Source organism: SAR202 cluster bacterium, assembly GCA_016872355.1.
In the GTDB taxonomy this organism is placed as follows: domain Bacteria; phylum Chloroflexota; class Dehalococcoidia; order Lucifugimonadales; family VGZY01; genus VGZY01.
Genome location: VGZY01000008.1, coordinates 1 through 57,671 on the forward strand (window position 1 = coordinate 1; position 57,671 = coordinate 57,671).

The 57,671-nt window shown below is 63.0% G+C and carries 47 protein-coding genes and 1 other annotated feature (1 of these 48 running past the window's edge); of the genes, 22 read left to right on the top strand and 25 right to left on the bottom strand.

Going from position 1 to position 57,671, the window contains the following annotated elements:
* Positions 1–611: 611 nt before the first annotated feature.
* From FJ319_03275 to FJ319_03285, 3 genes are all read right to left on the bottom strand, one after another.
* The gene (locus FJ319_03275) at positions 612–1,682 is read right to left on the bottom strand and encodes a hypothetical protein (GenBank protein ID MBM3933313.1); all 1,071 of its coding nucleotides are present in this window, start codon (positions 1,680–1,682) and stop codon (positions 612–614) included.
* A gap of 15 nt (positions 1,683–1,697) precedes the next feature.
* Positions 1,698–1,747, top strand: a sequence feature (possible 23S ribosomal RNA but 16S or 23S rRNA prediction is too short).
* A 58-nt stretch (positions 1,748–1,805) separates the two neighbouring features.
* On the bottom strand, positions 1,806–2,138 hold the full coding sequence (locus FJ319_03280; protein MBM3933314.1) for a four helix bundle protein: 333 nt from the start codon (positions 2,136–2,138) through the stop codon (positions 1,806–1,808).
* Between the two features lie 60 nt (positions 2,139–2,198).
* Complete coding sequence (locus FJ319_03285) at positions 2,199–3,614, bottom strand: DUF1800 domain-containing protein (protein MBM3933315.1); 1,416 nt, start codon at positions 3,612–3,614, stop codon at positions 2,199–2,201.
* Between the two features lie 145 nt (positions 3,615–3,759).
* Here FJ319_03285 and FJ319_03290 point away from each other — a divergent pair, with 145 nt between their 5' ends.
* On the top strand, positions 3,760–4,245 hold the full coding sequence (locus FJ319_03290) for a hypothetical protein (protein ID MBM3933316.1): 486 nt from the start codon (positions 3,760–3,762) through the stop codon (positions 4,243–4,245).
* Between the two features lie 549 nt (positions 4,246–4,794).
* Here the strand turns inward: FJ319_03290 and FJ319_03295 are convergent.
* Positions 4,795–5,322 (bottom strand): hypothetical protein, encoded by a 528-nt coding sequence (locus FJ319_03295; protein ID MBM3933317.1) that lies wholly within the window; start codon positions 5,320–5,322, stop codon positions 4,795–4,797.
* 201 nt (positions 5,323–5,523) lie between these two features.
* Between FJ319_03295 and FJ319_03300 the strand changes: the two genes are divergently transcribed.
* On the top strand, positions 5,524–5,790 hold the full coding sequence (locus FJ319_03300) for an AbrB/MazE/SpoVT family DNA-binding domain-containing protein (protein ID MBM3933318.1): 267 nt from the start codon (positions 5,524–5,526) through the stop codon (positions 5,788–5,790).
* Entirely contained in the window at positions 5,787–6,197 is a 411-nt protein-coding gene (locus FJ319_03305) for a type II toxin-antitoxin system VapC family toxin (protein ID MBM3933319.1), read from the top strand. The genes FJ319_03300 and FJ319_03305 overlap by 4 nt, the downstream gene beginning before the upstream one ends.
* Positions 6,198–6,268: 71 nt before the next feature.
* On the opposite strand, the gene FJ319_03310 is transcribed toward FJ319_03305, so the two are convergent.
* The 3 genes from FJ319_03310 to FJ319_03320 all read right to left on the bottom strand — a co-directional run bounded on the left by FJ319_03310 (position 6,269) and on the right by FJ319_03320 (position 10,604).
* Positions 6,269–6,814, bottom strand: coding sequence for a hypothetical protein (locus FJ319_03310; protein MBM3933320.1), 546 nt, complete (start codon positions 6,812–6,814; stop codon positions 6,269–6,271).
* Positions 6,815–6,830: 16 nt separating this feature from the next.
* Positions 6,831–8,540, bottom strand: a complete 1,710-nt coding sequence (locus FJ319_03315; GenBank protein ID MBM3933321.1) for a CRTAC1 family protein — start codon at positions 8,538–8,540, stop codon at positions 6,831–6,833.
* A 126-nt stretch (positions 8,541–8,666) separates the two neighbouring features.
* On the bottom strand, positions 8,667–10,604 hold the full coding sequence (locus FJ319_03320) for a hypothetical protein (GenBank protein MBM3933322.1): 1,938 nt from the start codon (positions 10,602–10,604) through the stop codon (positions 8,667–8,669).
* Positions 10,605–10,614: 10 nt separating this feature from the next.
* Here FJ319_03320 and FJ319_03325 point away from each other — a divergent pair, with 10 nt between their 5' ends.
* The 5 genes from FJ319_03325 (at position 10,615) to FJ319_03345 (ending at position 17,455) form a co-directional block, all read left to right on the top strand.
* Entirely contained in the window at positions 10,615–11,121 is a 507-nt protein-coding gene (locus FJ319_03325) for a hypothetical protein (protein ID MBM3933323.1), read from the top strand.
* 152 nt (positions 11,122–11,273) lie between these two features.
* The gene (gene trxB, locus FJ319_03330; protein ID MBM3933324.1) at positions 11,274–12,257 is read left to right on the top strand and encodes a thioredoxin-disulfide reductase; all 984 of its coding nucleotides are present in this window, start codon (positions 11,274–11,276) and stop codon (positions 12,255–12,257) included.
* An 8-nt stretch (positions 12,258–12,265) separates the two neighbouring features.
* Positions 12,266–14,380 carry a trehalose-phosphatase gene (gene otsB, locus FJ319_03335; GenBank protein MBM3933325.1) on the top strand — a complete coding sequence of 705 codons (2,115 nt, stop codon included), beginning with the start codon at positions 12,266–12,268 and terminating at the stop codon, positions 14,378–14,380.
* A 75-nt stretch (positions 14,381–14,455) separates the two neighbouring features.
* The gene (locus FJ319_03340) at positions 14,456–15,598 is read left to right on the top strand and encodes an aminotransferase class V-fold PLP-dependent enzyme (protein ID MBM3933326.1); all 1,143 of its coding nucleotides are present in this window, start codon (positions 14,456–14,458) and stop codon (positions 15,596–15,598) included.
* Between the two features lie 279 nt (positions 15,599–15,877).
* Positions 15,878–17,455 (top strand): DUF3179 domain-containing protein, encoded by a 1,578-nt coding sequence (locus FJ319_03345; protein MBM3933327.1) that lies wholly within the window; start codon positions 15,878–15,880, stop codon positions 17,453–17,455.
* Positions 17,456–17,551: 96 nt separating this feature from the next.
* On the opposite strand, the gene FJ319_03350 is transcribed toward FJ319_03345, so the two are convergent.
* A complete protein-coding gene (locus FJ319_03350) occupies positions 17,552–18,262 on the bottom strand; it encodes a hypothetical protein (GenBank protein MBM3933328.1) in 711 nt (236 codons plus the stop codon).
* A 170-nt stretch (positions 18,263–18,432) separates the two neighbouring features.
* Here FJ319_03350 and FJ319_03355 point away from each other — a divergent pair, with 170 nt between their 5' ends.
* The 4 genes from FJ319_03355 to FJ319_03370 all read left to right on the top strand — a co-directional run bounded on the left by FJ319_03355 (position 18,433) and on the right by FJ319_03370 (position 21,665).
* The gene (locus FJ319_03355) at positions 18,433–19,533 is read left to right on the top strand and encodes an Ldh family oxidoreductase (GenBank protein ID MBM3933329.1); all 1,101 of its coding nucleotides are present in this window, start codon (positions 18,433–18,435) and stop codon (positions 19,531–19,533) included.
* 11 nt (positions 19,534–19,544) lie between these two features.
* A complete protein-coding gene (locus FJ319_03360; GenBank protein ID MBM3933330.1) occupies positions 19,545–19,928 on the top strand; it encodes a DUF1801 domain-containing protein in 384 nt (127 codons plus the stop codon).
* Between the two features lie 47 nt (positions 19,929–19,975).
* On the top strand, positions 19,976–20,251 hold the full coding sequence (locus FJ319_03365; GenBank protein ID MBM3933331.1) for a hypothetical protein: 276 nt from the start codon (positions 19,976–19,978) through the stop codon (positions 20,249–20,251).
* Between the two features lie 247 nt (positions 20,252–20,498).
* Positions 20,499–21,665, top strand: a complete 1,167-nt coding sequence (locus FJ319_03370; GenBank protein ID MBM3933332.1) for a Fic family protein — start codon at positions 20,499–20,501, stop codon at positions 21,663–21,665.
* A 136-nt stretch (positions 21,666–21,801) separates the two neighbouring features.
* Here the strand turns inward: FJ319_03370 and FJ319_03375 are convergent, their stop codons facing one another.
* Positions 21,802–23,745, bottom strand: a complete 1,944-nt coding sequence (locus tag FJ319_03375) for a hypothetical protein (protein MBM3933333.1) — start codon at positions 23,743–23,745, stop codon at positions 21,802–21,804.
* Positions 23,746–24,112: 367 nt separating this feature from the next.
* Here FJ319_03375 and FJ319_03380 point away from each other — a divergent pair, with 367 nt between their 5' ends.
* The gene (locus FJ319_03380; GenBank protein MBM3933334.1) at positions 24,113–25,780 is read left to right on the top strand and encodes a nodulation protein NfeD; all 1,668 of its coding nucleotides are present in this window, start codon (positions 24,113–24,115) and stop codon (positions 25,778–25,780) included.
* A 133-nt stretch (positions 25,781–25,913) separates the two neighbouring features.
* Here the strand turns inward: FJ319_03380 and FJ319_03385 are convergent, their stop codons facing one another.
* A complete protein-coding gene (locus tag FJ319_03385; GenBank protein MBM3933335.1) occupies positions 25,914–26,654 on the bottom strand; it encodes a pirin family protein in 741 nt (246 codons plus the stop codon).
* A gap of 400 nt (positions 26,655–27,054) precedes the next feature.
* On the opposite strand from FJ319_03385, the gene FJ319_03390 reads away from it, so the two are divergent.
* Positions 27,055–27,261 (top strand): hypothetical protein, encoded by a 207-nt coding sequence (locus FJ319_03390; GenBank protein MBM3933336.1) that lies wholly within the window; start codon positions 27,055–27,057, stop codon positions 27,259–27,261.
* 36 nt (positions 27,262–27,297) lie between these two features.
* Here FJ319_03390 and FJ319_03395 read toward each other — a convergent pair whose 3' ends face one another.
* The 3 genes from FJ319_03395 to FJ319_03405 are packed head-to-tail and all read right to left on the bottom strand — an operon-like array spanning position 27,298 to position 32,171.
* On the bottom strand, positions 27,298–28,188 hold the full coding sequence (locus tag FJ319_03395) for an epimerase (protein MBM3933337.1): 891 nt from the start codon (positions 28,186–28,188) through the stop codon (positions 27,298–27,300).
* Positions 28,189–28,248: 60 nt separating this feature from the next.
* Complete coding sequence (locus FJ319_03400; protein ID MBM3933338.1) at positions 28,249–30,939, bottom strand: hypothetical protein; 2,691 nt, start codon at positions 30,937–30,939, stop codon at positions 28,249–28,251.
* A 53-nt stretch (positions 30,940–30,992) separates the two neighbouring features.
* Positions 30,993–32,171, bottom strand: a complete 1,179-nt coding sequence (locus FJ319_03405; GenBank protein MBM3933339.1) for a tetratricopeptide repeat protein — start codon at positions 32,169–32,171, stop codon at positions 30,993–30,995.
* Between FJ319_03405 and FJ319_03410 the strand changes: the two genes are divergently transcribed.
* From FJ319_03410 to FJ319_03435, 6 genes are all read left to right on the top strand, one after another.
* On the top strand, positions 32,089–32,943 hold the full coding sequence (locus FJ319_03410; protein ID MBM3933340.1) for a hypothetical protein: 855 nt from the start codon (positions 32,089–32,091) through the stop codon (positions 32,941–32,943). The two genes, FJ319_03405 and FJ319_03410, sit on opposite strands and share 83 nt — an antisense overlap.
* Before the next feature lie 3 nt (positions 32,944–32,946).
* Positions 32,947–33,792: a hypothetical protein gene (locus FJ319_03415; GenBank protein ID MBM3933341.1), complete on the top strand. Its 846-nt coding sequence runs from the start codon at positions 32,947–32,949 to the stop codon at positions 33,790–33,792.
* A 9-nt stretch (positions 33,793–33,801) separates the two neighbouring features.
* Positions 33,802–34,401 carry a nucleotidyltransferase family protein gene (locus tag FJ319_03420; GenBank protein ID MBM3933342.1) on the top strand — a complete coding sequence of 200 codons (600 nt, stop codon included), beginning with the start codon at positions 33,802–33,804 and terminating at the stop codon, positions 34,399–34,401.
* 83 nt (positions 34,402–34,484) lie between these two features.
* Positions 34,485–34,964 carry a methylphosphotriester-DNA--protein-cysteine methyltransferase family protein gene (locus FJ319_03425; protein MBM3933343.1) on the top strand — a complete coding sequence of 160 codons (480 nt, stop codon included), beginning with the start codon at positions 34,485–34,487 and terminating at the stop codon, positions 34,962–34,964.
* 42 nt (positions 34,965–35,006) lie between these two features.
* Positions 35,007–35,564, top strand: coding sequence for a methylated-DNA--[protein]-cysteine S-methyltransferase (locus FJ319_03430; GenBank protein MBM3933344.1), 558 nt, complete (start codon positions 35,007–35,009; stop codon positions 35,562–35,564).
* A gap of 25 nt (positions 35,565–35,589) precedes the next feature.
* On the top strand, positions 35,590–36,417 hold the full coding sequence (locus FJ319_03435; protein ID MBM3933345.1) for a hypothetical protein: 828 nt from the start codon (positions 35,590–35,592) through the stop codon (positions 36,415–36,417).
* 6 nt (positions 36,418–36,423) lie between these two features.
* Here the strand turns inward: FJ319_03435 and thrC are convergent, their stop codons facing one another.
* From thrC to FJ319_03475, 8 genes are all read right to left on the bottom strand, one after another.
* On the bottom strand, positions 36,424–37,755 hold the full coding sequence (thrC, locus tag FJ319_03440) for a threonine synthase (GenBank protein MBM3933346.1): 1,332 nt from the start codon (positions 37,753–37,755) through the stop codon (positions 36,424–36,426).
* 100 nt (positions 37,756–37,855) lie between these two features.
* Positions 37,856–39,694: a glycoside hydrolase family 15 protein gene (locus FJ319_03445; GenBank protein ID MBM3933347.1), complete on the bottom strand. Its 1,839-nt coding sequence runs from the start codon at positions 39,692–39,694 to the stop codon at positions 37,856–37,858.
* 104 nt (positions 39,695–39,798) lie between these two features.
* Positions 39,799–41,679 (bottom strand): ABC-F family ATP-binding cassette domain-containing protein, encoded by a 1,881-nt coding sequence (locus FJ319_03450; protein ID MBM3933348.1) that lies wholly within the window; start codon positions 41,677–41,679, stop codon positions 39,799–39,801.
* 91 nt (positions 41,680–41,770) lie between these two features.
* Positions 41,771–43,705 carry a S9 family peptidase gene (locus tag FJ319_03455; protein ID MBM3933349.1) on the bottom strand — a complete coding sequence of 645 codons (1,935 nt, stop codon included), beginning with the start codon at positions 43,703–43,705 and terminating at the stop codon, positions 41,771–41,773.
* A 146-nt stretch (positions 43,706–43,851) separates the two neighbouring features.
* Positions 43,852–45,267 carry an amidase gene (locus FJ319_03460; protein MBM3933350.1) on the bottom strand — a complete coding sequence of 472 codons (1,416 nt, stop codon included), beginning with the start codon at positions 45,265–45,267 and terminating at the stop codon, positions 43,852–43,854.
* A gap of 3 nt (positions 45,268–45,270) precedes the next feature.
* The gene (locus FJ319_03465; GenBank protein MBM3933351.1) at positions 45,271–45,489 is read right to left on the bottom strand and encodes a hypothetical protein; all 219 of its coding nucleotides are present in this window, start codon (positions 45,487–45,489) and stop codon (positions 45,271–45,273) included.
* 9 nt (positions 45,490–45,498) lie between these two features.
* Entirely contained in the window at positions 45,499–47,019 is a 1,521-nt protein-coding gene (locus FJ319_03470; protein ID MBM3933352.1) for an AMP-binding protein, read from the bottom strand.
* Positions 47,020–47,229: 210 nt separating this feature from the next.
* Positions 47,230–48,315: an NYN domain-containing protein gene (locus FJ319_03475; protein ID MBM3933353.1), complete on the bottom strand. Its 1,086-nt coding sequence runs from the start codon at positions 48,313–48,315 to the stop codon at positions 47,230–47,232.
* A 215-nt stretch (positions 48,316–48,530) separates the two neighbouring features.
* On the opposite strand from FJ319_03475, the gene FJ319_03480 reads away from it, so the two are divergent.
* Positions 48,531–49,712: a M24 family metallopeptidase gene (locus tag FJ319_03480; GenBank protein MBM3933354.1), complete on the top strand. Its 1,182-nt coding sequence runs from the start codon at positions 48,531–48,533 to the stop codon at positions 49,710–49,712.
* A gap of 12 nt (positions 49,713–49,724) precedes the next feature.
* Here the strand turns inward: FJ319_03480 and FJ319_03485 are convergent, their stop codons facing one another.
* A complete protein-coding gene (locus tag FJ319_03485) occupies positions 49,725–50,384 on the bottom strand; it encodes a MarC family protein (protein MBM3933355.1) in 660 nt (219 codons plus the stop codon).
* 6 nt (positions 50,385–50,390) lie between these two features.
* Complete coding sequence (locus FJ319_03490) at positions 50,391–51,626, bottom strand: MFS transporter (GenBank protein ID MBM3933356.1); 1,236 nt, start codon at positions 51,624–51,626, stop codon at positions 50,391–50,393.
* Positions 51,627–51,861: 235 nt separating this feature from the next.
* On the opposite strand from FJ319_03490, the gene FJ319_03495 reads away from it, so the two are divergent.
* Positions 51,862–56,157 carry a hypothetical protein gene (locus FJ319_03495; protein ID MBM3933357.1) on the top strand — a complete coding sequence of 1,432 codons (4,296 nt, stop codon included), beginning with the start codon at positions 51,862–51,864 and terminating at the stop codon, positions 56,155–56,157.
* A 145-nt stretch (positions 56,158–56,302) separates the two neighbouring features.
* On the opposite strand, the gene FJ319_03500 is transcribed toward FJ319_03495, so the two are convergent.
* Both FJ319_03500 and FJ319_03505 read right to left on the bottom strand, forming a co-directional pair.
* Positions 56,303–57,253 carry an ornithine cyclodeaminase family protein gene (locus FJ319_03500; protein MBM3933358.1) on the bottom strand — a complete coding sequence of 317 codons (951 nt, stop codon included), beginning with the start codon at positions 57,251–57,253 and terminating at the stop codon, positions 56,303–56,305.
* Positions 57,254–57,293: 40 nt separating this feature from the next.
* Positions 57,294–57,671, bottom strand: the 3' end of a protein-coding gene (locus tag FJ319_03505; protein MBM3933359.1) for a hypothetical protein. The gene runs 510 nt beyond the window's last position; the window shows 378 of its 888 coding nt (coding positions 511–888); its start codon lies off the right edge, out of view — the gene reads right to left on this strand; it ends in the stop codon at positions 57,294–57,296.

Genomic DNA, 57,671 nt, shown 5'->3' on the forward strand with positions numbered 1-57,671 from the left:
CTACGTGAAGGTCAGGTATATGGGTCTGCAAAGAAACCAGACAGAGATGTGGCTAAAGTGCATGGCCTACAACCTGCGCCGGGCTGAACGGCTGGTATTCGCGACCTAAAAGTGGCGCCAGGCTGCCTAATGGCAGCCTGGCGCTTACGCTCCGGCTTCGAAACATGCCTGACGGCGGATGCCGGGGCTAAAAATTCGCCCGAACACGACATCAATTTGAAGAGGCTCGTCCAAAATCCTCTCCTCCCGAGGTAACGCAAAGGTCTCCCGAGGGAGAGGCCTTTGCCGCTCTGGGCAAAGGGTGAGGGCTAATGGCTGTTCTGCCTTCGCTCTCCTCCGAACGTAGGGGCAGGTCCCCGTGCCTGCCCCGGCTGTTGGGTCGACAGACCTCGCCATCAGGCCCGGTCCCCGCCCCCGGGGCAACCATCCGCCGCGGTGGACCCCTACGACATCCAGGACCACCCACCACACCCCGGGGCAGGCACGGGGACCTGCCCCTACGTTCGGACTGGACAGCCGTAGCCCTCACCCCTTCGCAAAGCCTCAGGGCAGGCTCTACGGACAGGGTCCCGCAGGCCTCTCCCTCGGGGAGAGGAGGAATCCCGCCCTGCTTACTGCTCGATTTCCAGCTTCACACCCGGGTGCACGTACTCCTTGTCCTTCTGGTAGACCTGCAACCGTCCGCAGTTGTCCGTGACAATGATGCGGTACGCGTCGTCCACGCGAATGCCCGTCGGGCGCTGGAACCGCCCCATCCCGGTGTAGTCCTTCACCTGCCGGTACGCCTTGATCGTCCCCGGGTCCCTCCGGATGATGTACTCACCGGCCTTTGAGAGCGTCGTCGCATCGCCATAGAGCGCGGCGATGATGTCGCCGTTCGGCTCGTATATCTGCACGCGCTTGTTGCCCCAGTCCGTCACGTACACGTCGCCGTCCGCGTCAACCGCCACGCCCGCCGGATGGTCAAGCTCGCCGCCGGACTCCGGTATCGTGCCGAACGCCATCAGGTGCTTGCCGTCCGCCGTGAACTTCTGGACGCGGTTATTCCCCCAGTCCGCAACGTAAACGTCGCCCTTCCTGTCGATCGTTATGCCCCAGGGCAAGCTCAGTTGACCGGGACCCGTGCCGTGGCTTCCAAACGTGAGGAGGTGCTTCCCTTCGCGGGTAAACTTCTGCACGCGGTGGTTGCGACTGTCCACAACGTAAAGGTCGTCGTTCTTGTCGAACACAATGCCCGCCGGACCGTCCATCAGTCCGGGCGCGGCGCCGCGGTCCCCCCACATCGCAACGTGCTCTTTGCCGGGATTGGAGTCCGGATACGGGATGATCCCGTCCGGGCTGAACGACATCACGCAATTGAGCCCCTCGTCCGATACCCAGACCGTGCCGTCTTTGCCGACAGCGATGCCCACCGGCCAAACGAACTCCTTGCGGGCGAAGTCGCCGATGTGGTCCTCCCCCAGCGTCGTCTTCCCCACGCGGCCGCAGTCCGCAATATCGCCCCCCGTGCCGCCCCGGCTAAGGACAAAGATAATCTCTTTGTCCTTAGCCGGGTCCTGGTGCGCGATCGCCAGGTCCACGGGGTTCCGGTACCCACCGGTGCGCCCATTAACCTCGTTGGTTGGCCGCCCCAGCGAATACTGGAAGTGCCATACACGTCCCGCGGCAGCCGTCGTAATCATCGTTCGCTCCGCTCACGGTAGTTGGTAGTAGGTAGTCAGTAGTCAGTTTGCAGATGATGGAATTCCATCGTCGGGAATAACTCTTTCAGTTTTGACTTGCGTTAGAAGACTCGCTCGCAACGATTAGAGTTGCTTGCTGAGTGCGATTAGCTTTGATTGAAGTCGCTGATGTTCGTCGGCGGTCAGATAGCCAAGTCGTCGCGCAATTTCAAGCTGAGTGTCCAACTCGGCGAGGGAGCCTTGAGAGATCGCGATAAACCGGACGTTTTCCTTCGCGCCGCTTCTGGCGTAACCCTCCGCTATATTGGAGGGGACTGAGACTGCTGCACGCTGCATTTGGCTGGCCAGCGCGTACGTTTCTGAATTTGGGAAGGTCTTCGTCAGTGCGTAGATGTACTGAACGAGCTCAATCCCGCCCTGCCAGACTCGTAAATCTCGATAGCTTGCGAAGGACATTTCTCGCTCACATATTCCCGGTTTCAATCCGACTACCGACTACTGACTACCGACTACTGCTTACCCGAACTGGTACTCCCTGGTGCCCGCAATGAGGGCCATTACCTCGCTCGCGCGCTGGGCGGAGCGCTGGTACTGCTCGCGGGTCGCCCACGAGATCGGGCCGCCTGCTTCAATGTGCGCGATGAGCTCCCGCCGAGTGTCCGGCGTGGCCTTCACCGGCCCCATCAGGTCTATGCAGCGGTCCACGAACTTATCCGCCGTCATCGCAACGCCGTTCGATGTCGCGATGCGCCGGATGATCTCGCTGATCCCCGGCAGATCGGGATTGCCGAAGCGCTGGGTGGCGAAGTTCACGCGCTGCACCAGTGCGCCGCTGTTGATCCACTCCTTGCCCGTGTGCCAACCCTCTACACTCGGGGGGTCCAGCAGGCTCTGTCCCATGTACCCTGTCTCATTGGACGTGTCGGTCCACCGCGGGTCAGGCCCGTTCATGTCGCCGGAGACCTTCAGCGTCTCCACCATCAGCTCGGCAGGGTTCTTCACCTTCTGGTACATAGCGTTCTTGAAGAAGTCGGAAGTGAAGATAGCCTTCATCACAGGCTTGATCTCGTAGTCCGACTTCACAAACGTGTCTGTGATGAACTTGATTGCGGCGGGATCGCGGGGAGGCTCTATCGACCACGCCGGGACCTGAGGCTCGTCCGCCACAAAGAAGTTGTAAAGGTGCCGTGCGATAAAGGTATGGCAGCCCGGCTGCTGGACGATGATGTCGATGATATCCTCGCCGTTGAACCTGCCTTTGTGGCCCAGGAAGGTCTTCTCGCCGGCGTCGTGGTCCTCCGGCCGGTACTCGAAATTCCACAGGTGGGGACCCCACAACAGCCAGTGTAGCTTTGTGTTTATCGTCCAGCCGGTGAACGCGCGGGACGCCTCGAAAACATCCTTCTCGGTGTAGTTGCCAATGCCCATGGAAAAGAGCTCCAGCAGCTCCCGTCCCCAGTTCTCGTTCGGCTGGCGCTTGTGGTTCTCGTTGTTGTCCAGCCAGAAGATCATTGAGGGGTTGCTAGCCAGCGTCACAAGGAGGTCGCGGTAGTTGCCCATCCCCTCCTTGCGGAAGATGTCGATCTGCGTCACCAGCTCGTACGCGCTCTCGACTTTCGCATGGCCGGTCGCGAATACCTGGTGCCAGAACAGCGCCATCTTCTCGGCCAAAGGCCGCTTAGTCGTCACCATGCGATAAAGCCAGTGGTGCTGGCCGTTCGTCAGGCCGAAGGGGCGCTCGGTGTAGGGGTGGTACCTGTAGAGGAGGTTGAGGTCGTCGTCCGGCTGGGAATCGGGGTCGAGCAGCATCTCAAGCGTCGCATCGTAGCCACGCTCCGCCAGCTTCTCCAGCTCCGCGCGAGAGGCGCCGAAGCCTGCCCGTCGCATCAGGTGCGCAATCAGCGCAATCTCGTCTGTCTTAACCGTGGTCATGACACATCTCCTTACGTGGCACTCTCGATGCGCGCAAACTGCAAATGGCCCACTGTGGGATTTCGAGTTTAGCCACGGCCGGAACTTGTGTCAAGGTTGCCCAATCGGCTACATTAACTCAGACCTTTTTTCTGGGAGCCGGATATTGCTATCGAAGCCGTCTATCTACGTCACAGGCACACTATGGAAGCGGGCCCGCCCCGGGACGCTCGTCGTCGCCTGTTCCGACGGCCGACTCCAGGAGAACCTCGATGACTTCCTGCACCAGGGGCTGGGGATAGCCCACTACGACAGGCTTTACGCGCCGGGCGGCGGCGGGGTGCTCTCCAGGAGCGGGTCGGACTTCCTTCGCTCCGACCACTTCAGGAGCGAGTGCAAGTACCTGATAAACCTGCACGCTGTAACCGACCTGTATCTGATCTTCCACGGCCCGAGCTCCACCGGCCCGGAGGAGGCCCTCTGCGCCGACTATCGCCGCAAGATGCCCTGGGCATCCGTGGAGGAGGTCAGGCACCAGCAGTCGCTGGACGCCCGAGACGCCATGTCCCTCGCCTGGGACCGCCCCGTCCGCATGCACGCCTATGGCTGCGAGGTAACCCGCGACGACGCCGTCCGGTTCATCGCGTTGTAGTCCGCTGCCCGTCCGCTCCCGGTCTGCAGGCTCGTCTGCCGTCCCGAAGTGACCCGCGCCGCCGCGGACCGGCCCTTCAAGATGTGCCGTGAGCACTCAAACGGCGGGAAAGCGCCCCAATGCGCCTGCTGGCTAAGGCCTACATCGGCGGCGGGCCCACGCCGAACTGCTCGCCCACCCACATGATCGCGAACACCAGCGCAATCACGATTGCCAGCGCTATCCCGAATCGCATCCAACCGATCGATATCTCCCGCGCCCTGCTTATCACAGCTTTCATGGCAGACCTCCCGCGGTCATCGCACCACCGAGGCTCACGGCCTCGCTCCGTACAACATGCTAAGCAACATCAACGCAATAACTATCAAGACCACCGCCGCCATCCCAAGCACCGCCCGCCCGCACCCCGCCGCGGTGCTTCTTGTATGCCACGGCTTAAGCCTGTAAGGATACCCGTGTCTCATCCCCAGCCCCTAATCCACCGCATCATAACTCCCATGTCTCAACTCTCAACTCTCAACTCCTAACTCACTGCTCACTGCTAACGGCTCACTGCCCACTCCCCACCACCACCTTCACTGCCGACTCCGCCACGCCGTTCCGGCCCCGGGCCACATCCACCGTCGCCACCAGCTTCCAGGTGAACGTCCACGACGTTGTCGAGTCCTTCTCAAGCTCCTTCGCGTCCTGCAGGCGCCTCGGCTCCGCGATGCCTATCGGCATCTTTACCGCGTACGACTGCACCTCGCCCGAGCCCAGCTTCGCCTTGCCGATCAGGCTGCCCGTGCTCCGGACGTGCTTCTCAATCTTGCTCGTCGTCGTGGGCGTCGCCGCTACATAGTCGTTGCTGCGCGTCACTACGCCGCCCTGCAGCGCGGCGCTTCCGCCCATCCCCATCGTGCGCACCGTCTCCGCCTTGGTGAACTTCTCCTCCAGCACCAGTTCCACCACTCCGCCTCTGATCTCCACGCTTCGCTCCGGCCGCACCTCAACGGTTACCTCAATCGTCTCGCCGAGCCTGTACGCCCGGTCATCGAACTTCAGCGTCACAGGCACACTCTTCGATTTGAAAAACATCGGTGCGTCTCCGTGCAATAACGTTATACGTCACAGCCCATCGCCCGCGCATCACACGACTCTGTGATTCTATACCAACTACGTGCCCGGCGCTGCTCAAAGCACTCTCTCCAACCACATCCGCTATGTATTACAGTATCAGATTGTATTACAATGAGTGATGTCCTTACCAAATCATGGGTGGTACGGGAGAAACACACGATGAAGGAAATGAAGACAAGGATTACTCAAAAAGGCCAGGTTACTATCCCTGCCGAAATCAGAAGCCGTCTGGGCCTGAAGCCCAGGGATACCGTCAGATTCACAATGGAGGGCGACATTGTAACTCTCGCGGCGGCAAAGTCCCGGTTACTCGAGGGATTCGGCGCTGTCAAACCTCACAAGCGCCCTGAAGATTGGCGGAAGATTCGCGAGGAAACTGAGAGGGCTATTGCCGAGGATGTAATTCGCGAGGATGTGGAGTCGTGACAACCGCCAGGTTCCTGGATACTAACATACTGCTCAGGTATTTCTCTGGTGATGACAAAACCAAGGCGGAAAAAGCTCTCGCGCTTCTGATGAGGGTGGAGCGGGGCGACGAGAGAGTGGAGACTTCCGTCGTAGTCGTCTGCGAAACCATATTCACGCTCACGAAGTCATATGGAGTCACAAGGTCCGAAGTGAAGAGACTGCTGGCCCCTATTCTTCAAATGAAGAACTTCAATCTGGTCGGCAAGGCCGTTTGCCTTGATGCCCTCGACGTTTTCGAATCAAACAACGTGTCGTTCGCTGACGCCTTCAATGCCGTCTACATGAAGTCCCGAGGCATGACCGAAGTGTATAGCTGGGACTCAGACTTTGACCGACTTGAAGGGGTAACGAGGGTATCCCCTTAGGTCCGACGGATCGTTGGGGTTTGACGATTCTGCGACCGACGGCTTTAGTTGGGCTCTTCGGTACCCCGGCTCTATTCCAGCACCACGACGACCGGCCGCTCCGCCACCGCGTCTCGCGCCATCCGTACATCTACCGTGGTTCGTACCTTCCAGTGAAATGTCCAGGTTGCATGGCCCTCCGCTCCCGCCGCCTTCGACTCCCGCAGGTGCCTCGGATCGGACGCGGCAATCCTCAGGTCGAAACGATAGGACCGTGTCTCCCCGGCCTCTAGTAGGGCCTTCTCAGCGCGCCTGGCGGCGCTGTGCACATACTGTTCGGTCTTGACTGAAGGCAATATCGGATCCGGACGGTACGCGAAGTAACCGAGATGCCCGCTCCCATGCAGCCCGCGGGCGCCGCCCCACCCGACAGTCATCGACTTCTCGGTCTTCGTCAGCCGCTCCTCCAGGACAAGCTCCACTTTGACGCCGGGTATCCCAACCTTCCGGTCAGGCCGGAATCCTTCTGTAACGTCGATGGTCTGCCCGCGTCTGTAAGGCCGGTCCTCGAACTTCAATGTAACCGGCAAGGGTCTGGTCTTGTAGATCATCGCGTCCCCGCTTTCTTCAAATGACACACGAACCGTCGCCGGTTCATTGCGCCTTGCCCGTTCCCTCCACCAGCTCCACGGTCCGCCGCGCCGCCAGCCCCTCGAACACCTCCGCCAACCCCGACGGCCACCGCACCTCAATATCTACCGTCTCGATATCCCCCAGTCCGAAGGTCAGCCACGGGCTGTGCGAGGAATGGAAGGCGCCGCCCGCCCGTACCGTCCCCGCCCATGCCTTCCCGCCGCCGCGCACGGTTACGGCCGCGCCCACGCCGCTCTTGTTGCTTGACATGCCTACCGCCTTGACCGTAACCCAGCTCTTGCCCGAGCCGGTGTTGTGCATCAACACCGGTCGCCCGCCCTTCAGGTAAGCCTCGGACGACCCGACAACAATGTCCACATATCCGTCGTTATCATAGTCCGCCGCCGCTAGGCCATTCACGCCGGGACCGGAGAAATCGTACGTGGCGGCGACTTCGAACCTGCCGTCCCCATTTCCCTTGATCAGGTAACCGGAACCAGTTTGCACCTGCACGTCCTCGATTGCCAAGCCGGAGACGAGGAAAATGTCAGCGTGGCCGTCGTTGTTTAAGTCCTGGAACGCGGCTCCCCAGCTTCTGGCTGAGTATTGCGTGTCCCTGATACCCGCAGCCTGCGATATTTCTACAAAACTCCCCGATGAGGCCTTTCGGAAGAGACTGTTCTTGAACATGTCCCCGTAAGGTCCAACCGGGGGCCTTCCCCAGCCCGTCGAGAAGAGGTCCTCGTAGCCATCGCCATTGTAGTCAGCGAATCCCATGTTCGTACGCATGGAAAGCTCCGGACTCGTGGATGGAGGCACGACAACATTGATCCCGGCCTCAGTAGCAACGTCGGTGAACGTCATGTCACCGTTGTTCCGGTATAGCTCGAAGATGGCCGCACCGAATGAACAACTCCCTACGAGGAGGTCTTGAAGCTGGTCATCGTTGTAGTCCACGAATGCGACTGAGCAACCGGCAGAGGTGTGCGTGAGTCCTGCGTCCCGAGAGATGTTACGGAAGGTGCGATCGCCCCTGTTCAGATACAGGTGGTCCAACGTTGCGCCTGCGGTCGTGGCGCGGGAGCTGGACCTTACGTTCAGTCGGGTCACAACATAGAGGTCCAGAAGGCCGTCGTTATTAATGTCGCCGAATGCGGCGCCCATCGGCGCCTCAATGCCCTGGATGCCCGAGGCTGCAATCACCTCATTGAACGTGCCGTCGCAGTTGTTGACGTATAGCTTCGGACCCGACATCGCTGTCTGCTGCACGCCGCCCGTACCATTCACAAACAGGTCGGCGCAGCCGTCGTTGTTGATGTCCGCCGCGGTTGCGCTCCCGCTGCCGTCGCCGTTGGCCACCCCAGTCTGCCTTGCCACATCCGTGAACGTGCCGTCACCGTTGTTCCTGAATAGCGCATTGTCCGCGCCCTTCGTGTTGGTCAGGTACAGGTCCAGCCAGCCGTCGTTGTCATAGTCAAGCCACGCCGCCCCGGCAAACATGTCCCCGCCGGAGCTGATGCCGAGGCGGTGGAAGTCCAGGGCATCCGAGGCATCCTCAAAAAACTCGTCTTTGAACAGGGGCTTGAAAGGTGGCTCAGGGGCGGGGGAGGGTGCCGCCGCTTCGGTAGGCAAAGGAGTGGCCGGCAGTACATCGGCCCCGGGCTGCGCCGGGCCGCTACAGGCGATAACTGCAACTATTGTAAGGAGCAGAGCGAACGCGGAATGGCGCATGAGTGCCCCTCTAGTGCATGATGCGCTCGATTCTGATGCACTGCGCAACGTCCCGCATCACAGAGTCATGTGATTTCAGGTGGTCTCGGCATCACAGGGAAGTGGCAGGTCGAGTTCCTCAGCACGCTACGGCGTCGCGAAGACGTCCACCGCCTGCACCACGAACCCGGACAGCGGAACGTCGCCCTTCCGTCGCTCCAGGATGCCGCCGATGAGGTTGAAGTCGTCGTTCACGGACGCCGAGATTGATGCAAGGTAGCCCTCCGCTTCGTTGGGGGCGAGCCGGATGAGCCGGTCGTGCACGGTGAGGATTGTCTCCGGGGAGAGCGTGTCCCGCGCGATAAGTTCCGCCTTCGCGTCCGCCAGCAGCGGGTCGTTCAGGACCGCCAGCCACAGGATGATGATCCCGCGCGCGTGCTCCTGCGAAGGGTCCTCCAGGCTGCTCCGCCATATCGCCCGCCAGGTGTCGAACACCTGGCTCGCCGTGGAGTCCGTGGGGATAAGCGTCGCGTTCACGCCGGAGTACTCTCCCAGCCTGCGAATCAGCGCCGCCTCGAAGGCGTACGCCTCAGCCTCCCTTATCGCGCCCGCCGCCGTCTCGCGCAGCGACTTGTCTTGCACAGGGTTGCGGATGCGCTGGCGGGCGTGGCCCGACTCGTGCGCCAGGCTGGCCAGCACGCTCGCCTGCGTCGCGTCGCCGTTCACTACTAGCTCCAGCCCCTCGACGGACCGGTAGCAGCAATACGCCATCGCCTGCTTGAGCTCGATCTCCCCGTTCGACCGCGCGTCCACGGTGTCGTAGTACTCCTGGCGCGACAGTATCGTCGGTATCCACCCGTCCTGCTGCGGCGTCCGGCCGGTGAGCAGGTAGTAGCCGGTCTCGTAGACCTCAAGGACGCCGTCCCGGAAGTCTTCTTTAATTGCTTCGATCTCCTCGCGGAAGACGACCGTGGAGTCCCCGATCGTGCTGATGTTCGTGGAGAGGATGAAGTCCAGCCGCTTTCGGACCTCTTCCGGGCCAAGCGGTGTGAACGGAGGCCGCGCGGACGGCGCTGCCGGGGCGCCCGACGATTCGAACGTCGCCGGCATTCCCGCCTTCAGCGCGTACACGTGCCGGTCCCGCGAGCCCAAATAGACCGTGTCCCGCCCATAGGCCGGCGCAGACCTCACCTCGCCGCCGGTCCTGTAGGTCCAGGCCGTCTCGCCGTTCGCCCGGTCCACGGCGTAGAGATGCCCGTCCTGCGAGCCGAAGTAGAGCAGCCCTCCCGCCAGCAGAGGTTTCGTCCTCACCGGCCCTCCCGCCTTCGCCCGCCACACCAGCCGCCCGGTCGAGACGTCGAAGGCATAGACATAACCATCATCCGACCCGATTACTACGAGGTCCCCGTACGTAGTCGGCGACGAGAGAACAGGGCCGTCCGTCCGGTATCCCCAACGAAATTCTCCAGTTGTGGCACTGAAAGCGTAGACGTACCCATCCCAATCACCGGTAATCACCAGCCCGCCGTACACCGCCGGTGTGGTAATCGTCGCACTTACGATTTCGGTCTTGAATTTCAGAGTACCTGTGTTTTTGTCGAGGGCGTACAGGTGCTCGTCGTACGAGCCTAGGTACACTGTGTCTCCGTACACGGCCACCGCGCCGGGCAAGTCGCCTGCGGTGGCGTATTCCCAGACCTTCGCGCCGGTTGCGGCGTCGATCGCATATAAGTAGTTATTGTCCGACCCTACGTACACAATCCCGCTTTCCACGACCGGCGAAGCCCACACTCTGTCACCGGTGTTGAACCGCCATATCTCCTGGCCGGTCCCCGAGTTCAACGCGTACACATGCCCGTCCAGCGATGTGGTGTAGATCGCCGATCCCACCACCACGGGCGTCCCGAACAGCGGCCCGGTCGCCAGGTACCGCCACAGAAGGTCGCCGGAGATGGTGTCTATCGCGTACAGGTAACCATCCTGTGATGCAATAAACACCACGCCGAACGCAAACGTGGGCGACGCGTCCACCCAGTTGCCCGTCCGAAACCGCCAGATCAGGTCGCCGGCGACCGGCGCGTGCATAGGCGAAGGCGTGGCTGTCGGTGATGGCGTAGTAGTCGGTGTCCGAGTCGGCGTGGACGAAGGGACCGCTGTGAAGGTGGGTGACGGCGATGTTGTTGGGCTCGGGGTCGGCGACGGAGTGGGCGACGGCGTTGCGGTAGCCGGGGAGGGGATTGCCGTTGGGAAGGGCGTCGGGGAAGGAGACGGCGAAGGCTCGAGCGAAGACGTACGGGTAGGGGACGCCGTTGCCGTGCCGGTCGGCGCGGCCGTCGCGGGGGCCGCCGCCTGTGTGGGCGACGGCGTGTCGGCAGCGGGCGACGGTGTAGCGGTGGTGGCATACGGGGTCGACGCAAACGCAATCGGCGTCGGCGTCGCGTCGTCGCCGCACGCCCATGACGCCGCGAGCGCCAGCGCGGCGGCCAACGGCACAGCAATTCTTTTGATCGTCCGGCGTTTCAAGGACCCATCTCTCGGTGAATGTGGCACAAGTATGGCGAAAAAGTGCGCGCAATTGTTTCAGGGTGCAGGGCGCGCGTAGAAATTGTAACGAGGGGTCGTTTCGGACAGGTAGCAATTCCGTTGCGCCCGTCGCGCATCTAAAGGTATGGAAGGGCCGCACTCGCCGTATCGTGCGGCGTCTGGTATCTTAATCAGTGGCCGCGCCAACCTGGCCATTCGAAGGGACCCTAAATGACAACCAGCAACATCGAAAACGTGATCATCATCGGCAGCGGACCGGCCGGCCACACGGCCGCGCTCTACACTGCACGGGCCAACCTGAAGCCGCTCGTCATCGAGGGGCTCACTCCGGGTGGGCAGCTCACGATCACCACCGAAGTGGAGAACTTCCCCGGCTTCGTACACGGCATCCAGGGGCCTGAGCTCATGGTCATCTTCAAGGAACAGGCGGAGCGCTTCGGCACGCGCTACGTCATGGGCAACGTTACCTCCGTCGACCTCTCCAGGCGCCCGTTCAAGGTGGTTGTGGAGGAGGAGACGACCTACTACGCGTGCGCTCTGATCGTTGCCACAGGCGCAACGGCCAGGCTCCTGGGGCTCCCTTCCGAGAAGCGACTTATGGGCAACGGCGTCTCAGCCTGCGCTACGTGCGACGGCTTCTTCTTCCGCGAGCGGGAGGTCTATGTCGTGGGTGGCGGCGACACGGCGATGGAAGAGGCTACCTTCCTGACCAAGTTCGCCAGCAAGGTGCACGTGGTGCACCGCCGCGAAGAGCTGCGGGCATCCAAGATCATGCAGGAGCGCGCATTCAAGAACCCAAAGATCGATTTCGTATGGAACACCGTTGTGGATGACATCCTCGGTGTGGAACAGGGCGTCGTAACCGGCATACGCCTGCGCAACATAGTCACGGGCAAGGTGGAGGACCGCCCCGCGGACGGCGTCTTCATGGCCATCGGCCACAAGCCCAACACGGAGCTCTTCGCCGGCCAGCTCGATATTAACGAGAGCGGCTACATCATCACCCGCAACGGCACGAAGACGAATGTTGAGGGAGTCTTCGCGGCCGGCGACGTGCAGGACTGGGTCTACCGGCAGGCGATCACCGCCGCCGGCACCGGCTGCATGGCCGCAATCGACGCCGAGCGGTTCCTGAGCGAGCACGAGGAAGAGGCGCACGCAGACCGCGCTGCGGTCACACAAAAGAAGGCCTAGCACCGCCCATGCCGGATATCGATGTCGGCAATTCCGTATCTTTTGGACTGGACAGGGACCAGCAGCTCATCGTAGGCGGGATTCTCCTGCTCATGGTGCTGCTGCTGGTGCTGAACCGCCTCCTCTTGCGGCGCGTTTACCTCAAGGCAACCGGCAAGCTTGTCCGGAGGCCCGTCTTCAACGCCGTGGATGCGGATGACTCAACGATCGCTCGGTGGTTTGAGACGGCCATCGCCCTCCTCATAGTCGCTATCGCGGCGTCTTCCGTTCTATGGGCGCTCGAAGCAACCGGCGTGGATGTCGACGCCGTAACCGCCGGCATCCGCGACGCCTGGTCCGGCGCACTTCGCTGGCTGGGCCCGCGCGCTCTGCGGATAGCCATTCTCGTCGCGGTCGCATATGTTCTGAATCGCGCGTTCCACGGCGTCATACCGCCTCTGATGCGGAAACAGCTCCAGCGCGGCAAGTCCGGCATCGAGCTTGAGGAAGCCACCAAGCGCGCCGCCGCCCTCACCGAGGTGGCCCAGAACCTCATGACGGTGCTCATCGCCACTATCGTGTTCATCACCGCGCTGGCGGAGCTCGGCATCAATATCGCCCCTATTTTAGCCACGGTGGGTATCGCGGGCATCGCCCTCGGCTTCGGCGCCCAGCATCTGGTCAAGGACCTCATATCCGGCGCGTTTATTATCGGCGAGAACCAGTACGGAGTCGGCGACGTCGCCGCGGTGGGCGGCAAGACCGGTCTTGTGGAGTCGGTCAACCTCCGCCGCACCGTTCTCCGCGACCTGGACGGCATCGTTCACATCATCCCCAACGGCGAGATAACGACCGCCAGCAACTATACTCGCAACTTCTCCCGCGTGAACCTGGACATACGCGTTTCGTATCAGGAAGACCTGGACAAGGGCATCCGCGTGATCAACCGCGTGGGCTCCGAGGTGGGTAAGGACGACTACTTCAGCCAGATGATCATCGAGTCGCCGCAGGTCCTGCGGGTGAACAGCTTCGACGACTCCGGCGTTGCCATCAAGGTGGTCGGCGTCACGAAGCCCATCCGGCAGTGGGAGGTGACCGGGGATCTCCGCCGCAGGCTCAAGCGCGAGTTCGACCTGGAGGGGATAGAGATACCCGTGCCGCACCTGCTCGTCCACTGGGGCGACGGAGCGCATCCGCGTGCTAATGCCGAGTACCGACCACCCACGATTGGCCGCGCCGGGCACGACGGCACGCAGGCGCCGATCACCGCGCAGGACCCCTCTATCACTCAGTCTCGTGCGGAGGAAGCGGCGGCACGGGCAGCGCAACGGGCCGTCGAAAACGTCCTGCTGCATCGCGACGCAGTGCGAGAGGTACTTCGCATCCGCCCGTCTTGCCTCTTCACCGATATAGACGGCACCCTCGCCCGGAATGCGCTCACACCGGCTTCCGTGAAGATCACTCCCGCAGTGCGGGAGGCCCTGGGGGTTATCTCCCAGCACATCACCGTGGAGATCCTCACCGGCCGCGACATCGCCTCGGCGCGCGCGCTGATCGGCCTGAACTCAGTCGTTTACGCCGGCAACCATGGCTTTGAGGTGTGGGAGAAGGGGAATATCACCATTCCCCCGGACGCACGCGCCCTCTCCCGGCGTATGAACACCCTGTCGCGGGAGGCGAAGTCCGCGCTGGCGTCGGACCCGAGCATTTCCGTCGAAGACAAGAACTACTCTGTGGCCATCCACTATCGCAAGGCGCACGACCCTGAGATCTCCAGGCAGGCCATCCTGGCGTACCTTGCCAACGAGCCTCAGGCGAAGGGCTTCCTTATCCAGGAAGGCAACATGGCCGTCGAAGTGAAGGCTCAGAATGAAGCCGACAAGGGCAGGGCGCTCAAGGAGACCATCTCCCGCCAGGGCGCCCGCTCCGCCCTGGTAATCGGCGACGACTTTACGGACGTGGACGGCTTCAAGATCCTAAGGAAGCTCCGTGACGAGACCGGACTGGCCGGCCTCGCCATTGCCGTGCGTGGCACCAGGGCGCAAAAGCAGCTCTTCGACAACGCCGATTTCCAGCTTGCCGACGCCGAAGAGGTCGAGCTCTTCCTGACATGGCTGGCGGCGGAGCTTGAGCGCTCCGCGTGATGGTATAATCTCCTTCGGCGTTCAACACACCTGCCGGGGGGCGCTCGCCGTCAACGTCATCGACTGAGGTAGCAAATGGCGAAAATCGACGGGCTGGAGCTTTACCGCAAGATCGGCGTCAAGCCGGTCATCTCGGCGGCCGGTACGACGACACTCTATGGCGGCACCAAGGCCCGCCCGGAAGTCATGGAGGTCATGGCGAAGACCTCCAATATCATGGTGAACATTGACGAGCTTAACAAGGCGGCCGGCAAGGTGCTGGCGAAGTATACCGGCGCGGAGGCCGGCCTGGTGACCAGCGGCTCCGGTGGCGGCCTGGTGCTGCAGGCGGCGGCGGTTATCGCCGGCGCGGACCCCAAGAAGATGGTGCAGCTCCCGGACGCTAGCGGGCTCAAGAACGAGATCATCATCCACAAGAGCCACCGGTTCGCCTACGACCAGCTCTACCGCGCCGCCGGCGCGAAGTTCGTGGAGATCGGCGACGGCCGCCGCTGCTACCCCTGGCAGCTCGAAGCCGCCTTCACCGAGCGCACCGCAGCCGTGGCGTACCTCTTCGCCGCGTTCGTCTCCCAGCGCGCGCTGCCGCTCGAGCAGGTGTGCGAGATCGCCCACAAGCGCGGCGTGCCCGTCATCGTGGACGCCGCCTCCACGCTCCCGCCTCGCGCCAACCTGCGCAAGTTCATCGCCCAGGGCGCGGACCTGGTGCAGTTCAGCGGCGGCAAGGGCATCCGCGGGCCCCAGGGCACCGGCATACTCGTCGGCAGGTCCGATCTCATCGAGGCCGCCTTTGCAAACGGCTCTCCTCACCAGTTCCTCGGTCGCGGCCTGAAGGTCGCGAAAGAGGAGATCATGGGGCTGCTGACGGCGCTCGAGATCTTCGTCAACGAGGACGAAGCCGCCGAGACGAATCGGTACACCGAGATGTGCCGGCGGGTGGTGGACGCTCTCATCGAGATTCCGGGCATCAAGGTGTCAGTGGAGCACGACGGCCACAGCTACCATGTGCCGACGGCGCTCATCGAGTTCACTCACGACTGGAAGGGCCCAAGCCGCGATACGATCATGAGCAATCTCGATAACGGCGATCCCCATATCTACCTGCACCGCCTTGGCGACCCCGACGAGCTGGCCGTGGAGCCGATCAACCTGGATGACCAGGAGCTTGAGATCGTCATCCGCCGCCTGCGCGAGGAGATGCTGAAGCCGGTGAAGAGGTAGGCCACGCGGATTCGGTACCAAGCGACGGGCGTCCCGATGCATCGGGACGCCCTGTCTTTTTGCCATGCCGGCGCAGGGGCTGATAGCATTGGAGGGAAGCTGCGGTGGTGAGCTGACGGGTTGCGGAGTCCCACCCTCACCCTTTGCGCAAAGCCGCAAAGGCCTCTCCCTCAAAGGGAGAGGAGGGGATCCCTCTTCTCCCTTGAGGGAGAAGGTGGCCGAAGGCCGGATGAGGGTGGGTCCAGCCTACAGATTACCTAGCCATCGCCATCGCGCCCTTTGAAATTCATCCAGGTCATTGCCTTGCTCAAACCGGCCATTCTCTTCGCCCTCGCCCTGACGCTGCTGACAGCGTGCGGTAAGGACGCGCCCGCCACACCCGTGCCGGCCACCGCCACGCCCGCGCCGACAGCTACCGCCGCGCCGTCTCCCACCCCGTTCGTAATAGAGCCCGGGCACGACCCCGGCCAGACGATGTACGCTCTCATGGATGCCGGTATGCCCGGCCCTTCGTCCGTCGGTCCCAGTCCCCACGACCGCCTGCGGCAGGCGCTGGCGTCGGCCACTCGCAACAGGGACACGTCGCAGGCGCCCGTCCTCGTGGAGCTCTTGCGCCTCGTCCCTTCTCAGCAATTCCGCGAGGATATCACCGCCGCACTGCTCGTCCTGACCGGACTGGAGGCCGGGGCTGCGCCGGCCGGATGGCTGGAGTGGGAGGAGTGGCTGGGTCTGAACCTGGTCGATTACCTCCCCCCGAAGGGCTACGGCGCGTGGAAGGCGGAGCTATACTGGCGCTTAGACCCGGCGCTGGGCGACCTGCTGGTCGGAATGGAGGAGACGGCCCGGATAGACCTCACGGAGCTCCTCTGGTCCGGCGCGCGCCTCGGAGACGTTGCGCCGCTCGATTCCCCGCGGTCAGTCCCGGCGTCTGCGGCCAGGTTCATGCTCCCCACGGACCGCGTGATCGGCGTATCGATCGATGGTGAGCACCGCGCATACCCGCTTCGGATCATGGCGGCGCACGAGGCGGCGAACGACGAGCTTGCCGACGAGCGCATCGCCGTGGCGTACTGTCCCCTCTGTGGCTCCGGCAACGTTTTCTCCGCGAATTTGAATCGGTCAGACCTCGAGTTCGGGAGCGCAGCGCTTGTCTACCGTAGCTCCAGCCTGCTGTACGACCACGCCACCCGCACGGTCTGGAGCCAGCTAACAGGGGAGGCAGTCATAGGCCCGTTGGCAGTGGAGAGAGAGGTACTTCGCCGGTACCCAAGCGTCATGACCACCTGGGCCGAGTGGATGGGCGAACACCCGGACACAACTGTGCTGGACATCGATACCGGCCTCGCGCCGCCGGAGGCCTACCCGCCCGGCCCGCGCACCGACTCCATCTATTACGGCTATGTTGAGTCGGAGTCCCTGCTCTTTCCCGTGTGGAACAGGAGCGCGGCCCTGCCGCTCAAGGAGATGGTCTTCGTCGTCAGGGAGGAGGACCAGTTGGGCGTGGCTTACAAGGCCTACCCGCTGTCTGTAATGCGCCGCAAGCGCATTGTGAACGACCGAATAGGGCAGACCGACTACATCGTCGTCGCGTCGGCCAACACCGACTCCGTAAAGGTCTACGAGCGGCGCGGCCGCTACTTCACCATCACGGGCAGCGTCGCGTTCAGCGGCGGCTTCCCCACGGAGCTCATCGACCGCACGTCCGGAGCGCGCTGGACCATAGGCGAAGACGCGATGGTTCGCGTGGACGACCCCGGCAAGAACGTTGACCGCCTTCCCGGCGTCACCTCCTACTGGTTCGCCTGGCACACCATCCATCCCGACACGAGGGTGTACACCTTCGACGAGGGAGGGTAGGGGGGAGGAGAATAGTGAATTGGGAATAGTGAATAGTGAATTGGGGAAGAAGTCAGGATTGGGTATTAGGCACATGAGCCGTGTCCCTGCAAGGAATCATCCTTGTGTTTGCGGCTCGTTCATATAACCGGTGCCGGACGCATCTTCGATTTCTGTCTTCACCCCGTGATTGGCCCAGACCGCGGCAAAGGTTTTTGCCATGGTTCGGGCGTCACGCTTGGTCCGGGTAAGCACGTCGAAACTCGCGCCGCCCTGGACTACCACTTCACTTTTCTTGCCGATATCGGACCAAAGCCGGCTTTCGTCGTACTTTGTTCCAAGAGCAGCGCTAGTCGAATCCAGCTCGAGATCTTTGGACAGGAACACGTAAGCATCGTACACCATGTATCCCATCTTCTTGGCGAAGTCATAGACATCGTAGAAGATTTCGCAGCCGTTTTGAGCCGTAAGCTCAAAAATGAGTGTGACGTATGAAGACTCTTGGGCAATTGCTCTGTAGGACGTTCCGGCGGAGTTGAACAGACGACTGCAACGTCTGATATCGCGCTCCGGGACGGATGAATACCACCGGAGTAACGCGACGCCGCGCCCGTTTTGCCGCAAGACTTCGTCCATCATGTCTTCAAGTAACGGCGTCCAGGCGCCTTCAGCCATCCCCATGGGAATGATGCCAAACAGCTTCCGTGGCTCTAGACTGCGGAACTCTCCTTCGACCGCGACAATCCATTTGAACGGCAACTGCGAAGGCGAAGCCTCTTCGATGCAAAACGCGACTTCTTCAGGGATATATGGCTTTTCGTTCGTCATGCGCCGCATTCTAGCTCATCCGGCGCGCGTCGCGGGCGGCGCGTGGTACAATCCGTGTCGAAATTGGCCCTATTCTCCGTAATCTGCTCCGATGGAATTCGGAGCCCCTGACCAACCAAACTATAGAGGAGCCCCGGATCCTATCGGGGCGGATAATCTCAGAGGTCACGATGCTCGATCTTTTCAAGGTGCCGCCATCCGATCAGGTGCTCATAACCCACGAGTCCCTCCGCCGCTCCACGGCCGCGTTCTTTGAGGCGATGGGCGAGACGCAGGAGAACGCGAAGACCGCCGCAAACACGCTGGTGACTGCCGACCTGCGCGGCGTGGAGAGCCACGGCGTGTCCAACATGATGCCTTACTACCTCAAGTACTACGCCGACGGCTCCATCCGCTCGGACCACAAGGAGAAGATCGTCAAGGAGGCGCTTGCCACCGCGATGATGGACGCCGACAAGGGCCTCGCAATAATACTGGGTCCCAAAGCGATGAGCCTGGCTATCGAGAAGGCGAAGAAGACCGGCGTGGGCGTGGTCATCATGCGCAACGCCGGCCACTCCGGCGCAATCGGCACACACGCGATGATGGCCGTCGAGCACGATATGATCGGCATGTGCATGACGGCAGGCGGGATGCGCGTCCTGCCTACATTCGGCGCGGAGGTACGGCTGGGCACCAATCCCATCGCCGTCGCGGCGCCGGCCGGCAAGGAGATACCCTTCCTTTTCGATGCCGCCACGTGCAGCGTCGCGCATAACAAGATCCGTTTGGCACAGCGACTGAAGGTACAGGTGCTGGGCGGGTGGATAGCGGACGACGACGGCACGCCCATAATGGAGCCGCACGACCCACCGCCGCACGACGAGCCGCTGCTGCTTCCCCTGGGCAGCACGCGCGAGATGGGCTCGCACAAAGGCTACGGCTTCGGCCTCTTCCCGAACATCTTCGGCACGGTGTTGTCCGGCACATTCCCGCCCATGGTGACCGGCATCCGTACCAACGAGCACTACTTTGCAGCGTACAATATCGCGGCGTTCGTGGATGTGGCGGAGTTCAAGGAAAAGATGGACCGCATGCTCCGCACGCTGCTGGAGACGAAGCCCGCCCCGGGCCACGACCGCGTCATTTACCCCGGCATCATAGAGCACGAGGAGGAGCAGAAGCGCCGCAAGTACGGCATCCCCCTCCACAAGGACGTGGTCAAGTGGTTCGAGGACCAGGGCAAAAAGTACCGCATCACGGAGCTTGAGCGCTCGAAGGTCAAGGCGTAGGGGCGGGCACATTGCCTCCGAGCAAGCACGCACGGAAGACCCCCGAAGTGGACGTCTTCATGGCGAAGCTGGACCACCCGCTGAAGGCGGAGGTGCAGGCGGTCCGCGAGATCATCAGGGGCGTGAGCGGCGGCGTCACCGAGCAGATCAAATGGAGCGCGCCGTCATTCAGCTACAGTGACGTGGGATACATCGCCACATTCAACCTGCGCGATACGAAGCGCGTCCACCTGATCTTCCACAACGACGCGATCGCCAGCGTTAGCAGCCCGCTGTTTGAGGGCGACTACAAGGACCGGCGCATGGCTTACTTCGCCGGCATGGCTGACATTGAATCGAAGCGCGAGGCGCTTGCGGCGGCGGTCAGAGACCTGATAGCGCTGATGGACAAATAGCGGTTGCTCTACAGCCAGTTACGAAAACCAGGGAGAATGTAAGACACATGCTCAATATGAATTCGGTAATGATCGGCACCACGCAGCTCCCCGCGATGGCGGAGTTCTACAAGGCTCTGCTGGGCAAGCCCGAATACCAGGAAGAGGGGTGGTACGGCTGGCAGGCGGGGAGCACGCATATCTCGGTCGGCGTCCACTCCGAAGCCAAGGGCAAGTCGAAGGACCCTGTGCGCGTGATGATGAACTTCGAGACGCCGAAGGTGAAAGAGGAGTTCGCGCGGATTAAAGCCATCAAGGGCGCCGCGGTGGTCAAGGAGCCGTAAGAGATCCAGGGAATGTGGATCGCCACTTTCGCGGACCCCGACGGCAACAACCTCCAGCTCATGAGCCCCTGGGACGCCCCGAAGTAGCCGGTTCCCAGGCAAGTAACGCACCTGCGTTCGAACTATGTTAAAGGCAACATTTAACATACGAGCGAAATAGTGTTATATTAAAGGTAACCTTTAATATGGCGTGAATATCGCACCATGTTAAAGGCTGCCTTTAATTACTACGGGGAAGTCTTGTCAAATGGCCACACGTGCCCCTGTGTCAGGGCGGGCAGGGCAATACATCATGCAGCCCCAGGGCTATCGCGCCTTCATACCGGCGCTTTTGCCTCCGGAGCCCCCTGTAGAACTTGGAAACCGAATGCCCAGGCTGCTATCCGAGGCAGACATAGCATTGGGCCGACTGGATGGCTCGGTTCAGACCCTTCCCAACCCGGACCTCTTTGTCTTCATGTACGTTCGCAAGGAAGCGGTGCTTTCCAGTCAGATTGAAGGGACTCAAAGCTCACTACAGGACGTGCTTGCCGCCGAAGCGCAGATCTATGCCGCCGACCGCCCACAAGACGTTGGAGAGGTGGTTAACTACGTTAACGCCATAAACTACGGACTGGAGCGGCTGTCATCGTTGCCGGTTTCCGTGCGGCTCATCAGAGAGATCCACGAAAAGCTCCTGGCGGGCGTACGAGGTTCGCACCTTGCCCCCGGGGAGTTGCGCCGCACTCAGAACTGGATTGGGCCGGCCGGAGCTCCTTTGTCGGCGGCGACCTTCGTGCCGCCTCCAGCGAACGAGGTGCCACAGGCGCTTGGAGACCTGGAGCGATTCCTCCACGGTGACGATTCATCGCCGCTGCTTGTCAAGATCGGCCTGGCGCACGCCCAATTTGAAACAATTCATCCTTTCCTGGATGGCAACGGGCGTGTGGGTCGATTGCTTATCACCCTGCTGCTTTCCGAGCGTAACGTGTTGCTCAAGCCCGTTCTTTACCTGTCCCACCATTTCAAGCTACACCGGGCGGAATACTATGACCGACTGCAGGCGGTAAGGGACTCTGGAGACTGGGAAGGCTGGCTGGAGTTCTTCCTCAGGGGCGTTGCTGCGGTAAGCGCCCAGGCGACGGAGACTGCAAGGAAAATATTGCTGCTTCGAGAAGCACACCGCAGTCTGATTGCTGACCGTCTTGGCCGTGTAGCCGGCAACGGCCACCGCACCCTCGACCTGCTGTTCGAGCGGCCGATCATTTCGGTTGCTGAAATCCGGGAGCTGACAAGGACCAGCTTCCCTGCGGCGAATCTGCTTGTGGGGAAGTTAATTGAAATAGGCGTCCTCAGCGAAATGACCGGCCGCGTGCGCCATCGTCGTTTCAGATACCACGACTATATTGCGCTGTTCGAAGACGGGCAGAGCTAGCCCGCACACTTCAAAACACCAGCGGCCCCGACAGATGTCGGGGCCGCTGGCTGGGTGGCGGCTATTCTCTTGTCTTCATCCCTCGGCTGTTAGCCGACTGCTGACTGCCTACTGCTGACTGCTGACTCCAGAACGCCTACTGCTGGCCGGCAGGCGTGCGAGCCCTCTCACCGTTGGTGTACCACGTGTGGTGGGCGGCTGAACTGGCGGGCGCGGCGGCGGCGGGGGCCGCGGCGGGCGCGCTGTTCGGGAGCACCGCATTGATCCGCTCGAACAGGGACGAGGCGCGCTCGACAGTCGAATCGTCGATATCCTTCCTCATCTCCACGTGCTTCTGCAGCAGCAGGGAGGCGGGCCGGTACGTCTCGAACTTGCCTCCGGCGATGGCCTCGTTGCGGAAGTAGTTCGTCAGCCTCTGAACGATCCTGGGGCTGGCGTCGTTGATCGTCTTCATCGTCAGCTCGTGGCGGAGGTCCTTGCCGTAGGACTCGTTCACCAGCTTCAGGTAGAAGCTGGGCTCGAACACGTCCTCCATGTCCGCCTCGCGCACCTTTGTGATCTCGACAACCTTGATGCCGTTGCGGATGGCGCCGGAGTTCGAGGTATCGATGCGCCGCTTGCTCTTGGCGGTGACGTCCATCAGGACGGCCACGTTCATGTAGTTGTCGCCCAGGAGCGACAGGTACATCGGCAGGTTATCTGCCCCGCCTACGGGTATGACTACCCAGCGCGGGTCCAGGCGGGCGCGGCCCCTGGACGAGGTGATCTCGCTGAGGACCTGCAGGTACAGCATATCCGACGGGCTGTTGACCAGCAGGCAGTTCGGGGCCATGAAGAGCGACTGTGCCAGGCCGAAGCCGAGCGCGACCTGCAGCGGGAACACCGTCTCCTTGTCGTGCGAGCCGGGGTCGTCCGTGATGATCGTGCCGCGGTCGCCCATGTCTTGCACCGTGCGGACGGCGGCCAGCTTGTCCAACTCGATCATGAACGGGGAGTGCGTGCTGTACACCACCTGGTACTTGGGAGACAGGCGCTCGTTGATGAAGCGCAGGAAGTCGTACTGAGCCATGGCGTGCAGGTTCAGGCCCGGCTCATCGAAGAGCAGGATCATGTTGTGCTTCTCGCCGCTGGCTTCCAGGCCGGAGAAGTAGGCCAGGAAGGAGAAGAACCAGACGAAGCCCTTGGAGCGCTCGTCGAAGGGCACCGAGACGCGGTGCTTGTTGTTCCAGATGCGGATGTGCATGATCGTCCCCTCGTTGAGCGGGGGCAGATCGTTCGGGTTGGCCTGGGAAAGGTCGAACTCCACGCGGAGCTCGCGGTTCTGCTGCCAGTACTTGAAGACATCGTCCGAGATATTGATGGAGGCGGACTCCAGCTCGGCCTTCAGGTGCTCGTAGTTCGTCTCGGCCTCCAGGTCCTCGAGGTCAGCGCCAACGAGCGAGATGAGCGAGAGGAATGTGCGGTCGGCGTCGTCCAGCTGGTTGCCGGCCTCGGCGCGGCGGCGGATGTCCGGAATCGAGATGCGGCCGCGCAGCGTGCTGTAATCATCGAAGTAGACGAATACGGGCAGGTGCTTCTCAAGGTACGTCGCGACCTGGTCGCGCATGGGCGTCTTGTACCGGGTGGCGATGTCGATCAGCAGGTTCTCCACGACGGAGGGCTTGATGTCCAGCGCCTCCAGGATGGAGACGAGCTGGGCGAAGGTGGTGGCCTTTCGCGTTCGCTCGCGGATCTCGACGGGCAGGTTGGCGCGATCGCAGGCGTTCTGGACGGCGGCCTGCTCGTTGATGTCCATAACCCAGCGGCGCCGGTTCTGGTAGTCCTTCTCCACGACGACGATGTTGGTCTTCAGGACGCCGGGACCCATGTCCGCCTCGATCTCCTTGACCTCGCCCTCGGTCAGCTCAAACTCAACGCGGATGACAACGGAGGGGTTCTCGTTGTGGACCCTCTTGTAGCGAACGTAACCCTTGCGCGGGTAGTCCTTTAGGTCGAAGCCCTCGGACACGCCGGAGACCGGGTTGAGCTTCTTGAGAGCACTCAGGAAAGCGGTCTTGCCGGACTCGTTCTTGCCCAACATGCAGGTAACATTTTCAATATTGACCCATCCGGAATCGTCGATGCTCTTATAATCTGTAACCCGAGCCCTCGTAAGCTTCAAAGCGTCCTCCTATCCTTGATTCGGCAAAGCGTTTGCGTTGGTTGATGGCGTACGGATAGGTTAAAGAAGGGTTCCGGAGAGGCGCAAGCGGTTTTGGGTGGTTAGTTAGACATTTTCTTAGAAATTGGTCAGAATCCTCTTCTTCCTTTCTCCCCCTTGACGGGGGAGATGCCGCCGCTTTGGGCGACAGAGAGGGTGACCGGGTTTGGGGTGGGTGCCCCAAATCCGCACACGCCACGCCCTTGATTCCGCCCGCAAGTGGTAATATTCCCGCGAGGGAAGGCTTATGAGACGGCGCCTCCAAACACTGCTGTTCGCGCTTGCCGTTGTGGCGGGGCTTGCCGCCCCGGCAATGGCGCGCGGCCAGGAGGGCGGCCGGCACGCCGCGGTCATCCGCGTGGACGACACTGTCCAGCCGGTGGTCGCGAAGTACGTATCGAGGGCGATGCGTGACGCGAGGGCGGACGGCGCTTCGCTGATCGTGATTGAGCTGGACACTCCGGGCGGCCTTCTTGGGGCGACCCGCGACATTGTGGAAGAGATCATGGAGTCCGATGTCCCGGTGGTGGTATACGTCACGCCGTCCGGCGCGGAGGCCACGTCTGCCGGCGTGTTCATCGCCGCCGCGGCGCACGTCTCCGCGATGGCGCCGGGGACCAGTATCGGCACGGCCACCGGGAGCATCGAGGGGAACACGGAGTTCGGCGCGGGGGAGCCGGTGACTGAGGAGGCGCGGGTGGCCTACGCGCTGCTGAGGGCCATATCCGAGGCGCGCGGGAGGCCTCTTGCCCCGCTGGAGCAGACGGTCTTCCGGTGGGAGTCCTTCACGGCGATGGAGGCGCTGGACCACGGCATCATCGACCTGGTGGCGGACGACCTGCCGGGCCTGCTGATCGCAATGGACGGTCGCACGGTGACGGTCAGCCGCGCACCCGTGACGCTCTCCACCGCCGGCCTGGCGGTCCGCGCCCTTGAGCAGAAGCCGCTCGAGAAGTTTATCAAGTTTATCTCGAGCCCCAACGTCGCTTTCCTCCTGATTGCTTTCGGCGTAGTGGGCCTTCTCATTGAGCTCATAACGCCCGGAGTGGGCGTGCCCGGAGTGGTGGGAGCGCTGTGCCTGGCGCTTGCGTTCATCGCCCTCGGGAACCTGCCGGTTAACTTCGCCGGCGTGGCGCTTCTCCTGGTCTCGGCTGGGCTTTTCCTGATAGAGGTAAAGACGCCGGGGCTCGGCGTATTTGCCGCTGGAGGAGGGATTGCGTTCATTCTCGGCGCATTTTTTCTCTTCGGCGGCCTCTCCACGCCGCCGATTGAGACACCGAGCTTTCGCGTCAACCCGCTGCTCATAGTGAGCGTGACCGCCGTTATGGTCGGCGCGCTCGTCTGGCTGGCGCGCGAGATCATGGCGGCGAAGAAGCTGGCGGAGTCCACGTCTGAAAGCGTCCTTTCGTCTTTCGTCGGCCAGACCGCATACGCGATAACGGCGATTGCGCCGACCGGGAGCGTCACCCTGGCCGGCGAGGCGTGGAGCGCGCGGGACATCTCATCCCGCGGCGTGGGGCAGGGGCAGCCGATGAAGGTAGTGCGGGTGGACGGCCTCACGCTGGAGGTGGAGCCGGAGGCTGGGCAGGGGACGGGCGAGGAACCGGGCCGGGAGAGCGTCAAAGGCGACCCGGCCGCGCGAACGGAGACGGAATTCGATGCTACGGCGCAGCGACCCTCGCCGACCACGATCGGCAAGGCGCCCAGGCGCGAAGCGTTGCCGGATGGCCTCACCGCGCGGGAGGTGGAGGTGTTGCGCAAGGTGTCGCAGGGGCTGACCAACTCGCAGGTTGCTGCGGAGCTGCACATCAGCATCAACACCGTCACCCGTCACCTGACGAACATCTACACCAAGACCGGCACGAGCAACCGTGCCGAAGCCGCCACTTACGCCGCCCGCCACGAGCTGGTCTAGGGTTGCTTCACGGCCGCGGCATCCCGGCCCACGCCTAGCGTGCGGAGGACCATTGTGGCAAGGTCCACGGTCCGGACCGGGCGCGCGGACCCAAGGGCACGGTCGCAGAAGCGGAAGGTGACTGCAGGGTAGACTATCCTTCTCCGACTCCGACGTTGATATCCCACACCAGTACTTCGGCGCCGGTGCGGCCGGCGATTAGCTCAGGCGCGCCGGCGAGGGTCAGGCGGGCGGAGTCGCCCTCGCGGAGATCGCCGCCGCCTTCGAGCACGGCCGCGCCCTGCGCAATGTATACATGAGCAAACTGCGAGTCAGGGATGGTGACGGCGCCCCCGGGCGCGAGCCTGCCGACCCACAGCACCGCGCCCTGCTGGCGGATGCGGATTGCCGCGTGGTGGTCGCGGCCGGAGGCCAGGGGTACCAGGCCGCCGGCGGCGAGTTGTGGGTTGATGTCCATCTGCTGGTAGCTGGGGTCTATAGATTCCGTGTCCGGCAGGACCCACATCTGAACCAGGCGAACGACCTTGTCCTGCGAGGGGTTCTTTTCCGAGTGCCAGATGCCGCGGCCGGCGCTCATTCGCTGGGCCAGCCCGGGATAGATGACGTCACTGTTGCCCAGGGTGTCCTTATGCTCGAGCTCGCCTTCGAGCACCCAGGTCACTATCTCCATGTCCCTGTGCGGGTGCGTGTCGAACCCCGTCCTCGGCTGCACCACGTCGTCGTTGTTGACGAGCAGCAGCCCGTGGTTGGTGTTTTCCGGGTCGTAGTGCCACCCGAAGCTGAAAGAGTGCCGTCCCTGGAGCCACGACGTCTTTGTTACGAATCGGTCTTCGGCCCGCTGAATCTCGATTCCGGGTAGAGCGAGCGTTCCCATATTCCTCCTCCTTTTGAAAACCGGCCGGACTGCGGTAGGTGACAGTCCTTTGATGCGGCCACAATAGTTGCAGAAGCAATTATATATCACAAGCTCGCCGGCGTCAATAGTTGCGCTCGCAAATATTTGCGCTTGCAATTGGATATTTGATTTCGTGAGGAGTATAATGAGCGATAACGCGACTAGTTCGCGGGCTTTAATAGTTAAAAGCTCCGAATATTGCCACATCCAATAGCCGTTTGCGGTCTCACCAGACGAAACGGTGGATGTGAACGGTCAGACCCAGCCAGTGGCCCCTGTCTAGCCCCAATATCCGGACTCAGCGCGCTGTCATGCGTGGTGAACGTACCCGTTTCGTCGCGTCGTCTGGTCGGAATGCCGGTGAGCCAGGAGGGCTGTCATGGGTGGAATTGCTCGGGTTGGTCTGCAGTTTGTCTCGACGGCGATCGTGCTTATCCTAATCCTTGCGGCGCTTATGACTGCCGCAGGGGGCGCGCTGGCGCCTGCAGGGGTCATGCTCCTGATGGCGGCCGGGGTGTTTTTGGGGCGGAGGCTGCTCTTCAAGTTCGCGGAGGGCAGACTATGGCAGAAGGAAGTCGCACCCTAGCGTTAATGCAGCGGCCCCGTGAAGCCGGGGCCGCACCTACCTGTGGTTCTTTTTCACCTCGGACACGTATCTGCGCCCGATTGAATCTGCGTTTGCCGCGAGCCAATCGCTGAACACGGTCTTGCCTGTAGGCAGACTGTTTGAGACGAGCAGGCCCATTAACCCCTCAATCTCCCAGGGCTCCAGGACGATGTCCCTGACAAGCCAGCCGACGATTTGCGTCATGCGGTAGCCCAGTCCGGGGCTGACGTGCATATACCAGGTGAAGGGCGGCCAAAGGGCGCGCTTGCCGCGGCGCCGGTTCACGTGGCGGGCAATCAGGCGCGCAAGCTCCTCGTAAGTGAACGTCTCCGGCCCCACCGCGTCGATCTCCTGGTTGCCGGGCGCCTTTGACGCATTGACCGCTATCTCCGCCACATCCTCAACGTGCACAGGCTGGACCTTATAGTCCCCCTTCCCAAAGATGGGGAAAACAGGAAAGTGCCTCAGACCCCACGCTCTGTTGTTTATGAGAATATCTTCGTTGCTGAAGACGACGGTCGGCCTGATGATGGCGTAGGGGACGCCCAGGTCCCGGAGGCGTTCCTCCAGCACCACTTTCCCACGGAAGTAGGGCAGTGGAGACCTGGCGTCCGCGCTGGTGATGCTGATGTGGACGATCTTGCGGACGCCCGCGTCTCTGGCGGCATTGAACAGGCGGGCCGTGTTCTCCACCGCCATCTCGTGTGTGATCCGGCCGCGGGCGAAGCGCACCCAGTAGGTATTGATCAGCACTGACGCGCCTTCGAGGCTCTTCCTGAGCTCATCCGGCCTGTCGAAGTTGAACGGCGCCACCGCCACGCGGTCGCCGAACGGGTTGGGGCGGTTGGGACTCCCGGTGAGCGTCATTACCTTTACGTCGCCTTCGGCCAGCAGGCGGCGGGCAATGTACTTGCCCGTGTAGCCGAATGCGCCGGTGACGACGTAAAGGTCAGACGTTTCGCTTCTCTATACTCCGAAAGTCCTCCGCCTGATTATCAGGTAGGTCGCCGCCGCGATGCCTCCGAGAACAAGAATCGCGGCGATCACGACGATAGCCGTAACGGCGCTGCCGTCACCGTCCGCGCCGGGCGCCGTTGGCCTGGGAGTGGCCGTGATGAACACCGGCGTGGGCGAACTCGCGGGTAGGGCGGTGATGGTCGGCGTGGCGGAGACCGTCGCCACCGGGCTTGCAGTGGCCTCCGGCGTCGTAACTGCACCGGACGGCGTCGCTGTTGGAGTGGCGAGCGGCGCCGTGAGGGTCGCCGTCGGCGGGACCGGCGTGGGCGTCGCGACGGCCGTTGCCGTCGCGGTGGGTGGCACCGGTGTGGCGGTCGGCGTGCTCGTTGGGACCGGCGTGTTGGTCGCCGTCGGGGTCATCGTCGGCGTCTGCGTTGGTGTCGCCGTTGCCGTGGGAGACGGCGTCTGCGTGTTCGTGGGCGTCGGCGTTGCTGTCGGGGTATGCGTCGGTGTCTGTGTGGGAGTTGCCGTGGGTGCCAGTTGGGCCACCGGCGCCTCAATCACGCGCACGCGGTTGTTCAGGAAGTCAGATATGTACAGGTTGCCCGCCGCGTCGAAGGCAAGCCCTAGGGGTTCCCGCAGGGTGGCCGATGATGCGGGGCCGCTATCGCCTGAAAATGTGGCCGTGCCTGTGCCTGCCACGGTAGAGATCGTGCCTGTGTTCGGGTTGATAACGCGGACCCGGTGGTTGAAGGTGTCGCTAACGAAAACATAACCCTGGCGCTCAGCGATTCCGTTGGGTGAGCTCATTGCTGCGCTCAGGGCCGGACCGCCGTCTCCGGAATATGACTCCGAGCCGCTACCTGCGATCGTTGAGATAAGTCCGGTGCCTGCCGAAACCCTGCGGATGCGGTGGTTGCCCGTGTCGGCGATGTAGAGGTTGCCGCTCGAGTCAACGGTCACTGCTATGGGGTTGCGGATGCTGGCGGAGGTAGGTTGGCCGCCGTCGCCTCGAAAGGCGGCGTTGCCGTCGCCTGCCACGGTGGTGATGGTGCCTGCGATATTCACCCTGCGGACCCTGAGGTTGAGGGTGTCGGCTATAAACAGGTTGTCCTGTGCGTCCACCGCCAGCCCGTGCGGCTGCCTGAGAATGGCTGAGGTCGCCGGGCCGTTGTCGCCGCCGAATGCAAAGCTGCCGTCGCCTGCATACGTGGAGATGTTTCCGGTGACGGGGTCTATGCGGCGCACGCGACTGTTGAGCGTGTCGGCGATATAGATGACTCCCTTGCTGTCAACTGCCACGCCGCGCGGCGAGTTCAGCGATGCTTGGGTCGCCGGGCCGCCGTCGCCGGCGAAGCCAGCGACGCCGTTACCGGCGACTGTTGTGATGACGTTTGTACCGGCCGCCACCTTGCGGACGCGGTGGTTGAGGGTGTCCGCTATGTACACATTACCCTGCGAGTCCGTTGCGACCGCGTTAGGTCCCGACATGCTGGCGCTCGGGGCGGTGTTGTTATCGCCAGCGAAGTTAGTGTTTCCTGTTCCTGCGACGGTCGAAATGTTTCCGGACGGGTAGCTGACCTTCCTGATCCGCTGGTTGCCCGCGTCCGCGATATAGAGGGCATCCAGGGCGTCGACGGCGACAGAGGCGGGGAGGCTCAGCATTGCGCCGATTGCCAACCCACCGTCGCCAGCGTATCCGGCCCCGCCGTTGCCGGCGACGGTCGTGATCTGCTCGGTGAACACGTCTATTCGGCGAATGCGATTGTTGCCGCTGTCAGCGATAAACAGGTTGCCGTTGGCATCCACGCCGAGCCCGCGGGGCTGGAAGAGGCTGGTCCCGGAGCCGATGCCGCCGTCGCCTGCGTATCCTGCGTTGCCGTTCCCCGCGACCGTGAAGATCAGGTTGGTGTTGCGCTCAATCCTGCGGACGCGGTGGTTCGAGGAGTCGGAAACGTATATATTCCGCTGCCTGTCTACCACCACGGCCTCCGGCTGGCGGAAGCTGGCGTTGATGGCGAGCCCGCCGTCCCCGCCGAAAGCGAAGGCGCCGTTGCCGGCGATGGTGGTGACGATGCCCGTTGTCGCATCGATCTTGCGGATGCGGTTATTGTACGTATCGGCGACATACACGCTGCCCGCGTCGTCTACCGCGACGCCCATTGGGGACCGGAAAGACGCGTTTACAGCGAAGCCGCCGTCCCCGGAGAAATCGAAGTTCCCGTCGCCTGCGATAGTGGTTATGACTCCGGTAACGGCGTCCACCTTGCGAATGCGGTGATTGCCGGAGTCTGCTATGTAAACGTTCTTCGCCGAGTCCACGGCGACGCCGTGGGGCGTGCGGAGGCGCGCGGAGGCGGCGGGGCCGCCATCGCCGGTGTGGCCCGCGATGCCTGTGCCCGCGACGGTTGTTATGATGCCCGTTTGCGCGGCGATCTTGCGCACGCGATGGGCCTCGTGGTCGACGATGTAGATATTGCCGTCCACATCGATCACGACGCCTTCCGGCCGCGGAATAACCGCGTTCGTCGCCGCTCTCCCGTCGCCGACTCCTCCGCCGGCGAACGTCCTGATGTCACCAGGGGCAGCGGTGGCTGTCCGCCCCGCGGCTGCGACGGCGGCGACGATGCTCATAGCAATGAGCAGAAGGGCTGCCCTGGCGAGGTTGTTTTTCAACGGAGAGGGAAGTGAGTGTTTCATAGAGATTATGGTAATCTTCGCGGGAAAAGTTTTCCAGTGTCCGGGACGTCGAATTACGTCCCCAGGTGGCGCCTTATTTTGCCCATAATCTCCTGAACGGCCTGCCCGTCTTCGCCGATGGCGCCGGAAGTGACGTACCCAGTCAGGTCCGCCAGCGCCTCGCTGTAGCTGCCGAGCTGATAGTAGACCAGTCCGCGATCGCGCAGCTCGCGCGGAGCCTTCGGGTGCAGCGCCAGGAGGAAGTCCATTACCTTCAATGCGCGCTTGTGGTCTTCCTTCTCCAGGTAGGTTGCTTTCAGGTTGCGCAGCATCCGCGCAATGAACTCGCGGTTGCTCACCGGCGTGAAATGGCGCGGGTCTATCTGTATCGCCGTGTTCGCGAGCCCACGTATTTGCTCCACGCACTCCTCTTTGGACCTCAGGATGCCGCCGTGGAAGGGGTCGATGTACAGGATGTCAACGGCCATGTGCTTGACGACGAAGTGTCCGGGCAGCCCGACGCCCACGAGCGGGAAGCCCAGTCTCCTGCCCACCTCTATGTAGACGAGTGACAGGGAAATCGGGATGCCGAGGCGGCGGCTCAGCACTTCATTCAGAAAGCTGTTTCGGGGGTCGTAGTAGTCATCCTTGTTTCCCAGGAACTTGAGCTCGTCGAACAGATACTCGCTCAGCATGTTGACGCAGTAGAGGGGCTCCCTCTCCGGTGTGAACTTTGCTGCCGCGCCCTTGGCTATGGCGTTCAGGAAGTCCATCTGGTACGGGATATCTATCTGCGGGTATTCCACTGCGGCGATCAGAAAGGCCGCGGCGGCTACGTCGATATCATTGTCTTCTACGCTAGTTATGCGAGAGAACTCTGCCAAAATCGACTCTCTGTCCATAGGCATCTCCAGTCGTGAGCGCTCTGGCGTTCGCGGCAAGGGGTGATATATATATGACGGGTGTGGCCTGCGCTTTGTTCCTTTCCCGGGGGTAGAGAGGGATGGAAAGCGGATGACCGCCACCGGCACAGGAACGATAGCACATGCCTGATAGACCGACAAAGCGGATTTAGGATGTCTCTGAGACGGCAGTTCGCCTGCCGCTTGACCCTGCGATGACCCGGGCATAGAATCCCCGTGACCTGAGAACGGGAGGCGACAAGCGCCAATGGCAGACATTCGAAGCCTGAAATTCCTCATGGTGAAGGCGCACCCGCACGACTTCACCCATGCCGCCGCGACAATGGTCATCCACACCTCACGGGGCGATTCCGTGACACTGGTCGTTGTTACGGCCGGGGTGGCTGCTCACAACGAGAAGCTCATGGATGAGCTGCGCAAGCCGCTCGACCAGCAGGACCCGGCCGTAATCAAACAGACGTCGGACGAGTATGCCGCGGAAAAGGAGCGCGAGCTCCGTGCGGCCGCGGCAATCTTCGGCATAAACGACGTGCGCGTGCTCGGATACCCCATGCCGTTTCGTGTGGAGCGATACCCTGCGGCCGTAACCCAGATCAAAAAGATAATCCTCGAGGTCCGGCCGGACGTGATCATCTCGCAGAGCCCGTTTGCCCAGGGACCCCACGGCCTCTGCTCCGGCGCGTTCGACGATCACCAGGAGACCGCGTTCGCCACTTACGAGGCGGAGTCCTACGCCGGCGTGCCTGAGCCCGGCTCTCGCGTGGCGCCGCACCGCGTCGCCGCCACTTACTACCCGGGCGTATACTTCCAGCGCGACGAGTACGACTTCGTGTTAGACATAACAGCCTGGTACGACAGGCGCGTGAAGGCGGAGGAGATATTCAAGAGCCAGGGCCACACGCCGGAGTATGCGCGTCGCGTCGTGGAGCTCATCACCGGCAACATCGGCTGGTACAGCGGCGTCACATACGGCGAGGCGTTCGTTCGCGCGAAGGCTGACGTGGTGGACAGCATCCACGTCCCGGAGTTTTTCCTCAAGCGCGCCCACGAGCCAATCGCCGATCAGATAAAAAGGTACGCAGGTAAGAAGGAGAAAGGATAGACCATGGCCGATTCAAAGCTCCGGATCCTTAGCATCAACGCGCATCCGCACGACTTCACTCACTACGCCGGCGCGTTGGGCGTTCACGTGGCGCGGGGGGACTCGGTCACGGTGGTCAGCGTGACTTCCGGCTCCAAGACGCACAACGAAAAGCTGGCCGACGAGCTCCGCAAGCCGCCTGAGCAGCGCGACCCGAAGATAATGAACCAGACGGAAGACGACTACGCGAAGATCAAGGCGAAGGAGCTCCGCGACGCGTGCGCCCTGTTCGGCATAACTGACGTACGAATCCTGGGGTACCCGGAGCCGTTCCGTCTGACCCTCTACGAAGACTCAATCGAGATTATGAAGAACTTGTTCCTGGAGATACGGCCTCACATTCTCATCACGCAGAGCCCTTACCTTGTGGACTATCACACAGGCATGCCCAACGCCATGCGTGACGACCACACAGAGGTCGCTTCCGCCAGTCTGGAGGCGCGCAATCGTGCCACGGTAGCCACCTATGGTTCTAAGGTTGCGCCGCACAAGACCGCCGTAACTTACTTCCCGGGCGTCTATTTCCATCGCGACCAGTATGACTTCCTGGTGGACGTGAGCGAGTACTTCGAGAAGAGGGTGCAGGCGGAGGCGATGTACGTTACGCAGGGGCACACACCGGAGGGCTCGCGGCAGCGGATAACCATGGCTATCGGCCCAATAGGGTTCCTTGCCGGCGTTCCGTACGCGGAGGCGTTCGTCCGAGAGAAGGTTGAGCTGCTCGGCAGGCTGCCGGTGCCGGAATCGGCCCTGCGGGACTCCCAGTCCAGTTATTCCGAGATCCAGAAGCGCAGGGTGGGGAAGGGGTAGGCTCCGGATTTGACGACACCTGTAATTGCCATCCTCACTGCGGCGGGCGAGTCCACGCGAATGGGCAGCCCCAAGCCGTTGCTGCCGTGGCGCGGCGCCACGCTAATTGAATATCAGATAGAACAGCTCCTGGCTGGCGGCGTAGATGAAGTGATCGCGGTGCTCGGTTATCGTCACGAGGAGATTGCCCCGAAAGTGAAGGGCACGGGCGCGCGTTATTTCGTCAATGACCGGTACCGCCAGGGTAAGACAACTTCGATCATTGCCGGAGTGAAGGAGGCCGGTCCGGGCAAGGGGGACCTGCTTTTCCTAGGTGTGGACCAGCCATGCCCTTCGTGGGTCACGCGCCGGCTGATCGAGGCCCACCGGCGGGCCGGCGCGCTCATCTCTTGCCCGTACTTCGCGGGCCGGCGCGGTCACCCGAATATTTTTTCGCGCACCCTGTACAAAGAGCTGGAGCGCGTGACGGACGAAGGTCAGGGGATCCGCGAAGTGATTGCCCGCCACGCCGCCCGGGTCAATGCTGTGGAGTATGAAGACGAGGTGGTGCTCCTGGACCTAAACAGGCCGGAGGACTACGAGGACGCCAGGCGCAAATACGGCACCTAGCCCAGTTTGAAAGCAGAATCCGGATAGATTCGCCCTATATCGGCTGAGTATGATTGGGGCATGTCTATCCAGGAGCGTTCGCGATGAATTCTACGCAGTTAGCGGGGCCTGCCGAATGGCAAGCGGTAGTCTCTCGGAACCCTGGTTTCGACGGCGCATTCGTATTTGCCGTGCGAACAACGGGCATTTACTGTAGGCCCTCCTGCCCGAGCAGGCGGCCGAAGTATGAGAACGTAGTCCTGTTCTCGGTGCCGGAGCTGGCCGAAGAGGCCGGCTTCCGGGCCTGCCTCAGGTGCAGACCGAACGAAAGTGTCAGCGACGATGCCGTCGTGGCCCTTGTGCGCGATGCCTGTCGCTTTATTCTCCAGCACAGGGTAGGCGTTCCGTCTGGGGACGAGTTGGCGGGCGCGATGGGTGTGTCCAGGGCGCACCTGCAACGCGCGTTCAAGAAGGTGCTTGGCGTAACGCCGTGGGCCTACGCAGATGTGGTGCGGTTGAGTGAATTCAAGAAGAAGCTCAGGGATGGCAAGACTGTTGCGGAGGCGGTGTGTGAGTCGGGCTAAGGCTCCAGCAGCAGGGTTTACGGCGCATCGGTCGCCTCCCGCATGGGCGCAACGCCGGACACGTATCGCCGCGGCGGGGAAGGCATGGACGTCGCCTTCGATATCGCGGAGAGTCCTTTAGGACGGCTCCTCGTTGCCGCGACGGACAGGGGCCTGTGCGCCGTTACGATCGGGGACGATGATGCATCGCTCGAGCAGGCGCTCAGGGCGGAGTTCCACGCGGCGCGGGTCTGCAGGGACTCCACGGCCAGCCTGCGGGAGTATGCGACCGTTATTTTGGGCCAGCTTACCGGGAGGGCGCCTCACAGGGACTTGCCGCTGGACATCCGAGGCACGGCATTCGAGAGGATGGTGTGGGACGAGATCCGCCGCATTCCGTTCGGCGAAACGCGCACCTACACCGAAATCGCCTCGTCGCTCGGCAGACCGCGGGCGGTCCGGGCGGTAGCGAAGGCCTGCGCTGCCAACAGGATAGCCATCGCCATCCCATGCCATCGCGTGATGGGCAAGGATGGCACTGAGCGCGGGTACAGATGGGGCGTCGAGCGCAAAAGGAGGCTGCTGGCGCAGGAGAGGCGGTCGGCGGACGGTGGCGGTTAGGTGGTAGAGCATAGAGAGGTTACATATGGCTGAGCCGGTGAGGATACTCGTCGTTGTCGCGCACCCGCATGACTTCATGCACTGTGCGGCTACATGCGGCATTCACGTAGCGAAGGGCGACCAGGTCACGGTGGTGGCGATGACGAGCGGGGCATGGACGCCGCATAACGAGGCGCGCTCGAAAGAGATGGCCAAACTGGCGGAACAGCGCGACCAGCGCATCGTTCACATGACGCCGGAGGAATTCGGGGAGATCAAGACGCGCGAGCTTCGAGACGTGGCGAAGGTGTTCGGAGTCACAGATGTTCGCGTGCGCCAATACAAAGACCACGTATTCCTGCTGCGGGAGAACCAGGACGCGATAGACAGGATCGCCGAGATCATCCTGGAGGTGCGCCCACACGTGCTGATCACGCAAAGCCCGTACACCTCGTACAAGCATACCCGCCCGCACGGGCGCTCGACCGCGCAGCTAAACGACCATACAGAGACGGCGATGGTCGTCATGGAGGCGCGCGCCCATGCCCAGGCGCCGCGTTTCGATTCGCCGGTAAAGCCGCACAAGGTTGCAGTGGTGCTGTTCCCCGGCGTGTATTTTGACGTGGGAGAGATCGATTTCTCGGTGGACGTAACGGCGTGGTTCGAGAAGCTCGTCCAGGCAGACTCCCTTTACAAGAGCCAGGGTCACGATGCGGACCGCTCGCGCCACACGCTCACCGCGCAGCGCGGCTATTACGGCATGTATGCCGGCGCCAAGCATGTGGAGCCGTTCGTGCGCGAGAAGATGGAGCTGCATGCCGAGATACCGGTGCCCGCGTCCGCGCTCAAGAAGGCAGCGAACCCGGTGGTCTAGGGCGCCTTACGCCGTCACCTTTGCCCTGGTAATGGCCTTGACCACCGCATCGTAGTCGCCCGGAAGCTCCACCGGCTTGTTGGCCAGCTTCGGTGAAACGCCCGCCAGCACGTTCGTGTGGTAGCCAACCTTGAAGTCCGTGAACTTCAGCCCATTCGCGGTGGAAATGACCACGGTCCGGTCCGTCTCCTTGATTTCGCCCCTCTGAACAAGCTTCAGGAGCGCCGCGAGCGCAACGCCCGTCTGCGGGCAGCTGAACAGGCCGAACCGGTCCGCGAGGGCGCTCGCGTGCGCCAGCTCGTCCTCTGTGGCCTTTTCTACAATGCCGTTATGCTCCTTGAGCACCGGAATTGCTTTGGGGGCGCTGACAGGGTTGCCGATCTGGATGGCGGACGCGAGAGTCGACTGGGCCGTCACCGGCTTCCACTCCTTGTAGCCGCTCAGGTAGCTCTGGTAGAGAGGGCTGGCGTTAGCCGCCTGTGCGCAGACAAGCCTTGGAAGCTGCCGGATGATGCCCAACTCCTTCATCATGATGAAGCCCAGCCCGATGGCAGAGATGTTGCCCAGGTTCCCCCCTGGCACAATCACCCAGTCCACATTCTCCCAGTCGAACTGCTGCACCAGTTCGAAGCTGATCGTCTTCTGTCCCTCAATCCTCAGCGGGTTTACGGAGTTCGCCAGGTAGAACCGCTTGTCCGCGCTGAGCCGCTTCACGATGGCCATGCAGCCGTCGAAGTCGGTGTCCAGTGCCAGGGTGAGCGCTCCATTGGCGAGCGGCTGGACGAGCTGGGCCGGCGAAATCTTGTTCTTGGGCAGTAGCACCACGGACGGTATGCCCGCCGCCGCGCAGTATGCGGCCACCGCGGCGGAGGTATCGCCGGTGGAGGCGCACACCACCGCCTGGATGTCGGTGCCCTTGCTCATTATCTCCTTGACAGCGGATACGAGCACGGTCATGCCAAGGTCCTTGAACGAGCCCGTATGGCTGTTGCCGCACTGCTTGATCCACAGGTCGTCCAGGCCGATGTGGTCGCCGAACCGCTCGCCCCAGAAGAGGTTGGACCCGCCCTCGTAGATAGAGACGACGTTCTTGTCGTCTATCTGCGGGTAGACCACCTCCTTCTTGCCCCAAACGCCGCTGCCGTACGGCCACGACGTGCGCATATAGCGCGAGTCGAAGAGCGACATCCACGCCGCTGCGCTGCGGCGCTTCAGCGCCTCCATGTCGTGCTGGACGCTGAGCAGCCCGTTACATCGCGGGCAGCGGTAGACCACCTCGGTGAGGGGGAAGGTAATATCGCAGCCGCTATGGCATTTGAACCACGCCCGGTAGGTCATGAGAGCACCTCGTGGAGATTCGCAGGAAGCCTGTGGGTACTAGCGTACCACTAACGAGGAGCTTCGATAACATCCAGGCAGATTCGCCGGTGTACGGTCGCTATGCCCCGGCGCCCAGCGTGCGGTCCAGGTTGAAGGCAGCGCTGATCAGGGCAATGTGCGTGAACGCTTGCGGGAAGTTGCCGAGGTGCTCGCCCGTGGGGCCTATCTCCTCGGAATAGAGCCCGAGATGGTTGGCGTAGCCGAGCATCTGCTCGAACAGGAAGCGGGCCTGGTCGAGCCGGGCGCGGTCCGTCTTGCCCGCGCGCGTCAGCGCCTCCACTAGCCAGAATGTGCACATGCTGAACGCGCCCTCGCCGCCGGGGATGCCGTCCGGCGTGTCCCGCTGGTTGTACCGGTAGACGAGGCTGTTCGAGAGCAGCCCGCCTTTCGACGGCGACTGCATAATGGCGTCCAGTGTGCTGATCATGCGCGGGTCGGTGGGGGAGAGAAAGAAGACGAGCGGCATAACCAGCGCGGAGGCGTCCAGCGCATCGCTCCCATAAGACTGGGTGAAAGACCTGCGCTCTGCGTTCCACCCCTTGCTCATGATCTCGCGATAAATCTCGTCCCGGATAGCTCGCCATCGCGCCGTGTCCGCCGGGAACGAACGCTTCTCCGCCAGCCTGATGCCCCTGTCCAGGGCCACCCAGCACATCATCCTGGAATAGACAAAGTGCCTCGGCCCGCCCCGGACCTCCCATATCCCCTCGTCCGTCAGTTTCCAGTTCCTGCACACCCACTCCAGCAGCCGGGTTAGCTGCGTCCACATGTCATAAGAGACCGGGGTCCCGTACTTGTTGAACAGGTACACGGCGTCCATCAGCTCGCCATAGATATCGAGCTGCACCTGCGTGTGAGCGCGGTTGCCGATGCGGACGGGCCGCGAGCCCCGGTACCCCTCCATCTGTTCCAGTATTTGCTCTTCCAGGTTCGGCTTCCCGTCGATTGAGTAGATCGGCAGGAGAGTGTTGTCCGGCTGCAGCTCGTGGCAGCGCGCCTCTATCCACTGCATGAAGTGCGCCGCCTCCTCCGTGAAGCCGATGCGAAGCAGCGCGTACAGCGTGAACGAGGCGTCGCGGATCCACGTGAACCGGTAGTCCCAGTTCCCCACGCCGCCTATTTCCTCAGGCAAGCTGGACGTGGGCGCCGCGACAATCGCTCCAGTGGGGGCGAACGTCAGGAGCTTCAGAACGAGCGCGGAACGGTGGACGGCCTCCCGCCATCTCCCGTTGTAGGTGCATCCGGCTACCCAGCGCCGCCAGTACTCCACGGTATGCGAGAGGTGCTCCTGGGACGCCAGGCCGCAAAACTCCTCCATCTGCTCGACCGTATTTTCCGTGAGCTGGCCGAGCACAAACTTGAGAGTCTCGCCTTCGCCCACGGTGAATTCCGCCCTGACCCCTCCCTCGCATGGCTCCAGGGCGACCGGCGAGACCAGGCCGAGGCAGAAGCTACTGGAGTGGAACACCGCCCCTCGTTCGTTCAGAGACGTCTCGTGCTCCTCCCGCGCGTGGTTGAACGCCGGCAGGCACTCCAGTCGCATGCGCATGCGTCCACGGAGGCCCCTGACCTGGCGAACAAGCTCGTGATGCACCTCTCCTCTGGCGCCGTCCTCGATCACCATGTAGTCCATGACCTCTGCCGCGCCCTCGACGCCCAGGAAGCGCGTTACCAGTACGTTAGTCTCGGGGAGGTAGTACTGCGTGGCCTTTGCCTTTACGTTCTCTACGGTGATCTGGAAGCGGCCGCCCTTGTCGTGGTCGAGTATGCCTGAAAAGACGCTGGGGGAATCGAAGTGAGGGAGACAAAGCCAGTCAATGGAGCCGTTCTTGCCGACAAGCGCAGCGGTATGCAGATCGCCGATGATCCCGTAGTCCTCGATAGGCAGGCATCCCACGCGGCATCCGCCTCCCACAGCCTGCTATGAGTCCAGCATAGCACAGGGGGTACGTTGTCATCCTCAGCCGCTCTGGCCCTTTTGTCATCCTGAGGATGACATGTTCAGGATGACAGGCCTCCCCACGCGGCCCACGCCAGCTCCAGGTCCGCCTGGGCCTTCGCGTGCGCCTCGGCGAGATCCGCCACCTTCGCCCTGTCGTTCTTCTCCGCAGCCTTCTGGAGCGATGCTTCCAGCTTTACCACGAGCGCCTCAAGGTCGGCTATGACCTTCTCGTGGTCCGGCCCCTTGGGTGCCGCCGCCTTCCCGCCCTTTGCTGCGCCCTTCTGCGGCTGGGCCGCCTTCTTCGGCTGGGCGGCCTGCGCGCGTGCGGCGGGCTCCTCCAGCGACTTCAACCACTCCTCGAAGGTGCCCTTGAAGACGCGCAGCGCGCCGTTTTCCACCAGCCACAGGTTCTGCGCCAGGAGCCCTATCAGGTGGCGGTCGTGGGAGACGAACAGCAGCGCCCCGGCGTAGTCAAGGAGCGCGTCCTCCAGCGCCTCGCGGCTTGGGATATCCAGGTGCGTTGTCGGCTCGTCCAGCACCAGCACGTTGGGCTCGGTAATCAGCAGCCGGGCGAGCGCCAGGCGCGTCCGCTCGCCGCCGCTGAGGGACGAAACGAGCTTGAAAACGTCGTCGCCCTTGAACAGGAACCGCGCCAGGTAGCCGCGCGCCTCGCCGATGTTGATGTTCTTTGCATCCAGCAGGGCGTCGAGCACTGAGAGGTGGGCAGGGATGTCGTCGCTGCCCTGCTTCTGGAAGCCGATCTTGACCTTTTGCCCGAAGTTAATTGAGCCGCGCACCGGTGGCGTCTTCCCAATGATGGTGTTGAGAAGGGTAGTCTTGCCCAGGCCGTTCGGTCCAACGATCGCCGTCCTCGACCCGCGCTCCAGCTTCGTTTCGGGCACGGAAAGGAGCTGCACCGTCCGCCCGCCGTCCACATACCCCACCGCAAGGTCGTGCGTGGTCAGCACCGTCAGGCTCGTGCGGCTCGCCTCGTTGGCGCGTATCTTGACTGTGTCCGCTGTATCGACAGCATCCAGCCGCTCCAGCCTGTCCAGCCGCTTCTCGCGCCCCATCGCCTGCCGCGCCTTCACCCCCGCCCGGTAACGGTCGATGAACGCCTGCTCCCGCGCGATGACCTCCTGCTGCCGCTCAAACTCAAGCTGCTGGCGGGCGCGCTGCTCTTCTTTCACCTGCCTGAACTTGGTGTAGTTGCCCCGATATGCCTTGAGTCCGCCGCCGTCCATGTCCCATATCTGGTCGGCCACCCTGTCCAGGAAGTACCGGTCGTGGGATACGACAATGAAGGCGTATGGGAAGCGGTTGAGGAACGTCTCCAGCCAGGCCAGCCCCTTGAAGTCCAGGTAGTTAGTCGGCTCGTCCAGGATCAGGAGCGCCGGCTCCAGCAGCAGCGCCTTCGCCAGCGCCGCGCGCGTCTTTTGACCGCCGCTCGCCGCCGTAACGGGTGTGTCCAGCGACTCCAGCGATAGCCCAACGCCCGTCACCACGCGCTCCATCCGGTTCTGGTAGTCGAAGCCGCCCACCGCCTCGTACTCTTGCAGCAGCGCTGAGTAGCGCCGGTCCGCGAGCTTCCGCTCCTCGGGCGTGGCCGCCCGCTCGATTGCCATGCCGGCGTCAGCGACGTCCGTTTCCAGCTCCAGGATCGCGCTGAAGGCGGACATGACCTCCTCCCTCAGCGTTCCCACCGTCATGTGCGCCGCATGCTGCGACACGTAACCGATGGTCAGCCCGCGGGACCGGCTCACCGAACCCGAATTAGGCGGTATCTCGCCCATGAGCATGCGAAGGAGGGATGTCTTGCCCTGGCCGTTCGGCCCCACCATGCCGATGTGGGCCTTTTCCGCCACTTCGAGGTCGATCTTCGAGAATATCTCAACCTCGCCGAAGTAGAGGGCAAGCTGAGAACCGGTCAAAAGGGGCATCTGGGGAGGCTACCGTACATAAGAATAGCCCCGAGCGCTCGGGGCTATTCTAGGATAACAGATACAGGTGGAGGGACGAGGTGATTCGCGCTTACTTCCCGCAGAGGTACCTGTCGAACCAGCCCACCATGCGCTGGTAGTAGTCGATCCTGAACTTCGGATGGCCGGTCTTGCGGAACGAGTGGTTGGAATTCGGGTACCGGACGAACTCTACCGTCTTGCCCAGCCGCTTGAGCGCGACGAAGTACTCCTCGCTCTGGGGGATGGGGCAGCGCAGGTCTTCCTCGCCGTGGAGCAGCAGCACTGGCGTCTCCACGTTCTGCACGTACATCAGCGGCGACCTTTCGAGGTACTTTTGCGTCGCCTCTGTGAACACTCCTCCCCAGTTGATCTCGCCGAAGCTCACGCCGATGTCCGAGGTGCCGTACATGCTGTGAAGGTTGATGCACGGCGCGCCCACAACGGCCGCCTTGAAGAGCTTCGTGTGGCCCACCATCCACGACCCCATGAACCCGCCGTAGCTGAAGCCGTGGACGCCCACGCGGTCGGCGTCCACGTACGGCCGGTTCCGCATCTCCTCCACGGCCGCCATCAGGTCCAGGTAGTCCTCGCCGCCCCAGTCGCCAAGCACCATCCGCGCAAACTCCGGCCCGTATGAGGACGAGCCGCGCGGGTTGGGGGCGATGGTGATGTAGCCCGCGGAGGCAAGAACCTGGTATACGGAGTCGAATGTGTCGGCGAATCGGCCGTTCGGGCCGCCGTGGATGTCCAGCACCAGCGGGTACTTGCGCCCGGGGTCGAAGCCCTGTGGCAAGAAGACTCGCGTCTCGATTTCCTGCCCGCCCCGCGTGATGGTGAACTTTTCCATCTTTGCGGTCGGGTGGTCCTTGAAGTACTGTGTGTTGTACGTCGTGACCGGCCGCTTTTGATCGCCGGCAAGGTCGTGCTGCTCGATCTCGCCCGAGGTCTCCGGAGTGAGCGTCAGCGTGACTGCCTTTCGCGCCTGCCTGTCCATTGCCAGCCCCAGGTACTGCGCCGCGCCGCCGGTGATCGTCCGCAGCCTGCCGCCGGCCGCGGGGACTTCGCAGACGAACGATTGTCCCTTGCGCACGCCCACGAAGACCAGCCGCCCGTCGTCCGTCCACCGCAGCTCAGGCGCATCGTACACCGGCGTATATGCGCCGTCCGTGACCATCCGGTGCGGCTTGCCGTCCTGCAGCACGTAGAGCCATGCCTGCCTCGGGTCCCACCACGAAAAGTCGTGCGAGCCGATTGCCGCGAGCGACTGCGAGTCCGGCGACCAGGTTAGCGCCCACACGTTGGAGAGCTTCGGCGACCACGATTTCGCCTCGCCGCCTGCGGCGCTGATCACGAACGCCTGCAAGCAGTTCGTGAAGTCTCGACCATCGACCTCGTCTGAAATGAACGCGATCCGTGAGCCGTCGGGCGACCATGACGGCCAAGTATGGTCTCCCTCGCCGTGGGTGATCTGCTGCGACTTCCCGGACTGGACGTCTGCGACGAATAGCTGCTTGAAGGAGTCGCCCAGCCACCCTGTGCCGTCGTAGCGGTACCTGAGGCGTCGCACCACCTTCGGTCGCGGGTCTTTTTTTGAGTCGTGGCCGTCCGGCAGCCTGTCCGGGTCCACCTTCGAGACGAAGACGAGCGACTTCGAGTCCGGCGACCAGGCATGGCCGACCGCTCCGCCGGCCACATCCGTGACCTTGCGCGCCTCGCCGCCGCTTACGGGGATGAGCCACAACTGCTTGCGCCCCTTGTCGTCAGGCCGTACGAATGCAATTGTCTTCCCATCCGGCGAGAACTCCGGGGAAGAGTCCGACTTCCCATTCGTAAACTGCCTCGGCTCTCCGCCCGCCGGCGCAACGACGATGTGCGACCGCTTCTCCATAGTCTCGCGGTCTATCCACGACTTTGTGAGCGCCACGTTCGAGCTGTCCGGCGCCATTACCGGCTCCGAGACGTTAACGATATCGAGTATGTGCTCAGGCGTAATAGGAAGAGACACCGAAGACCTCCGAATGTTTAATTGCGGCCAGGGCCTGCAAAGATACTCAGCCTACAGTGCGCGAGCCTTGGGCTAATAAGGCCGTGGGCGAATTCATTCGCCCATCTTCTTGGCTCAATATGGCTGGCCCCTTTACCCCTTCCCCTTCACCCCATCACATCCGCCGGGTGGCGTGTGTGCCAGTCCGTGACCGACTGGTAGGCGCGGGCGACGGCAATCACCGCGTTGTCGTCGTACGCGCGGCCCATGAACTGGATGCCTACCGGGAGCATGCCGTCCGAGAAGCCCATCGGCACAGAGATTGCCGGCAGGCCGGCGAGGTTGCCCAGTGCGCCCACTATCTCCTTGGAGCGCTCCTTCAGCGACTGTTTCGGCTTGGGCGCCACCGGCGGGGCAGGTATCATGCAGGTGGGCGCAACCACGGCGTCGTACGGCGCCATCACCCTGTCCGCCTCGCGAGCGATGATGGTGCGGAGACGGACGGCCTTGAGGTAGTCGGTCGCGAGCATCGCCATGCGCGGGTAGACGTAATTCCTGGACTCGGGAGCGGTCAGCGTCTCGCCGTACCCGTTGTCTATGAACTCCTCCCAGATGCTTGCGGACTCGGCCATGAAGACGCCCAGGGTAACCGCGCCGTAAGGGTAGTCCGGGAACGGGACCTCGTCTATCTCGCAGAAGCCGCTCAGCGTTTTGAGCGCCTTGTCGAAGCGCGACTTCACAGTATCGTCCGCTTCTGCCGCCGCGTCCTTCGGCACCGCCAGCCTGAACCGCCTGCCGGGGGTGTGCTCGCCCCAATCCTCGCCGTCATACTCATAAATGCGCTCGGTCGTCGCAGGGTCCTGGGGGTCGTGGCCGGCGATGGCGTTCAGCACCAGGCCGCAGTCGTCCGCCGTCTGGCACATGGGGCCGGGCTTGTCCAGCGTCCAGGAGAGGGGCATCGCGCCGTGGCGGCTCACGCGTCCGTATGTGGGCCGGAGGCCGGCTATGCCGCAGTTGTTCGCGGGCATCACTATTGATCCCCACGTCTCGGTGCCGATGGCGAAGGGGACGAGGCCCGCCGCAACCGCCGCGCCCGAGCCGCTGGATGAGCCGCCGCTTTGCGTGGAGATGTCCCACGGGTTGAGGCCGGGGCCGGTGAACGCGTTGTTAGGTTGGATGTACTTGAACCCGCCGGCGAGCTCGACCATCGCCAGCTTCGCCACCAGCACGGCGCCCGCCTCTTCCAGCCTGCGCACGAGCGTGGCGTCGTAGTCCGGCGTCTGGTCCTTGTACCGCTCCGCCCCCCATGTCGTCTTGATCCCGCGCGTCGCGAAGAGGTCCTTCAGCCCGTACGGGATTCCGTGCAGCGGGCCGCGATATTTGCCTTCGGCAATCTCCCTCTCGGCGCGGCGGGCCTGCTCCATCGCGCGCTCCCGGGTGAGCGTCACCACGGCGTTGTATCGCGGTCCGAGCATCTCAAGCCTGCGCAGGAATAGCTGGGCAAGCTCCACGGGTGAGACCTGCCGGCTCCGGACAAGCTCCGCCAGCCTGCGGACGGGCATAAAGACCGGGTTATGCGCCATGGTCTACCCGTCCTTTCGGTACGGCGTGAAGAGCGGCTGCGGCTCGTCGGTCATCTTCAGCGGCGTCTCCCTCAAGGCCTCGCCGATGTCGATCACCTCTTCCTCCACCACCTCGCGGATTGCTTTCAGGCGCTCCTCGCCGACCCTGTCGCCGTACCACTGCCTGATCATGTTCTGCCTGAGTTCCAGCTCGTGCTCGCGATTGGTGTTTTTGCCTGGCATGCCGCGCCCCTATTCGAAGAGCTTGATTAGCTGTGGCTTCACTACTTTACCCATCGCGTTGCGCGGCAGGGCGTCTACGGCGACGACCTTCTGTGGCAGCTTGTAAGGCGCCAGCTTGTCGCGCGCCCACTCCCGCAGGGACTCGCGGGTCACGCCCTTGCCGTTGCGCATCACCACCACCGCGGATACGGCCTTGCCCCAGTACGCGTCCTTTACGCCTATGACGGCGCAGTCCTCGATGTCCGGGTGCTCCTTGAGCACGCGCTGCACCTCGACCGCCGAGACGAGCTCTCCGCCGGACTTGATGATGTCCTGAGAGGCGCGCCCCCAGATGCGGATGTTGCTGTTCGTCGTGGAGGCGATGTCACCGCTGCAAAACCATCCGTCCGGCGTGAACGCCTCCGCCGTCGCCTCAGGCCTGTCCCAGTACTCCTGGAAGACGTTGTCGCCTTTGATCTGTATCTCGCCCGCCGCGCCGTCCTGCGTCACAGCCGGGCCGTGCCTGTGCTTGCCGGTCTCCTCGAAGTAGGCCATGTCCAGATCAACGATCCGAATACCGACACCCGGCAGCGGCTTCCCCACGCGCCCGGCGATGCGCTCGCCGTTGAGGGGGTTGGAGATCGCCATGCCCACTTCCGACATGCCGTAGCGCTCAAGGAGGGTGTGGCCGGTGATCTGCTTCCAGCGCTCAAAGGTGTCGATTGGCAGGCTGTCGGAGCCGGATATCATCAGCCGCAGCTTCTTGCAGCCCTCTGCCATGCGCTGCTGCTGCTCAGGGGCCGCCTTTTCCCACGCAGCGATGAGCGCCTTGTAGGTTGTGGGAACTGCCATGTAAAGAGTGAGCTCGCCGCTCGCCAACCGCTCCCACACCTTCTCCGCGGAGAATTTCGGCGCCATCTCGCACACCGCGCCCGCCCACATCGAGCACGAAAGCACGTTGATGATGCCGTGGACGTGGTGCAAGGGCAGGGGGTTCACAATGCGGTCGTCGCCGGTCCACGCCCATGCTTCGATGAGCGTCCTGACCTGCGCGGTGATGTTACGGTGCGTGGTGACGACGCCCTTCGGCTTGCTCGTCGTCCCGCTCGTGTAGACGATCATCGCCTTCCGCGCCGGGTCCACTTGCGGCAGGGGCGACTGCTCGGCCGCGAGCAGGTCGGTCGCCAGCGCGAACCGGCGGGCGAGCGATGCCGCAATAGGGCGAATGACGGCAGCCGTCTCCGGGTGCCCAACCACGACCGACGCACCGGAGTCGAGGATGCGGTACTCGATCTCAGGCGCCGTGTCCGTGGTGGCGATGGGCACAGCAACGCCCCCCGCCAGCCATATGCCCCACTGGGTGGCCACGTACTCGAAGCTGGAGGGCACCAGGAAGGCGACGCGCGCCTCCCTCATATCCTCGCCGCCAGCGAGAAGCCCGGACGCTACCCTGCCAGCCGCGTTCAGCAGGTCGTCATATGTGTGCGCGCCGCGGGAATCGATTATCGCAGTCCGCGAGCCATGCTCAGCCGCGCGGGCAATGAGCGGAATGGTGGAAGTCAATGACGGGTCTCCTGGCAATGGTCCTCAAGCCAAGAGGTATTCTACCAAACGGCGCAACCGGAGAGGCGCTGGTCGGCGCGTGCCCCGGATTTCGTAGGGGCGCACTGCGTGCGCCCGTCGCCTGCCGACGATTAAGGCCGTGTTAACAACGTAACGGGGGCACGCGGTGCGCCCCTACGAAGAATGGCCCACCTGCCACTACGTCGCCAGCAGCCACACCTCGCTGGCGTTGCCGCGGTTCTGGTTCTCCGGGGACGGCGCCTTGTCCACCTTGAACTGGACGATCTGCATCGCCTTCAGCGACTCGAACTGGATCTCCGCCAGGTTTGTGACGTGGAAATAGTAGTCCCCGCCTCCGTCGACGCGGATGAAGCCGTACCCGCCGGTATAGTTAAGGTAGGATATGCGTCCCACGCGGTACCCGGGCCTGGCGTGCTCCAGGACATTCTGGGGGATCGGCTCGCCAAGCTGCGCCTCGGCCTGCGCGCGCTCCTGCGCAAAGCGCGCCCGGCACACATCGCAGTAGATGCGTTCCCCGGGGCGTGGGTGGTAGCGCGTCAGGAAGTGGCGGTCGCCCACGTGCTGCGGCGACTGGCACTCGAGCTGGATCGTGTCGTAGTCCATTCTTATCTCGGGCAGGATGTCGTTCAGGAAGATGGTAGGGAAGTCCCGCAGCCTCAGCGGGTCAACCGGGTCCACGTAAACTTCGTCACAGCTGCCACGGACGCTCGCGATCATCACCCGCTTCCCGAGCCGCCTCACCTGTTGCAGCGCAGGGACGTAGTCCTCGTCCCCGATCAGTGCGACCGCGACGTCGTACACCCCCGGCAGCATTGCGTTGTACAGGACGGCGCATGCGAGAGCAACGTCGATGCGCTTCTCGCGGGGAACGAATGAATCGTACGGGTCGCGGTCCTCGGCCTTCAGCCTGCGTCCTTTGAAATCTATATTCGAGATATCTACCTCGTAGTTGGGCTCCTCTTCCAGCCGGTCGTAGAAGTCCTGCTGCCCGGCGACGAGGTCGGTATCCTCGGACGCGTACCCTTTAGGCAGGCTGGCGAAAAAGTGCACACGCACGAGGTCTATCTCGCTGACGGTCATCTCTTTGCGGAGGCGCGCAAGTAGAGTGAGGGGCAGCTTGCGGTAGTCTATCGCGAACTCTGGATCGCCGATGTCTCGTCTAAGGATCGATCTGCAGTGGTAGAGCCAGCTCCCATCGATAAAGACCATTGCTTTAACCAAAATTAACATCCCTCCACCGGCGGCGCCGTGAATGTTGCACATCGTACTTATACAGCGGGGAAACTAGTATCTGGAACAATCGGACCGGGAATTTGCAGGTATATCGTTCCCATTCTAACCGACGCTTCGAAGATTGCCCCGCGGATTTCGGAGGTGGTTGCTTGGAATTTCCCATCAGCCGTGTGCGGCGCAACCCTCGACGATATATGATGAATCGAACCGTTGACGCTCGTCCATAAATTCAGACCGGAGAAGCTATGGGAAACGGCCTCGCAGACGCAATATCCAGCGCGCAGGAGTATATGGCCGGCCGGCCGGTGGACGGCTGGCTGCTGTACGACTACCGGGGAATGAATGCGGTCTTCTGGGATACCGTCGGCCCCATTTCGAACGTCACCCGCCCGTGCTGGCTCTGGGTACCGAAGGGAGGCCAGGCGCGCTTTCTCGTCGGCTTCGTTGACCAGGGCAGGTTCGGCCGGCTCGGAGTGCCGGTTATCCTCTTCAGGGGCCGTGAGAACATGGTCTCCGAGCTTCGCGCAATGCTTGCAGGGGCCGTGCGAGTCGCCATGGAGTACTCCCCCATGGCGGAGCTGCCCCGGGCATCCAGGGTCGACGCAGGCATCGTAGAGCTCGTCCGCAGCCTCGGCGTGGAGGTTGTCTCCTCCGCCGACATCTTCCAGCACGCCACGCAGCGCTGGACCGAGCCGCAGCTGCAGTCCCACCTGGAGGCCGCCCGCCACCTCAGCGCCATCGTGCACGAAGCGTTCGACTGCATAGGCGTGAACCTTGGGACTGGCGTAACCGAGCACGACGTCGCGGACTTCATCCGCAAGCGCTTCGGCGAGGTGGGGCTGGAGGTCACGGACGGCCCCATCGTCGCCGTCAATGACCATGCTTCCGACCCGCACTTCGAGCCCACGCCGGAGAACGCGCGGCAGATCAAACGAGGCGACTGGGTGCTCATCGACCTCTGGGCGCGGATGGCGGGCGAGGATACTATGTACAGCGACATCACATGGACGGCGTACGTGGGGGACAGGGTCCCGGAGCGCCACCGCAAGGTCTTCGAAGCGGTGATCGGCGCGCGCGACGCGGCGGTGGATGCCATAGCGGCGGCATTTCAGGCGGGCAGGCCCGTGCAGGGGTGGGAGCTGGACAGGGTGGCGCGGGACTACATCGACCGCGCGGGCTATGGAAAATACTTCAACCACCGCCTGGGCCACAGCCTGGGTCGCGAGGTCCACGGCAACGCCGTCAACCTGGATAGCTGGGAGACCCGTGATACGCGCTTCCTGCTCCCTGGCCTCGCCGTCACGGCGGAGCCCGGCATCTACCTCCCGGAGTTCGGCGTCCGCTCGGAGATAGACATCTACATCACTGAGAAGGACCCGCAAATAACAACGGACGTGCAACACGATGTGGTCTTGATCAGTGGATAGCAGGGACGTGCGCTACCCAGCCGCGCGCCAGATGTCGGTGATTCCCCGCCTTATGAGCTGCACCGCGATCGCCGCCATGAGCAGGTACGCAACCTTCGAGAATGCCTTTAGCCCGCCCCGGCCGAGAAACCGCGCAATCCGGCCAGATTGCATGAATACCAGCCACGCTATTGCCACGTTTAGCAGGAACGCCGCCAGCACAAGCCAGATGTTGTAGAGGCTGCTGAGCAAGATAAGCATCGATATCGTCGCAGGGCCCACCAGGAGCGGCGTGCCTATCGGCACCACGGCCATCAGCTCGTTGAGCTCCACCGGCGCGCTGCTGCTCTCGTCGCCGATTAGCTCCCGCAGCGCCACCACCAGCAGTATGAGGCCCCCGGCAATCAGAAAGTCCGGTATCTCGATCCCCAGCACGGCGAATATGCCGCGCCCCAGCGCCAGGAAGAGCAGCCCAACCAGCAGCCCTGTCAGCAACGCCGTGTTTATCACCTTGCCGCGACGCTCGGGCGGGATAGGTGAGAGAAACGGCACCAGCAAGGGCAGCGTCGCAATCGGGTCCATCGCCACTAGCATCGGCAAGAAGACCAGCGAGAACTCCTTCAGCAGCCCGAAGATGTCGGTCCCGGAAAGGCCGGAGGAGATACCTCTGATGATGTCTTGCAGCGCTTCCATGCCGGCCTATGCCTTCCCACTCGCCGCCGCGGCCGGCCCGGACGGCATCCTGAACCGCGCAAGCAGCACCGTGGCCACCGCCGCCATGCCGGCGGCGTAAATGAACGCGCTCTCGATGCCGAAGCTGTCCGACACCACTCCCGCGATGAACGGGGAGAGGATCCCGAGAATGCTCGCGCCATAGATAAGCGAGACCACCGTGGACTGCGACTGTCCCTTCGCCGCCTCGATCGCCGCTGCGACAAAGATGTGTTGCAGTGTGAACTTGAAGCTGCCGGCGACGACGATTATCACGAGAAGCTGCCAGCCCGGCTCCGCCAGCGCCAGACCCAGCATCAGCAGGGCGCTAGACACCATCGCGGGCATCAGCACTTTCTTCGCGCCGTAACGGTCCGCCATGTGCCCCATCAGCGGCTGCGAGACCAGCCCCATCACCTGCGCGAGCGAAAGGTACAACGCCACCTTGCCGGAGGAGTACGCCAGCGTCTCGCGCAGGTACGCCGGCAGGAATACGTCGACCGCGGCCTCGCCCATTGCGCGGAAGACCGTAGAGAGCACCAGCACCATGAGCACCGGGCTCTTCATCAGGCCGAGCAACGCCTTGAAGTAGCCGCGCCTGGATACCGACTCGTGACTCGTCCGGGGCAGCAGCTTGAGTATGCCCCAAACCAGCAGCGCCGTCACCATTGCCGGGAACAGGCTCACCGTGAGAACGTCCCGCCACATGAGGAAAGAAAGCACCGCGGCGGTCGTTACCGGCCCCAGTATCTCCCCGGCAATGCCGCCGGTCCCGTGCAGCGAGACCACAAACCCGCGCTTTTCCGGGAACCCTCGCGAAAGCTCCCCAAGGGCCGGCGGGTGGAAAAGCGACGGCCCCGCGCCCGCCAGGAGCATTACGAAGAACATCAGCCAGTAGTTCGGCGCGAACCCGGCGATGAAGTACGAAACGCCGGTAATGCCGAGCGAAAGCGCAATAAAGAAGGCCGCTTTGTTGGCGAAGCGGTCGCCCAGGTACCCGCCCACCATCGTCGCCGCCCAGGACGACAGCGCCTGGGCCGACCCGAGCGCGCCGAACTGCGTGTTGCTCAGCCCCAGGCCGATCTTCATCTCGGGCATGATGATCTTCTGGAAGCCGGACGCCAGAAGGTGCTTTACACCATGGCCAACGACTATCGTCCCGGCCATGACGTTGCGCCCGGATTTCACCGCCGGCGCTTCAGGGTTTGTTTGGGAGGAGCTCATTTACCTGGCCCAGAATTGACGTATTCCCACGTATTCCAGCGTGCAGCAGCACGGAGGGAATGGTAACACCTTAGTGACTCGGATGGTACATGCTTCCCACCATAAGGCCGTCCCGCCCGCGACGGGTATTTTCCTAATACACCATTACCGTGCCAGCACGATACCTACGTACGTAGAAAAGACTACCCTTACGTACGCAAGCGAATAATCGCTCGATTTCATAAACGGAGGTTATATGCGCCTTATCGGGCTCTTTATGAGGCGGGGCAACGTACTTGCGTTGCTGCTCGCCGTCACATTCGCGGTCGTTGCCATGTCTGTATCACAGCAGGCTCGCGCCGCGGCCGACCCGTCCCTGATGGCACACTACACGTTCGACGGCAGTAATGCCAATGACTCTTCCGGCAATAACAGGCACGGGACGCTCGTTGGCAGCCCCACATTCGCCTCCGGTCCGTCCGGCTTCGGCAACGCAATCTCTCTCGACCTGGGCAAGTACGTTGTCCTCCCCGGCGTGAATACGCTCGACTTGAACAACCATGATTTCACTGTCACCGCCTGGGTAAACGCCACGGCCTTCTCCGGCCTTGGCGGCTACGGCGGCGACTGGGCCGTACTGGGCAACCAGACAGGCCCGAGCGGCATGCACCTGGTGCTTCGTAGCGGGCAGCCCTACATGGGCTTCCTCGGCAACGACACAGGCAGCGGCTGTAACATGTCCCTGAACACCTGGTACCACATCGCGTGGCAGTACAGGGTTTCCGGCGGCGTCCAGACCATTTTCGTCAACGGCACGCAGGTCGCCTCCACGGGCGGCCACGGCGCGTTCAACGGCGGCACCGGCGCGGCCTACATCGGCCGCTGCTGCGAGACCTGGGACGCCCCCCGGTACGCCAAAGGCCGCATCGACGACGTCAAGATATTCAACCGCGTCCTGACCCCTTCAGAGGTCGCGGCCACCGTTACGCCTCCTCCTCCCCCTGCTCCTCCCACAACCTGCTACGACATCCTCGTCGGCGGCTTTTCCACCGGCGACGGCGTCTACGCGATTGACCCTGAGCAGGACGGTTCCACAGTCAACGTCTACTGCGACATCACCACGGACGGCGGCGGCTGGACGCTGGCCGGCTACGGCGCTGGTTCTAACCTGGCCGGTAAGCTGAACGTTGCCAACGGCACTTACAATCCCACGAACCGCTCCACGTCATCCGCTAACATCAACGCCGTCATGCTTGCAAGGCGCAGCACCCAGGCGGCCCTTTCCTGGGCTGACGGCATTTCAAACGGCAACCTTGCTACGTATCAGGAGGCCGTGAAGTTCGGCGTCCCCAATCGCCTCAACCAGACCCTCGACCCAACCGGCGGCGGCTACCAGTGCCTGGACTCCAGCAAGTGGAGCCCGGTTACGGTAACGCCCATCGTTGGCTCCCCTGACCTGCCTACGACCATGTACACGCGGACGGACAGCCTGGGCGCGGTCTACGGCATGGCCTACGGCCTGGTCCTGAACCAGAACAATGGGCAGTGCGACTGGACGATCGACGGCCAGCCGTTCAAGGCCGTGTACCTTGGAATCAATGCGCCCCCATATGCGGCCGGCATTGCCTACAATCCGGGCGGCGTAAGCAACCAGGTCACCCCGGCCACTATGGCCATCTGGTTCCGCGGCAACGCGGCGGTCGCGGTAAACACTGCACCGACCGTTTCCGCCAATAGCGCCTCCGTGACTGCCGATCAGGGCGCGGCCGCGGCCATCAGCGGCGCCTACAGCGACTCGAACTCCGGCGACAACGTGAGCATCACGGCATCGACCGGGACGGTCACCAAGACCGGCACGAACAGCGGTACGTGGAACTGGACGAACACGACCACGGCCGTCGGCTCATATAATGTGACGATCACCGCCAACGATGGCGCCGCGACAGCGACGACCAGCTTCACTGTAACTGTGAAGGATGCGCCGCCGGCATTGACCGCGGGCGGCACCGTAACCGCAACCGGCGGCGGACCGGCAGTGGTCGTCGACCCCAACGCGACCATCACCGACCCCGGCCAGGAGAACCTCTCCGGCGCCAGGGTATCGATCGGGGCCGGCTTCATCGCCGCCCAGGACTCGCTGGGCATACAGGGACAGGGCGGCACGAGCGGCACGGTCGGCGGCCTGACCTGGAGCTACAACAGCTCGACCGGCGTCCTGACGCTGAGCGGCAGCGCCTCGCCCGCGACGTACCAGGCGGCCCTGCGCCAGGTGACCTATCGCAATAGTGTGACAAACGCCAACACCGCCAACCGGACCATAACCTTCACCATCGCAAACCAGCTGGCCTTCACCGGCAACGGGCACTTCTACGAGTTTGTAAGCTCCTTCGGGATTCCGTGGAGCACCGCTCTCGCCCAGGCTTCCACCCGGAGCCTGTACGGGATGCAGGGGTACCTTGCTACGATCACCTCTTCCGCGGAGAACCAGTTCATTTTCTCCAAGGTCCAGGGGAACGGCTGGATCGGCGGCAGCGACCATACATCCGAGTCGATCTGGAAGTGGGTCTCCGGGCCTGAGGCCGGCACGACCTTCTGCGTCGGCACGGGCTTCTGCTCTCCCCAGGGCGGCGCCTACACCAACTGGAACGGCGGCGAGCCGAACAACGCGGGCGACGAAGACTACGCGCACATCATCGGCAACCCGAACATCGGCGTCAGCGGCCAGGGCGTCTGGAACGACCTGCCGAACACAGTCTCCAGCGGCGACTATGCGCCGCTCGGCTACGTCGTCGAGTACGGCGGGATGCCGGGCGACCCGACAAACCTTCAGCTGACGGCAAATGCCACGGTGCAGGTGGTGCCGGGGAACCAGCCGCCGACAGTCACCGTGAACGCTCCTACCACGACTGCCGACGAGGGCGGCACGAACGGCGGAGCAGGCACATACAGCGACGCTGATGCGGGCCAGAACGTGACCATCACGGCCTCCGTCGGCACGGTCACCAAGACCGGCGTCAATAGCGGCTCCTGGAGCTGGAGCAACCCGGCCCTGGACGGCGCTGTGCCGCTATCCCAGTACACGGTGACCATCACGGCGAACGACGGCGTCGCTCCGCCGGCGACGGTTACTTTTACGGCCAGGGTCCGCAACGTCGCCCCCACGGCGACCTTCTCCAACAACGGCCCCGTTGACGCCGGCAGCAGCTTCACGCTGACCCTGTCCGGCGGGTCAGACGCGTCGAGCATCGACGCGGCGAGCCTCCAGTACGCCTTCGACTGCGGCAGCGGCTCGGGTTACAGCGCGCTCGGGAGCGGCAACACCGCCTCCTGCGCTACGACTGTGGCCGGGACGCGGAACGTCAAGGGCAAGGTCCAGGACAAGGACGGCGGTTTCACCGAGTACACTGCTACAGTGACGGTCAACGATCCCACTCCTCCTGTTATCACGCCGTCCGTGACCGGCACGCTCGGCGATAACGGGTGGTATACGTCCGACGTAGAAGTCTCGTGGACGGTCACGGACGACGAGTCGGCAGTCTCGTCCACGAGCGGCTGCGACACGACCACAGTGTCCGACGATACCGCCGGGACGACGATCACCTGCTCGGCGACCTCCGGCGGCGGCACGGCCTCCGAGAGCGTCACCGTAAAGCGCGATGCAACTGCGCCGACGATCAGCGGCTCTCAGTCCCCCGCCGCGAACGCCAACGGTTGGAACAACACTGACGTAACGGTGACCTTCTCCTGCGACGACAACCTGTCCGGCGTGGCGAGCTGCGTCGGCGACACCACCCTGACGGGTGAGGGCGCTGGCCAGTCCGCCTCCGGTGCTGTTACCGACAACGTGGGCAACACCGCGTCGGCGACCGTAGCGGACATCAACATCGACACGACGGCTCCCACGATCAGCGGATCGGCAGCTCCCGCCCCCAACGGGGCTGGCTGGAACAACACGGACGTGGCGGTGACGTTCACGTGCGGCGATGCGCTCTCCGGCGTCGATAGCTGCACTGGCGATACCGTCCTGACCACCGACGGCGCGGGCCAGTCCGCCACCGGGACGGCCACGGACCTTGCCGGCAATACGGCATCCGCCACGGTGTCCGGCCTCAACATCGATAAGACCGCCCCTGCGGTCGCCATCACCGGTGTGAGCAACGGCGCGGTTTACATCGTCGGCGGCGCGCCGGTCGCGGGCAACACCTGCACTGACGCCACCTCCGGCGTGGCCTCGTCTTCGGGCGCGACCACCGGCGGCAACGCCAACAGCGTGGGCAGCTACACCTACACGGCAACGTGCACGGACGTGGCCGGCAACACGACAACCGTTTCGGCTTCCTACGCGGTCACCTACGGCTTCAGCGGCTTCCTGCAGCCGATACCGCTGCCGGTGTCCACGTTCAAGGGCGGCTCCACCATCCCGGTGAAGTTCAGGCTTACGGACGCCTCAGGCGCGCCGGTGAGCACGGCCATTGCGAGTATTTCGATCAACGGCGGGCCAGTCCCTTGGCCTCGCCCGCTACAGCGATGGCCAGTACATCTTCAACCTTAGCACCAAGGGCATCTCTATCGGTCTTCTGACGATCAGGGCCACCCTTGACGACGGCACGACCCGCAGTGTTGTCGTAACGCTGAGGTAGTCGACAGGCAGCACAAGAAGAGAGGGGACCGGCCCGGCCGGTCCCCTCTCTGTTTTTCTATCCGATCTCTTTGCCGATTCCTCTTTGCAGGGCCGCTTTGTAGACCCTTAAGCCGACGGCGATATCCTCCAGCGCTAATCCCTGCGATTCGAACAGGGTGATGTCCTGCAGGCTCTTGCGTCCGAGCGCCTCACCCGCCACAACTGACGAGAGGTTTAATACCTGGTTCCACCCCAGGATCCCGCGCTCGACCGCATGTATGAGCTCGCCGCACTCAACCCTGGCGGTCTCAGTGTCGTCCGCCACAACCACAGTCGCCCGCTTTATCGTCTCGGGGTCCAGCTCCCTGCGTGTGATGTGGTTGGAGCCGGCGGCGTTGATATGGGTCCCGTGGGTAATCCACTCTCCCGAGAGCACCGGGGACGAGGAGCTGGTGACCGTGATGACAATATCAGCTCCCTTCACACACTCCTCGGCGGAGCGCGCTGCAATTACGGTCAGACCGAGATCTCCCGCCGCCGAAGCTGCAAACTCTTCCCGCGTGGCCTCGGTGCGACCGTAAACGCGTGCGACCTCGACATGCCTTACCTTGCACACCGCCTCAAGCTGCGTCCGAGCCTGGTATCCCGTTCCGATCATGCCCACCGTGGCGGCGTCCGGGCGCGCCATGTAGCGCGTGGCGACGCCGCTCGCGGCGCCGGTACGCACCTGCCCGAGGCGCGATGCCTCGATAACCGCCAGGAGCTTGCTCGTCGCAGTGTTGACGAGGTTCACATAGAAACGCACGCCGCCCCGGGTGGCGCCATAAGTCTTTGTACCCATAACGCCCAGCCCGGGCGCGGTAGCGGCCATAAACGCGAATGTGCCGCTGCCCATCGGGAGGCGGTAGCGGGGGTGATTAAAGGCCAGCCCGCGTGCCTGAAGACGGAATGCTTCGTCCAGCGAATCGATGGCAATGTCCATCGTAAGAAGGTTCTCAACGTCGGATTCGGTGAGGTAGAGCGGCATGGCGGACTCCCCTGTGGTACATGGAAACAGATGGGCCCCGTTACCGGAACACAGGGAAATTGTACTCCCTTGTGTCAGCCTCTCCCCACAGTTCCGTTAGCCGGTCTTGCAGGGACTGCGCGGAACTGCGCATGGCGGGCAGGATGTCGGCTCGCTCTGCGACGGTGATGAAGGCGCGGAGGTAGGTGGTGTAGGCCTGGCGGAGGGTGAAGTCGTCCACCCACACGCCGGGCTCGCGCAGGGCGTCCTCGAACGCCCAGGTGAGGCACCAGAAGAGGCGGTGGGCGCTAATGGAGGCGATCTCCTTGTAGAGAGCAGTGGCGTCCGGCGGGGTGGGGAAGAGGCCGACGATGCCGTCAAGGTATGCGCGGTCAATCCTGTCCACGGCGGCGTCCGGGAGCGGCAGGCCGATGCGCCA

Coding starts and splice junctions, on each gene's coding strand:
- FJ319_03275 (MBM3933313.1), bottom strand. CDS start 1,682: ATGATTACGACGGCTGCCGCGGGACGTGTATGGCACTTCCAGTATTCG.
- FJ319_03280 (MBM3933314.1), bottom strand. CDS start 2,138: ATGTCCTTCGCAAGCTATCGAGATTTACGAGTCTGGCAGGGCGGGATT.
- FJ319_03285 (MBM3933315.1), bottom strand. CDS start 3,614: ATGACCACGGTTAAGACAGACGAGATTGCGCTGATTGCGCACCTGATG.
- FJ319_03295 (MBM3933317.1), bottom strand. CDS start 5,322: ATGTTTTTCAAATCGAAGAGTGTGCCTGTGACGCTGAAGTTCGATGAC.
- FJ319_03300 (MBM3933318.1), top strand. CDS start 5,524: ATGAAGGAAATGAAGACAAGGATTACTCAAAAAGGCCAGGTTACTATC.
- FJ319_03315 (MBM3933321.1), bottom strand. CDS start 8,540: ATGCGCCATTCCGCGTTCGCTCTGCTCCTTACAATAGTTGCAGTTATC.
- FJ319_03320 (MBM3933322.1), bottom strand. CDS start 10,604: ATGCACGCGCCGGTCGCCGGCGACCTGATCTGGCGGTTTCGGACGGGC.
- trxB (MBM3933324.1), top strand. CDS start 11,274: ATGACAACCAGCAACATCGAAAACGTGATCATCATCGGCAGCGGACCG.
- otsB (MBM3933325.1), top strand. CDS start 12,266: ATGCCGGATATCGATGTCGGCAATTCCGTATCTTTTGGACTGGACAGG.
- FJ319_03340 (MBM3933326.1), top strand. CDS start 14,456: ATGGCGAAAATCGACGGGCTGGAGCTTTACCGCAAGATCGGCGTCAAG.
- FJ319_03350 (MBM3933328.1), bottom strand. CDS start 18,262: ATGACGAACGAAAAGCCATATATCCCTGAAGAAGTCGCGTTTTGCATC.
- FJ319_03355 (MBM3933329.1), top strand. CDS start 18,433: ATGCTCGATCTTTTCAAGGTGCCGCCATCCGATCAGGTGCTCATAACC.
- FJ319_03365 (MBM3933331.1), top strand. CDS start 19,976: ATGCTCAATATGAATTCGGTAATGATCGGCACCACGCAGCTCCCCGCG.
- FJ319_03370 (MBM3933332.1), top strand. CDS start 20,499: ATGGCCACACGTGCCCCTGTGTCAGGGCGGGCAGGGCAATACATCATG.
- FJ319_03375 (MBM3933333.1), bottom strand. CDS start 23,745: ATGTTGGGCAAGAACGAGTCCGGCAAGACCGCTTTCCTGAGTGCTCTC.
- FJ319_03380 (MBM3933334.1), top strand. CDS start 24,113: ATGAGACGGCGCCTCCAAACACTGCTGTTCGCGCTTGCCGTTGTGGCG.
- FJ319_03385 (MBM3933335.1), bottom strand. CDS start 26,654: ATGGGAACGCTCGCTCTACCCGGAATCGAGATTCAGCGGGCCGAAGAC.
- FJ319_03390 (MBM3933336.1), top strand. CDS start 27,055: ATGGGTGGAATTGCTCGGGTTGGTCTGCAGTTTGTCTCGACGGCGATC.
- FJ319_03400 (MBM3933338.1), bottom strand. CDS start 30,939: ATGAAACACTCACTTCCCTCTCCGTTGAAAAACAACCTCGCCAGGGCA.
- FJ319_03410 (MBM3933340.1), top strand. CDS start 32,089: ATGGCAGACATTCGAAGCCTGAAATTCCTCATGGTGAAGGCGCACCCG.
- FJ319_03405 (MBM3933339.1), bottom strand. CDS start 32,171: ATGACCATTGTCGCGGCGGCATGGGTGAAGTCGTGCGGGTGCGCCTTC.
- FJ319_03415 (MBM3933341.1), top strand. CDS start 32,947: ATGGCCGATTCAAAGCTCCGGATCCTTAGCATCAACGCGCATCCGCAC.
- FJ319_03425 (MBM3933343.1), top strand. CDS start 34,485: ATGAATTCTACGCAGTTAGCGGGGCCTGCCGAATGGCAAGCGGTAGTC.
- FJ319_03430 (MBM3933344.1), top strand. CDS start 35,007: ATGGGCGCAACGCCGGACACGTATCGCCGCGGCGGGGAAGGCATGGAC.
- FJ319_03435 (MBM3933345.1), top strand. CDS start 35,590: ATGGCTGAGCCGGTGAGGATACTCGTCGTTGTCGCGCACCCGCATGAC.
- thrC (MBM3933346.1), bottom strand. CDS start 37,755: ATGACCTACCGGGCGTGGTTCAAATGCCATAGCGGCTGCGATATTACC.
- FJ319_03450 (MBM3933348.1), bottom strand. CDS start 41,679: ATGCCCCTTTTGACCGGTTCTCAGCTTGCCCTCTACTTCGGCGAGGTT.
- FJ319_03460 (MBM3933350.1), bottom strand. CDS start 45,267: ATGGCGCATAACCCGGTCTTTATGCCCGTCCGCAGGCTGGCGGAGCTT.
- FJ319_03465 (MBM3933351.1), bottom strand. CDS start 45,489: ATGCCAGGCAAAAACACCAATCGCGAGCACGAGCTGGAACTCAGGCAG.
- FJ319_03475 (MBM3933353.1), bottom strand. CDS start 48,315: ATGTGCAACATTCACGGCGCCGCCGGTGGAGGGATGTTAATTTTGGTT.
- FJ319_03480 (MBM3933354.1), top strand. CDS start 48,531: ATGGGAAACGGCCTCGCAGACGCAATATCCAGCGCGCAGGAGTATATG.
- FJ319_03485 (MBM3933355.1), bottom strand. CDS start 50,384: ATGGAAGCGCTGCAAGACATCATCAGAGGTATCTCCTCCGGCCTTTCC.
- FJ319_03490 (MBM3933356.1), bottom strand. CDS start 51,626: ATGAGCTCCTCCCAAACAAACCCTGAAGCGCCGGCGGTGAAATCCGGG.
- FJ319_03495 (MBM3933357.1), top strand. CDS start 51,862: ATGCGCCTTATCGGGCTCTTTATGAGGCGGGGCAACGTACTTGCGTTG.
- FJ319_03500 (MBM3933358.1), bottom strand. CDS start 57,253: ATGCCGCTCTACCTCACCGAATCCGACGTTGAGAACCTTCTTACGATG.